Raw genomic sequence first — 54028 nt, 5'->3', positions numbered from 1 at the left:
GGCAGGCTCAGGGAGATGGTTTCCAGGCCGCCGTCGACTTCGCGGGTGACGGTGGCTTTGTCGCCAGCGACTTCGACCTTGGAGGCGAAGGTGGCTTGAGGCAGGTCAGCAAGAGCCGCCAGCATCTGGCCGGTCTGGTTGGCGTCGTCGTCGATGGCTTGCTTGCCGAGGATGATGAGAGACGGCTGTTCCTTGTCCACCAGCGCCTTGAGCAGCTTGGCGACGGCCAGCGGTTGCAGTTCTTCGGTGGTTTCCACGAGGATGCCACGGTCGGCGCCGATGGCCATGGCGGTGCGCAGGGTTTCCTGGCACTTGGCATCACCGCAGGAGACGGCGATGACTTCGGTCACAACGCCCTTTTCCTTCAGGCGCACGGCTTCTTCAACGGCGATCTCGTCGAAGGGGTTCATGCTCATCTTGACGTTGGCGATGTCCACTCCGGTGCCGTCGCTCTTGACGCGCACTTTCACGTTGTAGTCGACGACCCGTTTCACGGGCACAAGAACTTTCATGGCTGTTCCTTTGAATGACGAAGAAATGGATTACTCGAGCTTGGCGCCCGACTGCTTGATGAGCCGCTCCCACACCGGGCGCTCCGCCTTCCAGGTGGTGGCGAAGAGTTCGGGCGAGCTGTCCTTGATCTCGAAGCCCATGGCTGCCACACGTTCGCGCACGTCGGGCTGCTGCGTGGCCTTGCGCACTTCTTCGGCGATGCGGTCCACGATGGGCTTCGGTGTCTTTGCAGGGGCCGCGATGGCGAGCCAGCCCGTCACGCGGTAGGCCTCGTCCTTCAGGCCCTGCTCTGCCAGCGTAGGCACGTTGGGCAGCGTGCTCATGCGGCGCTCGCCGCTCACGCCGATGGCGCGGATCTTCCCGGAATCGATGTGCGGCTTGGCCACCAGCGCGCTGGCATAAGCCATCTGGATCTGGCCGCCGATCAGGTCCTGCATCATCGGCGCCTCGCCCTTGTAGGCGACGTGGTTCATGTCGGACTGCGTCGCCAGGCTCATGTGCGCGCCGGCCAGGTGCGGGTACGCGCCCACGCCGTACGAGCCGTAGGCCACCTTGCCCTTGTTGGCGGTGACGTACTTCAGCAGCTCAGGGCCGGTTTTCACGGGAACGCTCGGGTGCACCACCAGCACCAGCGGCGCCATCGCGATCTGGTAGACCAGCGTGAGGTCGCGCTGCGTGTCGTAGGGCAGCTTCTCGTAGAGGAACTCGTTGGTCATCAGCGAATTGCTCAGCCCCAGCACGATGGTGTAGCCATCGGGCGCAGCCTTGGCGACCGCGTCGGTGCCGATGATGCCGGCCGCGCCGGGCTTGTTGTCGATGATGACGGGCTGGCCCAGGCCGGCCGACATCTTCTGGCCGATCACGCGCGCAAGCACGTCAGTGGCGCCGCCGGCGGCGAAGGGCACGACCAGGCGGATCGGTTTGTTCGGGTAAGCGGTCTGGGCATTTGCTGCGGGCAGCGCGCACAGCGTGGCAACGGAAGCAGCGGCGCACAGCAGGGCGCGGCGGTTCGGAAGGCGGATGGTCATGGCTTGTCTCTGTCTCTCTGTCTTGGTTTCAAAAATCACTGCGCCCCGATGCGCGTCTTGAAGGGCAGCGGCTCCAGCGCCTTCTGCAGCCGCTCCTGAAGCGATGCGGCGAGCGCGCCCGCCGCCGCGCCGTCGATCAGCACACGTACGAGGCTCTCGCCATCGGTCTTGACGACGGGGCGCGCGGCCTCGGGCAGGCCGAGCGAAACGCACACCTCGACGACCGTCGAGCTCACCACCTGCCGTGCGGCCATCGCGCGCAGCTCGGGCTTGTAGATCTTTCCGACGTTGGTCATCGGCATGGTCTCGATCACCGACACCCACTTGGGCTTTGCGGGCGCTTCGTCCACGCGCTCGGCGGTGAAGGCCAGCAGCTCTTCTTCCGTTGCCGAGGCGCCGGGCACCAGCGTCGCGAAGATCACCGGCAGTTCGCCCGCATAGGCATCGGGCGCACCGACCGCGGCGCACAGCTGCACGGCCGGATGCGCGCCCAGCGCGTCCTCGATGGTCTTGGGGTCGATGTTGTGGCCGCTGCGGATGATCAGGTCCTTCGAGCGGCCCGTGAGGTTGAGCCGCTCTTCGCTGTCGATCCAGCCCAGGTCGCCGGTCGCGAGCCAGCCGTCGGCCGTGAAGGCCTTGGCGTTGTCGGCCGGGTCCACGAAACCAGAGAACACATTGGGCGACTTGAACAGCACCATGCCCTGCTCGCCGGGCGGCATCTCGCGGTCGCTGGCGTTGCCGTTCTCGTCGAGCGCCACCACGCGCATCTGCATGTAGGGCAGGCGAAAGCCGACGCAGCCCGCGGGCCCGTCGACGCCCGGCGGCGTGATGGTCGAGATGCCGGCCATCTCCGTCATGCCCAGGCTCTCGTGCACGTGCAGGCCGAACAGGCGCTCGAAGCGCGCGGCTAGTTCGGGCGCGAGCACGGCGGCGCCGGTGCGGCAGTAGGTGATCGATGAAATGTCTGCGCCGTCCAGCGGCACATTGGCCAGCGCCGCGAGCACGGTAGGCACGGCCGACAGCGAGGTCGGGCGGTACTTCGCCACCAGCTTCCAGTAGTTGGCCAGCACCTCCTTGTTGCGCAGCAGCGAGGGCGTGGGAATGATCACTTCCACGCCCGCCGACAGCGACGACAGCGAGGCCGGCAGCACGCCCGCCACATGGAACAGCGGGTAGCCGTTGATGGAGATGCCGTTCTCGTTCATGCCCGCGACCTGCACGCTGGCCCAGGCCGTGAACACCTGCGCGCCGTGGCTGTGGCGCGCGAGCTTCGGCGCACCGGTGGTGCCGCCGGTGTGGAAGTAGGCTGCGATGTCGGTCGGCGCGATGTCTCGGCCACTCACGAGGCGGTCGTCGGGTTGCGCGGCGCGCAGCACGTCGAACTCGGCGACTCCTTCGGGGAGCGTTCTGGCAGTGCCAGGCGCTTCATCGTGCGGCGCAACGCGCAGTACGGTGGTCAGCGTCGGCACCTGGCCGCGCAGGCGCATCGCCTTCGACCACATGCCCGATTCGCTGTCCGAGCCGTAGGCGATCAGCACTTTGGCGCGGCCCGCGGTCATCAGCGCAACCAGCTTCTCGTCGGTGAGCAGCGCGTTCAGCGGCTGCACGATGCCGGCCGCTTCGCCGCCCCACAGCGCGAGGTGGTACTCCAGGCAACCAGGCAGCAGCACCGCCACCGCGTCGTCAGGCCCCACACCCAGCGTGTGCAGCATGTTCGCGGTCTGGTGGATGCGCGCGAGCAACTCGGCGTACGACCAGCGAATGGGTTCGTCGGCCGGGTTGCCTGTGCGCAGGAAGGTCAGCGCCGTCTTGTTGCCGAAGGCATGGCCCGCGTTGCGGAAGATCTCGTAGGTGCTGCGCACCGTGAGCGCCTGCTCCAGCGGTGTCTCTTCGAGCTTGCGGATGTCGGCGAGGCTGCGAACGGGAAGGGCGGGGCGGAACGGCGCGCCGACCGGGGTGCTGTAGTTGTTGTCGTGCCTGGTTGTCATGTCTTGTCTCCTTGGTGTTGTCGCCCTGCCGGCGCGGCCAGTTTTACTGGTTCGTGATGTGGTTGTCGCGAATGACCTTGCCCCAGCGCTCGAAGTCCTCGCGCATGCGCACGCCCGTCTGTTCGGGCGTGCGGTAGGCCGAGAAGGTGCCGACGCTCTGGAGCTTGTCCTGCACTTCCTTGTCGGCCAGCGCGGTCTTGAGTTCGGCGCTCATGCGGTCGATCACCTCCTTGGGCGTGCCGGCCGGCGCCAGCAGGCCACCCCAAGAGGTTGCGTCGAAGCCCGGGAAGCCCTGCTCGGCCACCGTCTTCACGTCGGGCAGCAGGCTCACGCGCTGGCCGGAGCCGACCGCGATGGCGCGCAGCTTGCCGGCCTTGATGTGCGGCAGCACGCCCACGAGGTCGGAGAACATCGCGGGCACCTGGCCGCCGATCAGGTCGGTGACGGCCGGCGCGCTGCCGCGGTAGGGCACGTGCTGCATGTCGAACTTGCCGATGGTCTTCAGCTGCTCGGTCGTCAGGTGGCCGAAGCTGCCGGCGCCCGCGCTCGTGTAGTTGAGCTTGCCGCCTTCGGCCTTGGCCTTGGCGATCAGGCCCTGCACGCCGGTCACGTCGGGCAGCGACTTGGGGTTGACCACCAGCACGATCGGCAGGTCGTACACCGAGCCCACGGGCGTGAAGTTCTTGAAGATGTCGTAGCCGGTGGGGCCGTACAGGTGCGAGGCCAGCAGCGTGGGCGTGGCCAGCATCACGAAGGTGTAGCCATCGGGCGCGGCGCGGGCCGCGGCAGCAGCGCCCACGGTGCCCGATGCGCCGCTGCGGTTGTCGATCACGATGTTCTGCTTGAGCGCGACCGACATCTTCTGCGCCACGATGCGCGAGGCCACGTCGGTCGGGCCGCCGGGCGGGAAGGGCACGATCAGCGTGATCGGCTTGGCGGGCCAGGCCTGCGCGAAGGCGGTGCCGGCCACCAGGGGCAGGGCGAGTGCGAGAAGGGCGCGGCGAACGGGACTGCGAAGGGAACTGCGAAGGGAAGAAAAGGATGCCATTGGGTCTTGTCTACTTTGGAAATGCGGGCGCCTGTCTTCTTCAGACGACGCCACTTGTTTTGAGCGCGGCCAGCTTTTCATCCGACAGGCCGAGCAGGGACTGCAGCACGTCGTGCGTGCCTTCGCCCAATGTGGGCGGCGCGCTGCGCACTGGCAGGCGCTCGCCGTCGAAACGGTAGGGCGGCGCCAGCACGTTGACAGTGCCGGCCACCGGGTGCGGCTGCGTAGTCACGAGGCCGGCATCGGTCGCACGCTTCGATTGCAGCGCTTCGAGCAGGCCCAGCACTTCGCCGCACGGAATGCCCGAGGCGGTGAGCTTCGCGAGCAGGTCGGTGCGCTGGCGCTTGGCCAGCTCGGCGTGCAGCTCGGGCAGCAGTACCGCGCGGTTGGCCGAACGCAGGATGTTGGTCTTGAAGCGCTCGTCGTCAGCGAGGTCGGGACGCTCGATCACGTCGGTGCAGAAGCGCGCGAACTGCGCGTTGTTGCCCACCGTGATGACCAGCGGTCCGTCGGCCGCATCGAACACGCCGTAGGGCACGATCGATGGGTGCGAGTTGCCGTAGCGCGGCGGGTCTTCGCCCATCAGCAGCGCTTCGAGGCCGTAGTAGGCGGTGATCATCAGGCCGCAGTCGAACAGCGCCATCTCGACATGCCGGCCCTTGCCGGTCTTCTCGCGCTGGTACAGCGCCGCCAGGATGGCTTGCGCCGAATACATGCCGGTGAACAGGTCGACGGCAGCCACGCCGAACTTCAGCGGCGGCTGGTTGGCTTCGCCGTTGAGCGCCATCAGGCCGGCCTCGCCTTGAACGACGAGGTCGTAGCCCGGGCGTGCGGCTTCGGGGCCGGTGCGGTCGTAGCCTGAGATCGAGCAGTAGATGAGGCCGGGCTGCTCCTTGCTCAGTTGCTCGTAGCCCAGGCCCAGCTTGTCGATGCCGCCGAACTTGAAGTTCTGGATCACCACGTCGCACTGCTTCGCGAGGTCGCGCGCGAGCTGCTGGCCTTCGGGCGTCTGCAGGTCGAGCGTGACCGAGCGCTTGTTGCGGTTCACGCTGTTGAAGTAGGCGGTCTCGGTCTTGCCGACACGCAGGCCCCAGTCGCGCGTGTCGTCGCCGCGGCCCGGGTGCTCCACCTTGATGACTTCGGCACCCATGTCGGCCAGCACCATGCCGCACCAGGGGCCCGCGAGGATGCGGGACAAGTCGAGGACGCGCACGCCGGCAAGCGGCAGCGAGGAATTCAGCGAAGACATGGCAGCTCCAGAAGGACGAAAAACCTCCGCACCTGCGTGCAAGAGGTTGGAAGGGTGAGCACGGCGCGTGTCAGGACGCGTCCTGCTTCTGTCGGCGCAGCGCGACGAAGTCGGCCTTGCGCTTGCCGAGGAACGCGCCGATGCCTTCGGCCGCTTCGGCGTCCGCCTGCGACTCGACCATGAACACGGCCTCGGCGTCGAGCTGCTCTTCCAGCGTGGCGCGGTGTGCCTGGCGGCACAGCGTCTTGATGCGGGCGCTCGCGCGTTGCGGGCCGCTTGCCACCTTGGCTGCGAGCGCGATGGCTTCGGCCAGCGCCGCGCCCTTGTCGGTCAGGCGGTTGACCGCGCCCAGTGCGTGCAGGCGCTCGGCCGGCATGCGGTCGCCGGTGAGGCACATCTCCGTCAGCACCTGGCGCGAGACGAACTCCGAGAGGAATGCCGTGGCGCCGCCGTCCGGCGTGAGGCCGACCTTGACGTAGGCCACGGTGAAGAAGGCGTCGCGTGCCGACACCAGCATGTCGCAGGCCAGCGCCATCGACAGGCCCGCGCCGGCAGCGCCGCCTTCGACCGCCGCGATCACGGGCTTGCCGCAATCGCGGATCGCGCGGATCAGGTCATGCAGGCCTTCGAGCTTTTCGCGGCGTTCCGACGCGGGCAGCTCGCGGCGCTTGGCCAGCAGGTTGAGGTCGCCGCCGGAGCAGAAGAAATCGCCCGCACCGGTGAAGACGATGGCACCGACTTCGGGGTCGTTCTGTGCGTCGGTGAGCGCAGCCGAGAGCTCGGCGTACAGCGTCGGCGTGATCGCGTTGCGCGCGGCCGGGTTGCTGTTGGTGAGGATGCGTACAGCACCCTCCTGCGAGATCAGCACGGTCTTGTCCGTCATGCCGCCAACTCCTTGCCGGACTCTTTGCCAAGGGCAATGTAGCGCTGCAGATGATGGTCTTCGTCGCCCAGCTGGTGGTCGATCATCACGAGGCGCTTGGCGTAGTGGGGCATCGGCAGCTCCCACGTCATGCCGATGCCGCCGTGCATCTGGATGCTTTCTTCCGCCACCAGCGCGCCAATGCGGCCGATGCTGAACTTGGCGGCCGACAGCGCACGCTCGCGCGTCAGGCGGTCGCCGGTGTCGATGGCTGCCGCTGCGTTGATGACGGCCGAGCGGGCCTGTTCGATCTCGAGCAGCAGGTCGGCCATGCGGTGCTGCAGTGCCTGGAAGCTGCCGATCAGCGTGCCGAACTGCTTGCGCGTGCGCAGGTACTCCAGCGTCGCGGTCTTGGCCGCTTCCATCGCGCCCAGCGCTTCGGCGCACAGCGCGAGCACGCCGCGGCCGATGGCGCGTTCCAGCGTAGCGTGGCCCTGGCCTTCGGTGCCGAGCAGTGCATCGGCGCCCAGCTTTACGCCGTCGAACGCGAGTTCGGCGACACGGCCACCGTCGATGGCGGGGCAGCCGCGCACCGTGAGGCCGGCCGTCTTCGCGGGCACGAGGAACAGCGAGATGCCGGCTTCGTCGTCCACCTTGCCCGAGGTTCGGGCGGAGACGAGGAACAGGTCGGCCTGCTCGCCCTGCGGCACAACGGCCTTGGCGCCGTGGAGCACCCAGCCATCGCCGCTGCGCTCGGCCTTGGTGGCCACGCGCGTGCGTTCGTAGTGCGTGTCGGCCTCGTCGTGCGCAAAGGCCGCGATGGTCACGCCGTTGATGATGTCGCCGAGCTTTTCCTTCTGCGCGTCGCTGCCGGCGGCGCTGATCGCCTCGCCGACCATCACCGCGCCCAGCAGCGGCTCGACCACCAGGCCGCGGCCCAGTGCCTCGAAGACCACGGCGATGTCGAAACCGCCGCCGCCGAAGCCGCCGTCGGCCTCGCTGAACAGCGCGCCGATCACGCCCAGTTCGGCGAACTGCTGGAAGATTTCCTTGCTGAACCCGTGCTCCGATTTCGCGATGCGGTCGCGTGCGTCGAACGCGTACTGCTCGGCGATGAAGCGATTCAGGCTGTCGGCGAGCATGCGCCGGTCTTCGGTGTGTTCGAAGTTCATTGCATGTCTCCTTACAGGCCCAGGATCATCTTGCTGATGATGTTCTTCTGGATTTCGTTCGAGCCGCCGAAGATCGACAGCTTGCGGTTGTTGAAGTAGCGCGAGGCGGCAGCCGATGCATAAGCTGGTCCGAAGGTCTCGCCCGTGAAGTCGTCCTTCAGCGCTTCTGCGATGAAGGGGCGGCCGTACACGCCCATCGCGCGGCGGGCCAGCGAAGAGATTTCCTGGCGGATCTCGGTGCCGCGAATCTTCAGCATCGAGCTTTCCGCGCCCGGCACGCCGCCGCCGGCCACCGCCGCGATCACGCGCAGGTTGGTGGTCTTCATGTTCTCCAGGTCGATCTCGACGCGCGCCATGCGTGCCGCGAAAGCCGGGTCTTCGGCCAGCGGCTTGCCGTTCTTGGTCTGCGTGGCGGCAATGCCCTTGAGCTGTTCGAGCGCTGCCACCGAGAAGCCCACGCCCGCGATGTTGGTGCGCTCGTAAGTCAGCAGGTATTTGGCGCAGGTCCAGCCCTTGTTCTCTTCGCCTACGAGGTTCTCGGCGGGCACGCGCACGTCGGAGAAGAACACCTCGTTGACCTCATGCTCGCCGTCGAGCGTGATGATCGGGCGCACTTCCACGCCGGGCGAGTTCATGTCGATCAGCAGGAAGCTGATGCCCTCCTGCTTCTTCGCCTCGCGGTTCGTGCGCACCAGGCAGAAGATCATGTTGGCGTGCTGGCCCAGCGTGGTCCAGGTCTTCTGGCCGTTCACGATGTAGTGGTCGCCCTGCGCGTCGATGCCGCGCACGGCCGAGGTCTTCACCGCTGCCAGGTCGGAGCCCGCGCCGGGTTCCGAATAGCCCTGGCACCACCAGTCGGCACCGTTCAGGATGCGCGGCAGCCAGTAGCTTTTCTGCGCCTCGTTGCCGTACTTGATGAGCACCGGGCCGAGCATGTTCACGCCGAAGGGCACGATGCGTGGCGCGAAGGCGAGGGCGCATTCATGCTCGAAGATGAACTTCTCGACCGCCGTCCAGCCCGGGCCGCCGTACTGCTCGGGCCAGTGGTTGGCCAGCCAGCCGCGCTCGTTGAGGATGGCGTGCCATTCCTGCATGTCGACCTTCTCGAGGATCTTGCCGCCGCGCACTTTCTCCGACAGCCGCACGGGCAGCTTGTCGGCCAGGAAGGCGCGCACATCGCTGCGGAAGGCTTCTTCTTCGGGGGTGAAGTTCAGGTCCATCGCAGGCTCCTCAATAGATTTCGAACAGGCCGGCCGCGCCCATGCCGCCGGCGATGCACATCGTGACCACGGCGTACTTCGCGCCGCGGCGCTTGCCTTCGATGAGCACGTGGCCCGTGAGGCGCGCGCCGGTCATGCCGAAGGGGTGGCCGATGGAGATCGCTCCGCCGTTCACGTTCAGAAGCTCCGACGGAATGCCCAGCTTGTCCTGGCAGTAGATCGACTGCGAGGCGAAGGCTTCGTTGAGTTCCCACAGGCCGATGTCCTGCACCTTGAGTCCGTGGCGTGCGAGCAGCTTGGGCACTGCGAACACCGGACCGATGCCCATTTCGTCGGGTTCGCAACCGGCAACTGCGAGGCCGCGGAAGGCGCCCAGCGGCTTGATGTTGGCGCGCTCGGCGTCCTTGGCTTCCATCAGCACGCAGGCCGATGCGCCGTCCGACAGCTGCGAGGCGTTGCCTGCGGTGACGAACTTGTCCTCGCCCATCACGGGCTTCAGCTTGGCGAGTGCCTCGTAGGTGGTGCCTCGGCGGTTGCAGTTGTCTTCCGTGGCGGTGACTTCGCGGTAGGTGACTTCCTTCGTCTCCTTGTCGGTCACGGCCATCGTGGTGGTGCAGGCGACGATCTCGTCCTTGTAGCGGCCGGCGATCTGCGCTTCTTCGGTGCGGCGCTGGCTCTCGGCGGAGAAGCGGTCCTGCGCCTCGCGGGTAATGCCGTAGCGCTTTGCCACGATGTCGGCGGTTTCGATCATCGCCATGTACAGCTCGGGCTTGTGCTCGACGATCCACGGGTCCATGCCGCTGTCGCCAGCATCGGTGGCGCTGCGCGAGCGGATCTGCGAGATGCTTTCGACGCCGCCCGCGATCATGGCCGGCGCGCCGTCCACCACGATGCGGCCCGCGGCCATCGCAATCGCCTGCAGGCCCGAGGCGCAGAAGCGGTTCACCGTGGTGCCGGCGATGCTGATAGGCAGGCCCGCGCGGATGATGGCCTGGCGCGCGATGTTGCGGCCGGTGGTGCCTTCGGGGTAGCCGCAGCCGAGGATCGCGTCCTCGATCAGCGCCGCGTCGAGGCCCGAGCGCTCGACCGCTGCCTTCACCGCGAAGGCCGCCAGCGTGGGGCCGGGGGTGATGTTGAATTCGCCGCGGTGCGCCTTGGTGAGCGGGGTGCGGGCGGTGGAAACGATGACGGCTTCACGCATGGGAATGTCTCCTGGACGGCTGACTGGAATGGACTCTGATTACTCGGATTGATTGAGGCTGGCGAAATCGGCGCCTTGCGCGACCAGCTCGACCAGCAGCGGCGAGGGCTTCCAGAAGATCGGGTCTTCCTTCGCAAACTCGCGGATGTCGGCCAGCACCTTGGGCAGGCCCACGGTGTCGGCGTATTTCATCGGGCCGCCGCGGTGGCGCGGAAAGCCGTAGCCGTAGAGGAAGGTCACGTCCACGTCGAGCGGGCGCAGGGCGATGCGCTGGAGCACGACGTTGGCGCCTTCGTTGACCATCGCGGCCATGTAGCGGCGCATGATTTCTTCCTCGGTGAAGGCGCGCGGCTTGATGCCCGCGCGTTCGCGCTCGGCATCGATGATGGCCAGCACCTCGGGGTCGGGCACGCCGGTGCGCGCGCCTTCGGGGTACAGGTAGTAGCCGCGCTGCGTCTTCTGGCCGAACCAGCCGCGCTCGCAGATGCGGTCGGCCACCTGCACGTAGCGCGCTTGCGGGTCGCGCGTGGCGGCCTTGCGCTTGCGCGTGGCCCAGCCGATGTCGCCGCCGGCCAGGTCGGACACCTGGAACGGGCCCATCGGGTAGCCGAAGTTGCGCACCGCTTCGTCGATCTGATAGGGCGAGGCGCCGTCTTCCATCATGTGGTCGGCGGCCTGGCGGTACACCGCGAGGATGCGGTTGCCGATGAAGCCGTCGCACACGCCGGCGCGCACCGGCACCTTCTTGAGCTTCTTCGCAAGCTCGAAGCCGGTGGCGACCACGTCGGCGCTCACCTTGGCGGGCACCACGATCTCCAGCAGCTTCATGATGTTGGCGGGCGAGAAGAAGTGCAGGCCCACCACGTCCTGCGGGCGCGAGATGCTGTCAGCGATCTGGTCGATGTCGAGGTACGAGGTGTTGGTGGCGATCACCGCGCCGCGCTTGCACACGCGGTCGAGTTCGGCGAACACGGCCTTCTTGACGCCCATTTCCTCGAACACGGCCTCGACCACGATGTCGACCTGCGCGAGCGCGTCGTAAGACGTGGAGCCCGAGAAGCGCGCCATGACGGCGGTCTTGGCCTCGGGCGTCATGCGGCCCTTCTTGATGAGGCCGTCGTACACCTTCTCCACGTTGGCGCGGCCGCGCGCGAGCTGGGCGTCGTCGCGCTCGATCATGGTCACTGGCATGCCCGCGTCGAGCATCGCCACCGCGATGCCCGCACCCATGGTGCCGCCGCCGATGATGCCGGCCGACTCCAGCGCACGCGGCTTCGCGCTCTTGGTCTCGGGCGCCTTCAGCACTTCGCGCTCGGCGAAGAAGGCGTGGATCAGTCCGGCGCGCTGCGGGCTGTCGATGCATTGCAGGAACAGCTTGCGTTCGAGCGCCATGCCTTCGTCGAAGGGCAGCGTGAGCGCGCCTTCGACGGCTTCGATGATCTTCATCGGCGAGAACAGGCCGCGGCTCTTCTTGGCGGTGTCGGCGCGCGCGGCTTCGAGGGCTGCGCGGCTGGCTTCCTTGTCGGCCAGCGCGCCGGCTTCGCGCGTGCGGCGCACCGGGGCCTTGGCGGCGACCAGCTCCTGCGCGTAGGCGAGGCCTTCGGCCAGCGCGTCGGCATCGGTGCCGAGGCGGTCGACGAGGCCGAGCGACAGCGCTTCCTTCGCGCCCGCATGGCGGCCGCTGAGCATCAGCTCGAGCGCGGGCTTCACGCCGATGAGGCGCGGCGCACGCTGCGTGCCGCCCGAGCCGGGCAGAAGGCCGAGCGCCACTTCGGGCAGGCCGAGCTTGGCCGTGGGCGATGCGAGGCGGTAGTGCGCCGACAGCGCCACTTCGAGCCCGCCACCCAGTGCGGCGCCGTGGATTGCGGCGACAACCGGCTTCGTGCAGTTCTCGATCTTCAGGCAGACCTCGGGCAGCGACGGCGGTTGCGGCGTCTTGCCGAACTCGCGGATATCCGCACCAGCGATGAAGTTGCGGCCCGCGCCGACGATCAGCACCGCCGCGGCGGCGCTGTCGGCCTCGGCCGCGTCGATGGCGCCCACGAGGCCGCGGCGCACATCCACGCCCAGGGCGTTGACGGGCGGGTTGTCGATGGTCACCACGAACACGTCGCCTCGACGCTGGAAGGTGACGGGTCCGTTGGACGTGGAGGGGCTGGGAGTTGTGGTGGCCATGTGCTTGCTTGTCTCTTTGCGTTGCCGAACCGTGCGGTTCGAGGCTCTGGGGGTGAACCCAGCATTCTTTGCCCGCTGCGCTGCTTTGACAATTGCATAGGCGGTTGACAGACTGTCAAAGAATTTTTGACACAATCGACCCATGGACCTCCAGTCGCTCACTTTGTTGGTGGAAATTCTTGACGCCGGCAACCTGAGCGCGGCGGCCCGCCGGCTCAAGATGAGCCGCGCCAACGTCAGCTACCACCTGAACCAGCTGGAGCGCTCAGTCGGCGCGCAGTTGGTGCGGCGCACCACCCGGCGCGCCGAGCCGACTGAAATTGGCCTCAGGCTTTACCAGCACGGCGTCGCCATCCAGGGCGAACTGCTGGCGGCCCGCGAATCGGTAACGACGCTGGGGCAGGGCCTGCAGGGCCGCGTGCGCCTGAGCGTGCCCAGCGGCTACGGCCAGCTCGTGATGGCCGACTGGCTGATCGACTTCAAGCGCCAGTACCCCGGCATCGTGCTCGACGTGGTGTTCGAGAACCGCATCGAGGACCTGCTGCGCGACGAAGTAGACATCGCGATCCGCGTGATTCCCGAGCCGCCGCAGAACCTGGTGGCGCGGGAGATGGGGCCGGTGCGCTATGTGGCGTGTGCTTCAACCGACTACGCGGCGAAGAACCCGCTGCCGGTGCAGCTGGACGCGCTGCAGGGCGCGCCGGTGGTCACCGCCGCCGTCATCGGGCGACAGCTGCGCGTGTCGGCCTACCAAGGCGAGACGAGGCGCGAAGTGATCCTGGAGCCGACGCTGATCTCGGAAAACTTCCTGTTCCTGCGCCAGGCCATCCTCGCGGGGCTGGGCATCGGGCTCGTGCCCGACTACGTGGTGCAGGAAGACGTGCGCAAAGGCGACGTCGTGACCACGCTCGACGACTGGCGCCTGAGCATCTTCGGCACGCAGATGTTCATGCTCTACATGCCGAACCGCCAGCACACGCGGGCGATCCGGACGTTCATCGATTTCATTCTGGAGCGGGTTCGGGTGCCGGTGCCGGAGTGAACTGGAGGCGCCGGCACTCGCATCGTGCCGGTCACGCGTGCCGCTGGTGTCTCTCCACGGTCTCGTAATGCCGTGACTTGTCGACATACATCGCCCGGTCCGCCCGCTGCAGCGCCACCTCCAGCGACTCGTCTCCGTGGCAGGTCGCGAGCCCGATGGCCAGGCTCAAGGCGTGGCCGCTTTGCCCCGCGTGGAACTGGTTGTTCATTTCGAGCAGCGTGAGGATGCGCTCGCGCATTGCCTCGGCGCCGCGCTCGTCGGTCATCGGCAGCAGCACCGCGAACTCGTCGCCGCCGATGCGCGCGGGCCAGGCCGGCGGGTCGACGGCCTTGTCGAGCACCTCGCCCATGCGGCGCAGCAGCGAGTCGCCGGCCGCGTGGCCTTCATGGTCGTTGATCTGCTTCAGGCCGTTGAGGTCGATGGCCACGATCGACACCGGCCAGGGGCCCTTGCGCGACAGGCGGTTCAGCTCTTCGGTGTAGTAGGTGCGGTTGCACAGCTGCGTGAGCACGTCGTGCTTGCCGAGGTACTCCAGATAGGCCTCGGCCTTCTTGCGCGCGGTGATGTCGACCAGCGACACCAGCACCAGGTCCCAGGTGCCCTGCCGGTCTTCCTGCACCGCGAACTGCATGTGGATGTTCAGCACCTCGCCCGACAGCGAATAGTTGAGCACCTCGCGATGCTGCACGGTCTTGCCGTTCCACAGGTCTTGCAGTTGCTCGGCGAACGATTCGCGCATCTCGTCGCGGAAGATGCGCGAGATGCTGCCCAGCAGCGTGGGCAGGTCGGGCGCGCCGAACATGCGAAGCGTCTCGTGGTTCACGTCGATGACGCGAATCTCCTGCATGCAGCGCGCGACGAAGTCGGGGTGCACCTTGATGAAGGTGGCGAAGTCGGTGATGCCGCGCGCACGGATGCTCTCGAGCAGCGAGCGCACCGCGCTGAAGTCTTCCACCCACAGCGACACGGGCGAGCGGTCGAACAGGCTGCGCGCGTACATGGCGCTCTCGTCGCGCAGGCGCTGCGCGGCCACGCGCTCGGTAACGTCGTCGAGCGACACCAGCACGCGGCTCCAGCTGTCTTCGTAACCCGGCAGCACGCGGGCACGCACGCGCACGTCGAGCCGCCGGCCGTCGAGCGCGTAGTTGACGGTTTCGCTCTCGAAGGTGAGCTGGCCGTGCCACAGTTGGTCGAGTTCGTGCACCACGGTGGCTGACATGTCGCCGCGGAACACGCGGTCCAGCGCGCCCAGCAGGGTCTCCTGGCTGTCGGCGGCAAAGAGTTTCAGCGTGTGCTGGTTGACCCGCAGCACCTTCAGCAGCGCCATGCAGTCGCTCACGCGCTGCGGGTCCGCATGCAGGTGCGCCACCAGGTTGGTCACGCCCTCGGCGCGCCAGCCGTCGAGCTTGCGCTTGAGGTCGCCGTAGTCTTCGATCCAGAGCGAGACGGGCGCCAGGTCGAACATGGCGTCGAGGTCGCCGATGGACGGTGGGGCCGAAGAGGGGGAGGACGCGGCAGCGGGCTGGGCCATCGATGAAGCTTTCGAAGAAGCGGCTGCAGCCATGGCTGACGAATGCCGGCGAACTGAAGCCTTAATTATTACTCGCGCACCCGCTGCATTCAGCGGCTGTAGAGGCCCACCACGCTCTGCCCGCCCAGTGCATGGCCCTTGAGCGCGGCCAGCAGGGCGTCGCGCGCAAGGCCTGCCGGCAGGCTGCCCGGCGCGAAGTCGGTGGCAACCACGGTCATCACGTAGTGGTGCGGCCGGTCGCCCACCGGCGGGCACATGCCGCGATAAGCGGGCGCACCGGCCACGTTCGGGCCCATGGTGAAGTTGAAGTTCGAGCCCGCCTGGCCTTCGCCCGCCTTGAGCTCGCCACGCTCGGCCGCGATGTTGTAGGCCACCCAGTGCGACACACCGAGGCCGGCCGCGCCATCGGGGTCGAACACCAGCACGGCGACCGACTTGGTCTTGGCCGGCAGGTTGCTCCAGGCCACGGGCAGCGACACGTTCTTGCCGCCGCAGTCGCCCGCGCCGGCGTAGTCGGCCGGAATGACGCCGTTGTCGCCGAAGGCGCTCGACGTGACCTTCATGCCCGTGAAGGCCTTGCCGCTGCCGGGCGACATGCCGGTGCAGCCCGCCATGAGGCCGGCGAAGGCGAGGGCCGTGACCGACAGGGTGAGGGGGTGAAGCCTGTTGTTGCTGCGCATATCTTTTTTCTCCTGGAGGGTTGTCTTCGTCTTCATTCGGCCTGGCCGAGCCACACGCTGCCGTCCGCTTTTTCATGCACCGCCAGCGGCGTGAGCCGTGCGCCGCGGCAGGGGCCGCCGACGCACTTGCCAGTGTCGGGCTCGAAGATGGCGCCGTGCCGCGCGCACATCAGGAAGCGGCCTGAACTTTCCAGCACCTGGCCTTCGAAATCAAGCGGGCCGCCTGCATGGGGGCACTGGTTGAGATAGCCGTGCACGCCGCCTTGCCAGCGTACGGCAAAGGCCTGGGCGCCGCCCGGTGCCGCGAACATGGCGGCGAGGCCGCCATCGGCAAGCGCCGGGGCGATCAACTGGGGCTCTGTCGTGCTCATGGCGAACAGTATCCCTCGCGTGGCGGAAGGCATGCTTTCTGCTGCAATTGCGGCATGAACGATTTTTCTCCCGCCAGCGCAGCGTTGCTCGTCGCGCAGCCGCTGACTTCCCATGCCTTTGCCCCGTATGGCACCGTGATCGAGGCACCCACCGGCGAGGGCCGGCCCATCAACGGAGGCAATGCACAGCGCTTCGACCTGCTCGGCGACCTGCAACTCGACGCCGAAGGCGGACGGCCGATGCTCGCGCTGTTCCGCGCACAGGCGCGGCGCTTTCCGCACGAGGTATCGGAGATGGAGCGCCACGCGCTCGGCAGCCAGACCTTCGTGCCGCTGGGCGACAGGCGCTTCGTGATCGTGGTCGCCCGCGCGGGCGAGGCGCCCACCTCGGCACAGCAACTCGCGGCTTTCGTCACCGACGGGCGCCAGGGCGTGGTGCTCGCGCCCGGAACCTGGCATCACGCGCTGCTGGCGGTGGATGCGGGCGACTTCGTGGTGATCGAGCGTGCGGGAGGCGGCGTCGATTGCGACGTCTGCTTTCTTCGGCGGAGCGGCAGCGTGCAGTTCTGAGGCTTGGCCGGCCTCAGCCCGCGAGGCGCTGCGCCAGCGCAACCAGCGATCGGTCCGACCCCGCCGGTCCGAGCAGCGAAATGCCCAGCGGCGCACCGTCGCGCGAAGCCAGCGGCATCGATAGCTGCGGAAAGCCCGCCAGGCCCGCGATGCACAGCATGCGGATCGCGCGGTTGCGGTAGTCCTCCAGCGCGGCTTCGCTGTCGCTGCGCAGCGGTGCGATGTCGGGCATGGTTGGCATCAGCAGCACGCCGTCGGTGCCAAGCAGCGCGGCCAGGTGCTCGCGAAACGCGGTGCGGAAGGTGCGGCCCGCTGCAACCTGCGCATCGGTCACTTCGCGCGACCACGCAAAGCGTTCGGCCACGCCCGGACCGAGCGGCGGCGCGTAGCGTTCGATCAATGGACCATCGGTGAGCCAGGCCTCGCGCGACTGCAGGTAGCGAAAGTTCCAGTACATCGTGTCGAAGGATTCCAGCGCCACCGTGGTGCCCTTGGCGGCACCGAGCAGGCCCTGCACGCGGTCGGCTGCGCCCTTCAGCGCTTCGATTGCGGCGGGCACGGCCAGCGCCCAGACGTCGTCGGGCCGCAGCAGCCGCACGCGTTCGGGCAAGGCCGCCGCATCGGCGCCCAGCAGCACATCGGCCACGCGCGCGAAGGTGCCGATGTCGCGCGCGAACCAGCCGCAGGTGTCGAAGCTGGGTGCGAGGTCGAGCGCGCCTTCAAGGCTCACGCGGCCGTGGGTGGGGCGCAGGCCGTACAGGCCGCAGTGGTTGGCCGGCGCGCGCACCGAACCGCCGGTGTCGGTGCCCAGCGCGAAGTCGCACAGGTTCGACGACACGGCCGAGGCCGAGCCAGAAGACGAGCCGCCGGTAATGCGCGTGGGTGCGCCGCCGTTGATCGGCGCGCCGAAATGCGCGTTGTTGCCGTTCATCGAGAACGCCAGTTCGTCGGTCACGGTCTTGCCGGCAAAGCGGGCGCCGGCATCGAGCAGCTTCTGCACGGTCGGCGCGGTGCGGGTCTTGATGCCCGACATCGCCAGCACGATGGGGTTGCCGCCGCCCGTGGGGTAGCCGGCCACGTCGAACAGGTCTTTGGCGGCAAAGCTCAGGTCGGCCAGTGGGCCGGTCGCAGCGCGCGGCACCGGCGCATCGGGGTACGGAACGAAGGCGTGGGCGGGGTCGTGCAGATGCATGGCGGTGAACGGTTTGTGGAGGTTGTCAGTCAGGCGACGAGCACCGGCGCAATGGCCGCCGCCGCATCGGTGTGGATGCAGCGCACGCGGTGGTTCGGCGCGAGCTCGACCACCGGTGGTTGCGCGGCGCGGCAGGCGTCGCTTGCGAGCGTGCAGCGTTCGGCAAAGGCGCAGCCGGGCGGCAGCGCGGACAGGTCGGGCGGCGCGCCGCCGATGGTTTCGAGCCGCGTGCCGCGCGCCAGCGCACCGTGCGCGCGGCTCTTGAGCAACGCGATCGTGTACGGATGGCGCGGCGAGCGGATCAGCTCGCGCGCAGTGCCTTCCTCGACGATGCGGCCGGCATACATCACGGCGATGCGGTCGGCCACCTCGACGGCGGCGCCGATGTCGTGCGTGACGAAGATCACCGACAGCCCCAGGTCGCGCTGCAGCTCGCGCAGCAGCAGCAAGATCTGAATTTGCACCGTGGCGTCGAGCGCAGTGGTGGGCTCGTCGGCCAGCAGCAGTTGGGGCTTGCAGGCGAGTGCCAGCGCGATCATGGCGCGCTGGCGCATGCCGCCCGACATCTCGTGCGGATAGGCCTGCAGGCGCCGTTCGGGGCTCGGGATGCGCACGCGCTCGAACAGCGCCAGCGCACGTTGTTGCGCCTCGGCCTGCGTGACGGATTCGTGCCGGCGGATCGACTCGACGATCTGCGCACCCACCGAATACACCGGGTCGAGCGCCAGCAGCGGCTCCTGGAAGATCATCGACGCGACCTTGCCGCGGAAGTCGGCCAGCTCGCGCTGCGACATCGCGAGCACGTCGCGGCCGGCCACCTGCACCGTGCCGCCCATGCGGGTGCGGCGCTCGGGGTGCAGGCGCAGCAGGGTGCGCATGGTCACACTCTTGCCCGAGCCCGATTCGCCGATCAGCGCGACGACCTCGCCGCGCTGCACTTCGAGGCTCACGCCGCTGACGGCGTGCACCGGCTTGCGTCCACCGCTGAAGGTAACGCTGAGGTCGCGCAGGCGGACCATCGGTTCGTTGTTGTCGCTCATTGGGGTACCTTCGTGCTTCGCACTGCGGTGCGAGCTTGCTTGGGGCGGCCCGGCGCGGCGCTCATGCTGCCTGCCTCTGCGTTTCGATGGCCATCGGATGCCCGCTGCCGGCTTCGTGGATCAGGCAGCTCACCGCATGCTGCGAACCGGTGACGATGCGTTCGGGCACGACCTTGGCGCACACCGGCGCGGCCAGCGCGCAGCGCGGATGAAAGCGGCAGCCCGAGGGCGGGTTGATGGGGTTCGGCGGATCGCCCGCGAGCGCGGCTTCTTCTGTGCGGTGGTCAGGGTCCATCGACGGCATGGAGGACAGCAGCGCACGCGTGTAGGGGTGCGCGGGCGCGTCGTACAGCGCATCGGCCGGGCCGATCTCTGCCACCTGGCCCAGGTACATCACCATGACGCGGTCGCTCACGTAGCGCACCACGTTGAGGTCGTGGCTGATGAATACGTAGGTCAGCCCGAACTCGGTCTTCAGGTCGAGCAGCAGGTTGATGACCTGTGCTTCCACAGACTTGTCGAGCGCGGAGACGGCTTCGTCGAGGATCACCATGCGCGGCTGCAGTGCCAGTGCCCGCGCGATGTTCACGCGCTGCCGCTGGCCGCCCGAGAGTTCGTGCGGGTAGCGTTCGGCAAAGCGCTGCGGCGAGAGGCCCACGCGAGCCAGCAGGTCGCGCGCCCGTTCCACCGATTCGCGTCGCGATACGCCGTGCACCTGCGGGCCGAAGGCGATCGAGTCTTCGATGGTGAGGCGCGGGTTGAGCGAGGCGTAGCTGTCCTGGAACACCATCTGCACCTGGCGGCGGAATTCTTTCAGCGGCAGGTCGCGGCTGCCGACTTCGCGGCCGTCGAACACGACTTCGCCGCGTGTGGGTTCGATGAGCTGCATCAGCAGGCGGGCGGTGGTCGACTTGCCGCAGCCCGACTCGCCGACCACGCCGAGCGTTTCGCCCTTGAGAACTTCGAAGTCGACGCCATCGACCGCGCGCACAACGCCTCCGCCGCGGCCCAGTGGGTCTTTCTTCAGGGGGAAGTGCTTGACCAGGCCTTTGATTGTCAGGAGCGGTTGGGCTGGGCCGCCGATGTCTTTGGGTGCGTCCATTTTTGTTAGCTCCTGTCCACTGCGTTCGGGGTGCGTGCGAATGACACCGGGTACTCCCCTCCGCGAATGTCCCCCGCCTTCGGCTCCTCCTTTATTTCGCTGCGGGGAGCACCCGGTGCCATTCGCACATGGGCGCGGCTGTGGTGCTGGCCGATCAACCACCGCTGCGAACAACGATCACGCCGATGGGGTGCCTTGCGCAGCGAAATAAAGGAGGAGGCCGAAGGCCGGGGGACATTCGCGGAGCAAGGTACCCCGTCGGCGTGAGCGCGCCCTGAAACGCACTGCATCGAAGAACAGAATTCCATGCTCACCCCTTGTTGTCCATGGCGGACCGAAGCCCGTCGGACAAGATATTGAAAGAGATCGAAGTGATGAAGATCATCGCGCCCGGCAGCGCAGCGACCCATGGCTGCACATAGATGGCGGTGCGCAGCGTGTTGAGCATCAGCCCCCACTCGGGCTCCGGCGGCTTCACGCCGAGACCGAGGAACGACAGGCCCGAAGCCAGGATCATCGACACCGCGATCAGGCTGGTGGCGTACACGAAGATCGGGCCGAGCACATTGCCCAACACGTGCACGCGCACGATGGTGAAGGGGCTGGCGCCTGAAGCGCGCGCCGCTTCCACGTAGTCGCGGGTGCGTACCTGCGTGGTCACGCTCTCGGCCACGCGCGCTATCTGCGGAATGAACACGATGGTCAGCGAGATCAGCGAATTGACCACCCCCGCGCCCAGCGTGCCCGACAGCGCGATGGCCAGCAGCACCGATGGGAAGGCGTAGAACACGTCGATGGTGCGCATGATCAGCGTGTTGGTCAGCCCGCCCGCGTAGCCTGCGACGATGCCGATGATCGTGCCCAGCACGAAGGCGCACAGCACCGGCGTGATGCCGATGAACAGCGACAGCCGCGCGCCGACGATGAGGCGCGAGAGCATGTCGCGGCCCAGCTCGTCGCTGCCGAAGGGCAGGCCCTCGGTGCCGATGGGCTTCAGGCGCTTGAGCATCGACGACTGGTATGGGTCAGACGGCGCGAGCCATGGGCCGAAGACTGCGAGCGCGATCAGCAGCAGCACGACGATGGCCGCGCCCACGGCGACCGGGTCGCGCCGGAAGCGCAGCCACACCGAGGCCCAGTAGCCGCGCGAGCGCTGGGCCGGCAAGGGTTCGACTGCGATTGCGGAAGATGAAGAGGCGGGAAGCACGGTGGACATGGCTTGGCGGCTTTCTTCTTCAGGCGCGCGCGATGCGCGGATCGAGCAAGGTCTGCAGCACGTCGACCAGCAGGTTCAGCAGCACGAAGAACAGTGCCAGCACCAGGATCGTTCCCTGCAGCAGCGGCAGGTCGCGCTGGAAGATGGCCGAGTTCAGCAGGAAGCCGGTGCCCGGCCACGAGAACACGGTCTCGATGAGGATCGAGCCGCCGAGCAGGTAGCCCAGTTGCAGGCCCATCACCGCCAGCGCCGTGGGCGCCGCGTTCTTCACCATGTGGCGGAACACGCCGAGGTGCGTGAGCCCCTTGGCACGCAGCCCGACAATGAACTCCTGGTCGAGGATGTCGGCCACCAGTGCGCGCACGGTGCGCGCGATGATGCCCATGGGAATCACCGACATCGTGAGCGCCGGCAGCAGCAGGAACTGCAGATGCTCCCAGTCCCAGGCCCAGTCGTCGGAGCCGCTGGGGCCTGCGCCGGTGGCCGGCAGCCACATGAGCTGCGACGAGAACACGATCACCATCACCATGCCCAGCCAGTAGTGCGGCACGCTCACACCCAGCACCGAGAACATCGAGGCCAGGCGGTCGACCCACGAGTTGCGGAAGTAGCCCGCCACAAAGCCGAACAGGCAGCCCAGCACGAAGCCGATGAAGGTTGCCACCACCGCGAGCCGCAGCGTGTTGCCCACGGCGGTGAACACCTCGCCGGCCACCGCGCGGTTGCTGGCGATGGACACGCCCAGGTCGCCGTGCATCGCGCGCCACAGCCACATCGCGAACTGCTCGGGCAGCGAACGGTTGAAGCCGTAGAGCTCGCGCAGCTGCGCCTGCAGGTCGGCGGACGCATCGGGCGGCAATATCGACACCAGCGGATCGCCCGGCGCGATGTGCACGAGCAGGAAGCACACGAGGGCCACGCCGATCATGATCGGCACGGCGTAGATCACGCGGCGCAGGAGGTAGGCGAACATTGGCTGGCTCGTGGCTGGCTGGAAGAAACGCTCAGTCCATCGTCATCGTGGCGATGTCGATGAACCAGCTCTTGGGCTGCACCACATTCTTGACCTTGGCCGACATGGCGCGCGGACCGACGTCGTGCGCAATCCACACGAAGGGCGCGTCGTCAACGATGTGCGTGTGCAGCTTGGCGAGCGCGGCGTCGCGTGCCTTGTCGTCGAAGCTGGTGCGCGCATCGGCCACCAGCTTGTCGACCTCGGGGCTGCCGTAGTAGCCCCAGTTGTTCGACACCGGCGGGAAGGCCTTGGTGCTCACGAAGCGCACCATCGCGAAGAACGGGTCCATGGCCGCGAAGCTGATGTTGACCGCATTGGCGCCGTTGGCCGACGGGTCCTTCGCGCCCTTGCGCCAGTTGGTGAACAGCGTGTTCCATTCGATCACGTCGAACTGCACGTCGAAGTAGCACTGCTTGAGCGACTGCTGCGCGAACTCGTTCATCGGCAGCGGCTGCATCTGGCCCGAGCCCGATGCCGAGATCTGCACCTTCACCTTGATCGGCTTGGCGGCCGAGTAGCCGGCCTGCGTCATCAGCGCCTGCGCGGCCTTCACGTCGTACCTGATGTCGAAGGTGGGCTTGCCGAACCACGGGTGGCCCGGCGGCACCGTGCCCTTGGGCTCGGCCATCATGCCGCCCAGCAGCTGCTTCATGCCGCCGCGGTCGATGCACAGGTTGGCGGCCTGGCGCACGCGCTTGTCGAGCCAGGGCGAGCCTTCGGCGAACGAGAGCTGCCAGGGCCACACATGGGGCTGTGCATTCGAATAGATCTTGAAGCCGCGCTGCGTGATCTGCGCCATGGCGTCGGGCGCGGGCGCCTCGATCCAGTCGACCTGGCCGCCCAGCAGCGCGGCGGTGCGCGCGTTGGCCTCGGGCATCGGCAGCATCACGACCTTGTCGATCTTCGGCACGCGCCTGGCGTCCCAGTAGGTCTTGTTGGCGGCCAGCTCCAGCCGCTCGCGCGCCACGAAGCGCGTGACCTTGAACGGGCCCGAGCCAGCGGGGTCGGCGGCGAAGGCGGTCCAGGCGGCCTTGGCCTTGTCGGCGGGCGTGGCGCCGGCGGCGGCATCGAACTTCTTCTGCCAGTGCGCGGGCGATGCCATGAACAGGTTCGTGAGGTTGATCGGCAGGAAGGCGTCGGGCTCGCTGGTGGTGAGTTCGACCGTCGTGTCGTCGATCTTGCGCGCCGACTTGAGCGTGGGCATGCGCGAGGCCGTCACGCCGACCTGGCTGGGGTCGAACTGCGGGGCGTCCTTGTCGAGCACCTTCTGCACGTTCCACACCACGGCGTCGGCGGTGAAGGCCGAGCCGTCGTGGAACTTGACGCCGGGGCGCAGCTTGAAGACCCACTTGGTCTTGTCCTTGGCGTCCACTGCCCACGAGGTGGCGAGGCCGGGAATCAGCACGCTCGGTGCGTCGGCCTTCGACAGGTCCCACTGCGTGAGCGAGTCGTAGATCGGAATGCCGGTGAAGCGATTGCCCTCGAAGCCCTGGTCGGGCTGGCCCAGCGTGCGCGGAATGTCGGCTGCCGTCATGGCGATGCGCAGCGTCTTTTCCTGGGCCATCGCATGGGGCGCGGCCAGGGCCAGGATGGCGAGTGCCGCGCAGGCGGCCAGGGGCTTCAGGAACAGGGCAGGGGCAGCACGCTTCACATGGAACTCCGTTGGGTGGAATGGCGGAAAGGACGAAAGGAAACTCTCAAGCACGACATGTGCCAGCAGGCGGTCAGTCCCTGCCTGGCCTAGGGCCATGACAGCGCGATCTCGCGCCTTGCGCAGCGCAGGTCCATCTCGACTTCCATGTCCACGATCGGCGGGCGCGCGAGGTGCCAGGTCAGGCCGGTGGTGAGCGCGCCGCGCTGCACGATTTCGTCGAACACCAGCGCGCCGATGTCATGCACCGTGTAGGCCTGCACGGCCGCGGCATCGCGCCAGCCGAAGCCCAGCACGGCCAGGCGGCGTTCCATTTCAGTCATCACGTAGCCGAGCTTGGCGCGCAGGCCCTCGGGGCTGGTGTCGCCCAGGCGGACCATCACCTCGCGGTAGCTGGCGTGGCCGTCGGGCGCTTCGCCGCCGCCCGAGACCACGAAGCTCGGCGGCCCGGCATCGTCGTCAGCCGGCACGGTGTACGAGAAGGCCTGGAAGGCCGGCGTGGCCGGTGCGCCGACGCGCGGGCACACGTTGGTGCGCGCCACCGGGTTGTGGTCGCCGCGCAGCAGCTGCCAGCGCTCGAGCGTGCCGGCATAGATGCGGTTGAAGTCGTGAAAGCCGCACTCGGAGAACGGCGCGGGCGAGCGCAGTTCGCAGGCGCACAGCGCGGTGAGCGGCCGGCCGATGGCGCGCAGGTGCGCCGCGATGGCGTCGAAGCCGTCGGCAAGCGGCACGGCCTGCTGGAAGCGCACCCGCTCGATGGCAAAGCCGGGCAGCGCCGCCACGCCGGCGGAATACTGGAACACGCCCTTCGCGTAGCGGTAGCCGCCTTCGGGGAACGCAGTGGTTTCGGTGCTTGTGGTTGTCATGCCGTCTTTCCTCGTCAGCGCCCAATGTAGGGAGCGACGAGGCCGACGGGAAGGCTCATTTCTGCACGCGCGTGTTGCCGGAATCAGAACGCGGCACCGCGTTGGAGCCGTAGCGCCCCATGCTGGTGGCCAGCATTTCGAGCAGTGCGCGCGACGCCGGCGACTGGCGCTGCCCCGGCATCGTGAGCAGGCTGGTCGCGGTGGCGGCAAAGTCGCGCTCCTGCAGCGGCACGGCGCACAGGTCTCCGTTCGACACCTCGTGCAGCGCCGCATAGCGCGGCAGGAAGGTGATGAGATCGCTGTTGCGCACCACGCCCTTGGCCATGTCGAGCGTGCTCGTCTCGATCACCAGGTCGAGCGACACCTGCGTCTTCGATGCGATGCGGTCGACCAGGTGGCGGATCTGGAACGAGCGGTCGGGCAGCGCCACGCGGTGGCCTTCGAGTTCGCGGAACGACACGCTGCGCCGCCGCGCCAGCGCATGCGTGGGCGCGACGATGGCGCACAGCGGCTGCTCCAGCCGCGCATGTTCGCGGAAGGCGTGGCGCTCGGGCAGGTTGAAGGCCAGCGCGATGTCGATGCGGCCTTCCTGCAGCGCTTCGAGCACCGCGCGCGAGCCCACCACCGAGGCCTGCAGCTTCACCTGCGGATGCCGCTTCTGGAAGCGCGCCAGGTTGTTCGCAAGGAAGTGGCTGACCATGCCCTCGATGCTGCCGACGCGCACTGTGCCGACGGGCTGGCCGATCAGCTCCTGCAACGCGCCGCGCAGCGCCTCGCTGTTCTGCAGCACCTGGTCGGCGTGTGCGAGCACCAGCTCGCCGGCCGGCGTGAGGGTGGTGCGGTTGGCGCGGCGGTCGAGCAGGGCGGTCTGCAGTTCGCCTTCGAGCTTGGCGATCTGGCGGCTGATGGCGCTCGGCGCCACGCCCAGTTGCTCCGCGGCGCGGCGCAGTGAGCCGGCCTTGGCGGTCTCGCGAAAGTAAAGCATTGCCGTGGACAGCATGGCGGTTTCCTGTTTTCTTGTTCTCGCAAGGCCTGGGCCGGCCGAACCTTCGGCCGAATGGCGCAGCACGTCAAGCAACGGGCGTGCCCCGGGCCAAGCGGGGTCGCCATCCCGGATATGCCGTCCGACCGATGGACGCGGCGGAGCCCGTTTTTGACAATGCAACCGTTTGCACCGACAGTCTGTGGGGCGAAGGGAACAGAACCGATGACAACACTGACGCAGGGTGCACGTGGCGCCGACGTTCGCAGATTGCAGGAGGCATTGAACCGGAAGCTCCAGCCGAACCCCGGGCTCGTGCTCGACGGCGACTACGGCCCGATCACCCGGATTGCGGTGCGCCGCCTGCAGGCCGCGAACTGGCTCGCCGAAGACGGCGAGGCGGGCCCCTGCACGCAGAACCTGGTGTTCGGCAACGAGTGCCACGCGCCGATCCTGCACCCTGTTGCGCTGATTCCGCAGCCCACGCCCGGCCAGTGCTGGGCCGCCTGCACGGCCATGATCACGCGCTCCAACGTGCAGGCGGTGGTGGCGCGCACGCCCACCGAGCTGATCGCCGACGACGGCGGCCTGCGCACCTTCGCGAATGCCGACGACGCCATGACGGCCGATGCGCTCTTTGCGTCCGCGCACGGCCTGGCGGTGCGCCCGCCGGCGCCCTGGTCGGTCGGCCAGTTGCGTGCCGCGCTGCAGCACGGGCCGCTGATGTTCGATCTGCCGTGGGGTGCGAGGGGGTATGCCGCCGGTGTCGGCCGTCCGGGCCACATGGTGCTTGTCGTGGGCATTCGCGGCGACGACGATCCCGGCGGGCGCGGCACCACGCTGCGAATCTTCGACCCCTGGCCGCCGGGCAAGGGGGCGCGCAGTTCGGTCAACCACGTCAAGTGGAGCCAGCAGGTGCCCCGGAACGCCTGTCGCGTGTTCTCGCATCCGTAGCCCGGTGGGAGGGCGCCAGGGGGGCGATGCGACAATCCCAGCGCCATGACAGACACCCTCACGATCACCCGCCCCGACGACTGGCACTTGCACGTGCGCGATGGCGCCGCCCTCGAAGCCGTCGTTCCCCACAGCGCTCGCCAGTTCGGCCGCGCGCTGATCATGCCCAACCTTCGCCCGCCCGTGACCACTGCCGCACAGGCCGTGGCCTACCGCGACCGCATCCGCGCCGCCGTGCCCGAAGGCACGGCCTTCGAGCCCGTGATGTCGCTCTACCTCACCGACAAGCTGCCGCCCGAGGAGATCGCGCTGGCAGCCGAAGCCGGCGTGCGCGCGCTCAAGCTCTACCCGGCCGGCGCCACCACCAACAGCGATGCCGGCGTGACCGACATCCGCAAGACCTACAAGACGCTCGAAGCCATGCAGAAGCACGGCCTCTTGCTGCTGGTGCATGGCGAGGTGACCGACCCCGCCATCGACCTGTTCGACCGCGAAGCCGTGTTCGTCGACCGCGTGATGATTCCGCTGCGCCGCGACTTTCCCGAGCTGAAGGTGGTGTTCGAGCACCTGACCACGAAGGAAGGCGCCCACTACGTGCGCGACGCCGATCGCTTCACGGCAGCCACCATCACGGCGCACCACCTGCTGTACAACCGCAACGCCATCTTCACCGGCGGCATTCGCCCGCACTACTACTGCCTGCCTGTGCTCAAGCGCGAGACGCATCGCGTGGCGCTGGTCGAGGCAGCCACCAGCGGCAGCGACCGCTTCTTCCTGGGCACCGACAGCGCACCGCACCCGGCGCACCTGAAGGAGCATGCGCTGGGCTGTGCCGGCTGCTACACCGCGCTCACGGCCATCGAGCTGTACGCCGAGGCCTTCGACAGCGTGAATGCGCTCGACAAGCTCGAAGGCTTCGCGAGCTTCCACGGCCCCGACTTCTACGAACTGCCGCGCCACACCGACACCATCACGCTCAAGCGCGAAAGCTGGACCGTGCCGGAGACCGTGCCCTACGGCGACGCCACGCTCAAGCCCTTGCGCGGCGGCGAAACGATCAACTGGAAGCTCTCATGACACCGACGCTGCGCGTGATGTTGCTGATCGACGCCGACAACGTCTCGGCCGATGTGATCGAACAGGCCGTGCAGCGCACGATGGATGAATACGGCGCCATTCACGTGCGCCGCGCGTATTGCAACGCCGAGATGGCGGTGAACCGGCAGGCGATGTTCAAGCGGCTGTCGGTGCGGCCGATGGTGAACCTGTCGGCCGGCAAGAACAGCACCGACATCGCGCTGTCGGTCGACGCCATCGACCTCGCCATCAACGAGCGGCCCGACGTGGTGGTGCTGGTGTCTTCCGACTCCGACTTCGCGCCGCTCGTGATCCGCCTGCGCGAAAAGGGCTGCCGCGTCTGCGGCATCGGCCAGCAGGGCAAGACGGGCGAAGAGACGGTCGGCGTGTACGACGCCTTCATGGACCTCGCGCACCACGCCGGCACGAAGCCCGCGGTGCGCACCGCGCCGGCGAAGAAGGCGGCTGCGGCCAAGTCTGCACCCGCGAAGACCGCGCGGGCCAAGGCGACGCCTGCGGCCAAGAAGGCCGCGGCCAAGACGCCGGCCCGCAAGACGGCGAAGGCCGTTAAGGCCGCGCCGCCACCGCAGCAGCAACAGCAACCGCAAATCTCCGAAGCGGCCGAATTCATCCTGCAGGCTGCACCGGCCTTGCGCAGCGGCAACGACGTGCCGCTCAACGACGTGGCAAAGGCCCTGCGCACGGCCGGCCTGCTCGGCAAGCACGGCAGCTCGCTCAAGCTTTTCGACAAGCTCACGTCGGAGTTCGCCGTGATGCAGCACCCTGACCGCATCCGCTGGACGGGCGCGCCCGCGCCTTGACCCTGCCGGCGGTTGATTGGGCGCAGCCCTGGCTGGCGCCTTATCGTTCGAGCGGCGTCGCGGTAGAGCAGGCCGCACGGCACGCCGGGGTGGCGGCCGCCCTGCAGGCAGTCAAGCCCGCGCAGGCGCCCGATTTCGTACATCAGGACGCGCTGCCCGCAGGCCAGGCCTACGAGGCCCACATCTTCCAGACCCGCACCGTCCCCACGCGCGACAACCTGCACGATTTCTTCAACGGACTCGTGTGGCTCGCCTTTCCGCAGACCAAACGCCGGCTCAACGAACTGCAGGCGGCCGAGATCGCGCGAAGCGGCGTTGCCGCCGTGCGAGGCCCGCTGCGCGATGCGCTCACGCTGCTCGACGAGAACGGCGCAGTGCTCGATGCGCCACCCGCGCTCTGGCAGGCGCTGATCGCGCGCGACTGGCACACGCTGTTCGTCACGCAACGCGGGCTGTGGAGCGAGGCGCGCCTGCTGCTCTTCGGCCATGCGCTGCTCGAAAAACTGGTCACGCCGCGCAAGCCGATCACCGCACACGTACTGCTGACGCACGACCCGAGCGGCCCGGCGGCGTTCGATGACGCGCGCATGGCGCAGGCGCTCGACGCGCGGCAGCTCGAACGCAAGCCCTTCGTGCCGCTGCCGGTGCTCGGCGTGCCCGGCTGGTGGGGCGGCAACGAGGCGGCGGCGTTCTATGCCGATCCGCAGGTTTTCAGGCCCTTGCCGGGCCGGGGAATACCAGGGGCATAGAACTTTTGCTCCTATCATGGCTCTACCGGCTGCCGCCGACCGGAGCGCCCAGAACGCACTACAACACCCAGGGCCTCCATGCCGCGCACGGCTTGAAGAGGGCCCCGGGGTCCTCATCTAGGTGGCAGGTTTCCCCACGGAGAATTCAACTTGAAACGTATCCTTCTGTTCGTTTTGACCAATGTGATGGTCGTCGCGGTGCTCGGCGTGGTCGCCAGCCTGCTCGGCGTCAATCGCTTCCTCACGGCCAACGGGCTCAACCTGGGCGCGCTGCTCGGTTTCGCGCTGGTGATGGGTTTCGGCGGCGCGATCATCTCGCTGCTCATCAGCAAGCCCATGGCCAAGTGGACCACCGGCCTGCACATGATCGACAACCCCCAGTCGCCCGACGAGGCCTGGATCGTCGGCACGGTGCGCAAGTTCGCAGACAAGGCCGGCATCGGCATGCCCGAGGTCGGCATCTTCGAAGGCGAGCCCAATGCCTTTGCGACCGGCGCGTTCAAGAACTCGTCGCTGGTGGCGGTGTCCACCGGCCTGCTGCAGGGCATGACGCGCGAAGAGGTCGAGGCCGTCATCGGCCACGAAGTGGCCCACATCGCCAACGGCGACATGGTCACGATGACGCTGATCCAGGGCGTGATGAACACCTTCGTCGTGTTCCTGTCGCGCGTGATCGGCTATGCGGTCGACAGCTTCCTGCGCCGCGGCGACGACCGTTCGTCGGGCCCCGGCATCGGCTACTACGTGAGCACCATCGTGCTGGACATCGTGCTCGGCTTCGCCGCCGCGATGGTGGTGGCCTGGTTCTCGCGCCATCGCGAGTTCCGCGCCGACGCCGGTGCGGCCGCGCTGATGGGCCAGAAGCAGCCAATGATCAACGCGCTCGCGCGCCTGGGCGGCCTGCCGGCCGGCGAACTGCCGAAGGCCGTGGAGGCCATGGGCATCACCGGCAGCATTGGCAAGCTGTTTGCCACGCACCCGCCGATCGAAGAGCGCATTGCTGCGCTGCAGAACGCGCAGCGCTGATCAGTCGGTCGCGGCAAGTCCGCGGCGCCATGAAAAAAAGCCGCCACATTGCTGTGGCGGCTTTTTTGTTTGTGTGGCGTGTTCAGTCTGCTGCGGGTGCTTCGGGTGCTTCGACGGCCGGCGCCGCAGGTGCCTCGCGATCGGCGCGCGCGCGTTGCAGCGTGCGCGTCACATCGCCGTGCTTCATGCCGTACATGTCGGCGAACTCCTGCTCGCTGCGGCCGCTGGCCTCGAAGGCGCGCAGCAGCGCCTCGCGCTTGGCGGCTTGCTGGGCGAGTTCGGCCAGGGCCTCGTCCACCACGGCGTTGTTGTTCTCGTCACGCGAGCGCACCAGCACGGCATAGGCTTCGCGATCCAGGCCCGAGGCCTCGATGGCCTTGGCGATGCGCGCGACCAGCTGCGGGCGCAGGTCTTCGCCGTTGGCACGCTGCAGGCGGCGGCGGTGCAGCTCGAGGATGGCGTGGTGCACGTGCTCCGGCGCGACCGGGTCGAGCGCGTTGCCGTCGAGGTCGTGGCGCGCCAGGCCGGCGGCCACGGCCTCCAGGTAGCGCGTGGAGCGCGCGTGCTGGCCCATGGCGATCTTCAGGTCTTCGGCCTTGAAGTCTTCGGGGTGGCGCGCGAGCAGTTCCTCGTACACGCCGAGCTTCAGCGGCACGAAGCGCGCGCCGAAGAGTTGCGGGTACAGATCGAACAGGCGCTCGAGCACCGGGTTGACCTTGCGCGGCGCGCGCTGCGGTTGAGCCGCTGCCTGGCCCTGTGCCTGGCCTTGCGCACCCTGCTTGCGCGGCTGCTGTTGCTGCCGCTGCGGGCGCTGGTTGCCTGCGCCCTGGTTGTTCTGGCGGGGTGGGCGGGACTGGCGAGGCTGCTGCGCGGGAGTTTCCGCGCTGGTGCTCGTGCCCGAATCCGCATCGGGGCCGGCCTGCAGCTGCTTCAGCTGATCGGCCATGTCCAGTTGCTGACGCCGGGGCGGGCGCGCGTTCGTCTTCGGGGTGGCGGTGGAAGCGTCGGTCATGCGGGGGGGCGCGGCGAGGGTCGCGGTGGAATGAAAGGGAAAGAAATGAAGTCCGGTTTGGCGCCTTCAGCGCGGCCGGAACATCCTGAAGAGATTGTCGGGGCTGACTTCGAAATAGTCCGCCGGTCCGCCGCCGCGCAGGATGGGCTGCGCCGCGGCGGTGTCGTAGATGCCGTCCTTCAGCAGGTGGCGCGCAATGTGCACACCCACCACTTCGCCGAGGATCAGCCAGGTTTGCACGGGCGTGCCGTCCACGCCTTCTAGCTGCAGGATCTGCGTGAGCCTGCATTCGAAGGACACGGGGCTTTCGGCTACGCGCGGCACCGCGATGGTTTTGGAGGCGGCGGTCGTGAGCCCGGCGAGCTCGAACTCGTTCACCTCGGGCGGCACGGCGGCGCACGAGCGGTTCATCTGCTCGGCCAGCGGCCGGGTCGCCAGGTTCCAGCCGAACTCGCGCGTCTGGCGGATGTTGTGCAGGCTGTCCTTGGCGCCGATGCTGGCGAAGCCGACGATGGGCGGCGTGTAGTTGAAGGCGTTGAAGAAGCTGTAGGGCGCGAGGTTGAGCACGCCGTTCGCGTCCTGCGACGAAATCCAGCCGATGGGGCGCGGCCCGACCATCGCGTTGAACGGGTCGTGCGGCAGGCCGTGGCCCTTGGCGGGCTCGTAGAAGTGGAAGTCGTCGTTCGCCATCGATGTCCTCAGTGGCCCAGGGCCGAAGCCCGCGCCGCCTGCCGGCCGATCAGCAGCCGGAACGGCAGCAGCATCAGCACGCCAACGGCGAGCTTCACGGCGAGGTCGCCCAGCGCCCACGTGAACCAAGGGCCTTCGGTGCCCGCGAAGGCGATGCCCCAGAACACGATGCTGTCGAGCACCGCTGCAATCACCGTGGCCACCAGCGGGGCGCGCCACCAGAGGCCGCGCCGCAGCCGGTCGAACACACCGATGTCGAGTAGCTGCGAAGCGATGAAGGCCAGCCCCGAGGCCGCCGCGATGCGCACCGGCGCGAGCAGCAGCGAGATTCCCACGGCGACGGCAAAGCCGACCCATGCCACGCGCCGCGCCATGCCGGGGCCGAAGCGCCGGTTGACGAGGTCGCTCACGAGGTACGCCACCGGGTACGTGAAGGCGCCCCAGGTCAGCCAGTCGTTGATGGCGAACTGCACGAGGATGTTGGAAGCCAGCACCACGGCTGCCATCGCGAGCGTGGCGGCGGTCAGCTGGCCGAGGGTGGGGCGCTCGAAGTGCATGACTTGCATCAGACGCTCGCGGTGCGTTCGCGTTCGGCCTCGGCCAGCACGCCGTGCGCCACGGCCTCGGCCACCTTGATGCCGTCGACACCAGCTGACAGGATGCCGCCCGCGTAGCTCGCGCCTTCGCCGGCGGGGTACAGACCGCGCACATTGAGGCTCTGGAAGTCGTCGCCGCGCGTGATGCGGATGGGCGACGAGGTGCGCGTCTCGACGCCGGTGAGCACCGCGTCGTGCGTGTCGAAGCCCTTGATCTTGCGGCCGAAGGCGGGGAAGGCCTCGCGCATGGCCTCGATGGCGTAGGCAGGCAGGGCCTTGTGCAGGTCGGTCGGGGTCACGCCCGGCTTGTACGACGGCGTCACGCTGCCGAGCGCCGTAGAGGGCTTGCCGGCGATGAAGTCGCCCACCAGCTGGCCCGGCGCGCGGTAGTCGCCGCCGCCGAGCACGAAGGCGTTGCTTTCGAGTTCGCGCTGCAGTGCGATGCCCGCGAGCGCATCGCCGGAGGAATTGGATTCCCATCCTGGGAAATCGCGCGGGTCGATGCCCACCACGATGCCCGCGTTGGCGTTGCGCTCGTTGCGCGAGTACTGGCTCATGCCGTTGGTGACCACGCGGCCCGGCTCGCTGGTGGCTGCGACCACGGTGCCGCCGGGGCACATGCAGAAGCTGTAGACCGAGCGGCCGTTGCTCGCGTGGTGCACCAGCTTGTAGTCGGCCGCGCCGAGCAGCGGGTGGCCCGCATGGCGGCCCCAGCGCGCGCGGTCGATCAGGCCCTGCGGATGCTCCACGCGGAAGCCGATGGAGAAGGGCTTGGCCTCGATGTGCACGCCGCGCTTGTGCAGCATCTCGAAGGTGTCGCGCGAGCTGTGGCCCAGCGCCATCACCACGTGGTCGGCACGCAGCTCGCTGCTTTGGCCGGTCGTCTGGTCGAGCACGGTGAGGCCGCGCAGGTGGCCGTCTTCGATGTGCACGTCCGTCACGCGCTGCTCGAAGCGGATCTCGCCGCCCAGCGCCACGATCTGCTCGCGGATGTTCTCGACCACCTTCACCAGCTTGAAGGTGCCGATGTGCGGATGCGCGACGTAAAGGATTTCGGGCGGCGCGCCGGCCTTCACGAACTCTTCCATCACCTTGCGGCCGAGGAAGCGCGGGTCCTTGATCTGGCTGTAGAGCTTGCCGTCCGAGAAGGTGCCGGCGCCGCCTTCGCCGAACTGCACGTTCGACTCGGGGTTGAGCACGCTCTTGCGCCACAGGCCCCAGGTGTCGCGGGTGCGCTGGCGCACGGTCTTGCCGCGTTCGAGCACGATGGGCTTGAAGCCCATCTTCGCGAGCATCAGCGCCGCGAAGATGCCGCAGGGGCCGAAGCCGATCACCACCGGCCGGGCAGTGCCTTCTGCCGCATTGGCCGGTGGCGTGTAGCGCATGTCCGGAGCGGCCTGGATGTGCGGATGGCCCGCGTGCTTGGCGAGCAGCGCGGCTTCCAGCTTGGCATCGGCCAGCTGCACGTCGCAGATGTAGACCGTGAGCAGTTCGACCTTGCGCGCGTCGAAGCTGCGCTTGTAGACGGTGTGGGAGGCGATCGCGTCGAGCGGAACGTCGAGCGTCCTGGCGATCAGGGTGACCAGCGCGTCGGGCGCGTGGTCGAGCGGGAGTTTGAGTTCGGAGATTCTCAGCATGGCATGGGGCTTGTGACTATCAAGCAGCCGGCCATTTTAGCTTCGTCGTTCGTGGAACACCGCGGAACCGGCTTTGCCGGGCCGCTGGTGTTGCCCCCGGTAGGGGGTTGGCGAAGCGACACGAAGTGCGCGTAGCCTGGGGGCGAGCCAGATCAAGCGGGCAGGAAGCCCTCTACCGACAGATAGCGCTCGCCGGTGTCGTAGTTGAAGCCCAGCACCACCGCATCGGGTGCCAGCGAGGGCAGCTTCTGCGCGATGGCAGCGAGCGTGGCACCCGACGAAATGCCGACCAGCATGCCTTCCTCGCGCGCGCAGCGGCGGGCCATTTCTCGCGCCGGTTCGGCATCGACCTGCAGCACGCCGTCGAGCAGCGAGGTGTCGAGGTTCTTCGGAATAAAGCCCGCGCCGATGCCCTGGATGGGGTGCGGCGCCGGCGCGCCGCCGGAAATGACCGGCGAAGCCACCGGCTCGACCGCGAACACCTGCAGCTTCGGCCACTTCTTCTTCAGCACCTGCGCCACGCCCGTGATGTGGCCGCCCGTGCCCACGCCGGTGATCAGCACGTCGATGCCATCAGGAAAGTCGGCCGCGATTTCCTCTGCCGTGGTGCGCACGTGCACTTCGACATTCGCGGGGTTGTTGAACTGCTGCGGCATCCACGCACCGGGCGTGCCGGCCACGATTTCCTCAGCGCGGGCGATGGAGCCCTTCATGCCGTTGGCGCGCGGTGTCAGGTCGAACGAGGCGCCGTAGGCCAGCATCAGGCGGCGGCGTTCGATGGACATGCTGTCGGGCATCACCAGGATCAGCTTGTAGCCCTTGACGGCCGCCACCATGGCAAGGCCGATGCCGGTATTGCCCGAGGTGGGCTCGACGATGGTGCCACCGGGCTTGAGCGCGCCGCTTTTCTCGGCGTCTTCCACCATCGACAGCGCGATGCGGTCCTTGATGGAGCCGCCGGGATTGGCGCGCTCCGACTTGATCCACACCTGCTGCTTCGCATTGCCGAACAGGCGGTTGATGCGGATGTGCGGTGTGTTGCCGATGGTCTCGAGGATGTTCTGGGCCTTCATGGACGGAGTCTCCTTGGGTCAATGCGTTTGTCGGACGGACAGCGCGCATTGTGAGACCAGCCCATGACCCCTGCGACTCCTATGCCGCTCCAGGCGTGAAGGTCATCGCCACGCCGTTCATGCAGTAGCGCAGCCCGGTGGGCTTGGGCCCGTCGTCGAACACATGACCCAGATGGCCGCCGCAGCGGCGGCAGTGCACTTCCGTGCGCGCCATGCCGAAAGACCGGTCCTGGTGCTCGCCCACGGCCTTGTCGAGCGGCTGCCAGAAGCTCGGCCAGCCGGTGCGGCTGTCGAACTTGGTCTTCGAGGAGAACAGGTCGAGCGCGCAGCCCGCGCAGCTGAAGCGCCCGGCCCGGTGCTCGTCGTTGAGCGGGCTCGTGTAGGGCCGCTCGGTGCCTTCCTGGCGCAGCACCGAGAACTGGCTCGCGGTGAGCAGCTTGCGCCATTCGGCCTCGGTGTGCGTGACTTCGAATTTCTCGTTCTCCGCCGCTTGCGCAGGGCGTGTGCCCCAGCCGAAGAACTGGGCAATGGCCAGCCCCAGGGTCGAAGTGCCAGCGGCAATGGCGAAGCGGCGTCTGGTGTTTTGCGTCATGCCCTTAGTTCGGGCCGACGAGGCGGCGGGTTACAAATAGCGGCGCAGCATCGCCTGAAAAGGCGCTTTCGCCCGTGAGGCGATAATCCGCCCCGTGAAGCACGCCAGACCGCCGCTGGTGCAAGTCTCGAAAGAGCGCACTGGAGGAACGTCCGGACTGCATAGGACAGCGCAGGAGTTAACGACTCTCCACCGTGAGGTGAGGATCAGAGCAACAGAGACGAGCCGATTAAGTTCGGGTGAAACGGGCAATCTCTGCGCGCAGCAACACCAAGTAGGCCAGTATTGAGGTGGTTCCGCTGAGCTGGCGGGTAGGTGGCATCGAGCCGTCTGGTGACAGACGGCCCAGAGTAATGGCGGTCACGTCGAGGGCTTCGCAAGAGGCCCTCGATGCACAGAATCCGGCTTATCGGCGGGCTTCACACTTTTCTTCTTCCCGTTTTTCTTTTTTCGCGCCTTCGGCCTGAAGGCGGGCGACAGCCTTGCCGCCAGCAGGGATTGGTAGTTACCCGTACAATAGATAGCATGCTAATTAATAGACGGCTACCGTGACCGACTCCGACAACTCCCAACCGACACGCGAAAACGCGCTGATGCGGCTCGGCATGTCGCTTTCGGTGCTGCAGCGCGGCTACCGCGCCCATGCAGACAAGGCGGTGGCGCACGTCGGGGTGTCGCAATCGCTGGCTTGGCCGATCGTGATGCTCGGCCGCATGAACGGCGAAGTGCGCCAGGGCGTGCTGGCCGAGGCGCTGGGCATCGAAGGCCCTTCGCTGGTGCGCTCGCTCGATCAGCTGGTCGAGGCCGGTTTCGTCGAGCGGCACGAAGATCCGTCCGACCGCCGCGCCAAGACCCTGCATCTCACCGAAGCCGGCAAGGCCGCCTGCGCGCCCATCGAGGCAGCGCTGAGCCTGATGCGCACCGCAATGTTCGAAGGCGTGCCGGACGAAGACATCGCCGCCTGCCTGCGCGTGTTCGCCGTGCTCGAAGAGCGCCTGGGCCGCGCCGCGCAGCCGCCGCAAGAAGGGCGCAAGTAAATGGCCGCGCTCAGCCTGCCGCGCTTCAGCCGCGCGGAGCTTCTCTTTTCCGGCAAGAGCTTCGCCGCGGCCATGCTGGCGATGTACCTTGCCAGCCGCGCCGGCCTGCCGCGTCCGTTCTGGGCGCTCATGACCACCTACATCGTTGCCCATCCGCTGGCCGGCGCCGTGCGTTCCAAGGCGGCGTACCGCTTCTTCGGCACGCTCATCGGCAGCACCGCCACCGTGCTGCTGGTGCCCGCGCTGTCCAACGCGCCCGAGCTGCTGACGCTGGTGCTCGCGCTGTGGGTCGGGCTGTGCCTGTGCATCTCGCTGCTCGACCGCACGCCGCGCTCGTATGTGTTCATGCTCGCGGGCTACACGGCGGCACTGATCGGCTTTCCGTCGGTGCAGACGCCGCTCGCGCTGTTCGACACCGCCGTGGCGCGCGTGGAAGAAATCGGCCTCGGCATCTTCTGCGCCACGCTGGTCCACAGCCTCGTGCTGCCCGCGGGGCTTGCTCCGACCGTGCTGGGCCTGCTCGACCGCACGCTGCAAGACGCGCGCAAGTGGCTCGGCGACCTGCTGCAGCCTGCCGGCCGCAGCAGCAACGCCGATCCGAAACGCCTCGACGACGACCGCCGCCGCCTCGCCGGCGACATCACGCAGCTGCGCCTGCTCTCCACCCATGTGCCCTTCGACACCACGCACCTGCGCTGGACCGCCGGCGCCATCCGCGCCATGCAGGACCGCGTTGCCGCGCTCACTCCGGCCCTGTCGGCCGTCGAAGACCGCCTGCAGGCGCTGGAGCAGGCCGAAGGCCGGCTCGCACCCGATGTGGCTGCCGTGCTCTCACAGGCCGCACAGTGGCTGCGTGAAGAAGCAGAACCCACCGGCGATGCAGCAACCCGCGCCGAACGCCTGCAAGCCCTGCGCCGCGCCATCGACGTGCTGGGCGCCACACCCGCGAGCGCGGAGCAACAGACTCCATGGGGCCGCGCCCTGCGCATCGGCCTCGCAGGCCGTCTCGCAGAACTCGTCGACGGCTGGACCGCCTGCGCCCAGCTGCGCCTGGACATCGACGAAGGCCTCAAGGGCGCCGCTCCGCTGCGCCGCACGGCAGCGCTCGGCAGTCGAGTGCTGCACCGCGACTACGGCATGGCGCTGCTGTCCGCGCTTGCGGCCGTCATCGCCATCTGCCTGTGCGGCGCGTTCTGGATCGTCACCGGCTGGCCCATGGGCTCGGCCGCGACCATGATGGCTGCCGTCTTCTGCTGCTTCTTCGCCACCATGGACGACCCCGTGCCGGCGATCCACGGCTTCCTGAAGTGGACGCTGTTGTCCATTCCGATCTCGGCGCTCTATGTGCTGGTGCTGATGCCCACGGTGCAGGACTTCGGCATGCTCGTGGTCATCTGCGCGCCGCTCTTCCTGCTGCTGGGCCTCTACCTGCCGCGCCCGACGCATTTCATGCCCGCGATGGCGCTGATCTTCGGCGTGGCCGGCACGCTCGCGCTGCACGACACGGCCAGCTCCGATCTCGTGAGCTTCCTTAACAGCATGATCGGCCAGATCGTCGGCGTGGTCGTTGCTGCGCGAGTCACCCGCCTGGTGCGTTCGGTGGGCGCCGACTGGAGCGCGCGCCGCATCCAGCGCGCCACATGGCGCGAACTCGGCGACATGGCCGCGTCTTCTCAACCGCAGTACGCGCAGAGCGATGCTTATGCCGTGCGCATGCTCGACCGCATCGGCCTGCTCGCGCCGCGCATCGCGCAGGCCGGCGGCACCGTCGAAGGCGTGGCGGCCAACGATGCGCTGCGCGACCTGCGCATGGGCGCCGACATCGCCGTGCTGCAGCGCGTGCGCGCCCAGCTGCCGCTGGCTACATCGGCCGCGCTGCTGGGCGGCATCTCGCGCTTCTTCCGCCAGCGTTCGGAAGGCCGCATGAACCCGCGTCCGCCGGGCCTGCTGCCGCAGATCGACGAGGCGCTGAACGCAATGCTCGAAGCGCGCGACACCGCTGCTTCATCGACGTCGCGCGCCGCCGTTACCGCACTGGTCGGCCTGCGCCGCAATCTTTTTCCCGACGCACCGCCGATGCTGGGCGCGTCCAGGCAAGGAGCTTCCGCATGATCGGCGAAGCCAGTTTCTACGGCCTCTACCTGCCCTGGATCATGGTGCTGGCCCTCGGCGCGCTGCTCGCGCTGTGGGGCGTGCGCCGCCTGCTCGCGGCCACCGGCGTGTACCGCTGGGTGTGGCATCCGGCGCTGTTCGACATGGCGCTCTACCTGCTGCTGCTCTACGCGCTGAGCCGCGTCACCTCCTACCTCCAATAAACAAACAGACAACGAGATCTCCATGAAAGCCACCACCAGTCCTTCCGCAGAAAATCCGTGGGCCCAGCGCCTCGGGCGCGTTCTTTTCACCGTGGTCGTGGTGGCCGCCGCCGTGTGGGCCGGCCTGCGACTGTGGGACCACTACGAACTCGCACCGTGGACGCGCGACGGCCGCGTACGCGCCAACGTCGTGCAGATCGCGCCCGACGTGTCGGGCCTCGTCACCGCCGTGCCGATCCGCGACAACCAGCCGGTCGCCGCCGGCACGCTGCTGTTCGAGGTGGACCGCGCGCGCTACGACCTTGCCGTGCGCCAGGCCCAGGCCGTGCTCGCCGCGCAGCGCGCCCAGAGCGCCCAGGCGCAGCGCGAGAACACGCGCAACACGGGGCTCGACGACCTGATCTCGAAGGAGTCGCGCGAACAGACCCGCTCGCGCGTCGAGCAGATGCAGGCCGCGGTTGCGCAGGCCGAAGTGGCGCTCGATTCGGCCCGCCTCAACCTGCAGCGCGCCCAGGTGCGCGCGCCCACCGACGGCCTCGTCACCAACCTCGACCTGCGCCAGGGCAGCTACGCCGCTGCGGGCCGCCCGGTGCTCGCGCTGGTCGATGCGCAGTCGTTCTACGTCGAAGGCTATTTCGAAGAAACCAAGCTGCCCCGCATCCACCTCGGCGACCGCGTGCGCGTCACGCCCATGGGCGGCGGCGCGGTGTTCGAAGGCGCGGTCGACAGCGTGGCCGCCGGCATCGCCGACCACGACCGCTCCACCAGCGCCAACCTGCTGCCCAGCGTGAACCCCACCTTCAACTGGGTGCGGCTCGCGCAGCGCATTCCGGTGCGCATCAAGCTCGATCCGCTGCCGCAGGGCGCGCGCCTTGTTGCGGGCCAGACGGTGACGGTGCAGGTGCTGGAGAACAAGGCGGCGCAGAAGACGGTGGCAACGACCCCGGCGCCGCAGAAGGGATGAACAGCATGACCCGCTTCGCATTTCGCCTTGCATCGCTGGCCGTCGCCGCCGGGCTCGCGGCCTGCGCGGCGGTCGGCCCCGACTACAAGCAGCCGCCCGAGGCGCTCGCCAGCCAGAGCGCTGCCGGCAAGCCCTTCGCCGAGGCGCCCGCCAACGCCGCGCCGCTGCCTGCGCACTGGTGGCGCCTGTACCACGACCCGCTGCTCGACAGGCTCGTCGAGCAGGCTCTCGCGCACAACACCGACCTGCGCCAGGCCGTGGCTAACCTCGAGCGCGAGCGCGCCATCGACGACGAAGTGGCCGGCGGCAAGTACCCCACCATCGGCGTGAACGGCGGCCCGTCGTTCGGCCACCAGTCGGGCATCCAGTTGCTGCAGCGCGGCTACGAGCCGCCGAGCACCTTCAACTACAGCCTGGGCGCCTCGCTGTCGTACCAGGTCGACCTGTTCGGCCAGCTGCGCCGCGCCATCGAGGCGTCCGCCGCCAACACCGAAGCGGCCGAAGCCGCGCTCGACCTGGTGCGCGTCAACGTCGCAGCGGGCACCGCGCGCGCCTACGCCGAAGCCTGTTCCACCGGCTTGCGCCTGGAGATCGCGCAGAAGTCCGTCGACCTGCAGAAAGACGCGGTGAACGTCACCGAGCGCCTGCAGAAGGCCGGGCGCGCCGGCGCCATCGATGCGGGCCGCGCGCGTGCGCAGCTGCAATCGCTCAACGCCGCGTTGCCGCCGCTGCAGGCCAGCCGCCAGGCCGCGCTGTACCGCCTGGCCACGCTCACCGGCGCGCTGCCGCAAGACTTTCCGCGCGAGGTGGCCGGCTGCACCACGCCGCCGCGCGTGGCCGGTGTGCTGCCCGTGGGCGACGGCGCGCAGCTGCTGCGCCGCCGGCCCGACATCCGCCAGGCCGAGCGCACGCTGGCCGCGTCCACCGCGCGCATCGGCGTCGCCACGGCCGACCTGTACCCGCACGTGTCGATCGGCCTGTCGGCAATGTCGGCCAGCACCGCCGCCGATTTCGGGCGCAAGGACAGCATGAGCTACAGCCTCGGCCCGCTGATCTCGTGGACGATCCCGAACACCGGCGTGGTCCAGGCGCGCATCGCACAAGCCGAGGCCGGCACGCGCGGCGCGCTCGCCAAGTTCGACGGCACCGTGCTCACCGCGCTGCGCGAGACAGAGACCGCGCTCGGCAACTACGCCCGCGAACTCGACCGCCGCGCTGCGCTGGAAGCCTCGCGCGACCAGAGCGCCATCGTCGCGCGGCAGGCGCGCCAGCTCTACCAGAACGGCCGCACCGGCTACCTCGATTCGCTCGACGCCGAGCGCGCGCTGGCCGCCAGCGAGTCCGCGCTGGCCGCCAGCGAAGCGCAGCTGTCCGACGACCAGGTCATGCTTTTCATGGCGCTGGGCGGCGGCTGGGAGCCTGAAGATACGAGCCTTGCGCAAGGCAACCTGACCGGCGGCGCAACCATCACCAAGCAATGACCGCCGCCATCACCTCCGAGCCACAGCGCCGCCCCCACGCGCCGCTGTGGCTGCTGGCGCTGGTCACCTTCAGCGGCACGCTGGCCATGCACATCTTCGTGCCCGCGCTGCCCATTGCCGCGAAGAGCCTCGGCGCAGGCATCGGCGCCATGCAGATGACGGTGAGCCTCTACATCTTCGGCCTGGCAGTGGGCCAGCTGGTGTACGGCCCGCTGGCCGATCGCTACGGGCGACGGCCGGTGTTGCTGTTCGGGCTGGGGCTGTATTGCGTGGCGGGTCTTGCGGCTGCGGTCGCGCCCGAAGTGCATTCGCTCATCGCGGCGCGCCTGTTCCAGGCGGTCGGTGGCTGCGCCGGCCTCGTGCTCGGCCGCAGCATCGTGCGCGACACGGCCGAGCCGCAAGAGGCCACGCGTCGCCTTGCGCTGATGAACCTGATGGTCACCATCGGCCCGAGCCTCGCGCCGCTGCTCGGCGGTGCGCTCGCCACCGCATTGGGCTGGCGCTCGATCTTCTACGCGCTCTTTGCCCTCGGCGTCATCGGCTTCCTGTTCACCTGGCGCCTGCTGCCCGAAACCGGCGCGCCCGGCGCGGCTGTCAATGCGCGTGAGCTCGCCCGCAACTACAGGAAGCTGCTGGCCTCGCCGGCCTTTCTCGGCTTCTCGGTCGGCGGCGGCTGCGCCACCACGTCGATGTATGCCTTCATCGCTTCGGCGCCCTTCATCTTCGTGGACCAGCTGCACCGGCCGGCGCACGAGGCGGGCATCTACCTCGCCATCCTGGTGTCGGGCGTGTGGCTCGGCAGCTTCCTCACCAGCCATCTGATCTCGCGTGTGCGGGTCGACCGTCTCATGGTTCGCTCGAATGCGCTGAGCGTGGCCGCGGCCTTCGTGCTGCTGGGCGCGGCGCTGACCGATCATCTTTCGGTGCCGCTCATCGTCGCCTGCATGTTCCTGTTCACGGTCGGCGCCGGCATGGCCTCGCCGGCCGCGCTCACGCAGGCAATCAGCGTGAACCCGCAGGTCATCGGCTCGGCCTCGGGCCTTTACGGCTTCACGCAGATGGCCGTGGGCGCGCTGTGCACGGCGCTCGCGGGCATGGGCCACCGCAACCCCGCGCTGGCATCGGCCATCGTGCTGGCGGGGGCGGGCATCGTGGCGCAGCTGTCGTTTGCGGTGGCGCTGCGCGCGCAGAAGGCCCGCACGCTCACGGCGTGAGTCAGCCCTTGCAGCGCTTCTTCAGGTCCGTGCCGATCTGCGCGGTGAGGCTGTCCAGTGCCGTGTTGAAGGCTTCCTGGATTTCGCTCTCGGACGTGGACCAGTTCATCGAGTCGTCGAAGCCGCGATAGGTTTTCGTCGTCGTTGTCGCGCCCGAACCCTCCGGCGGAAACTGCACGCGCACGACGAGGTTGGCCGACTTCAGCGTGACGAGGCCGTGCACATAGGCCTTCAGCACCGTGACCCGGATCGCCGGTGCGCCAGCATCGCGCGTGTAGCCGGGAATCGATGCGATGCCGCTCCTGAACCATCCGTCGAAGCCCGCGCCGTCGATGTGCGTGCGGCCCATCTGGCCCAGGCTCTGCGCGTCGCGCTGGTCGTCGATGCCGCCGAGGGAGAACGCGCAGGCCGGCGCTGTGGGGGGCAGCTGTGCAGCTGCAGTCCGGCGATGCAGGCCTGCAACCTTGTCCGACGCGCAGCCCGCCAGGAGCAGCGGCGCCGCCAGTGCGCAGCAGGCTGCGCGGCGCCAACCCATGCGGGTCACTTCGCAGCCGTGTCCGCGACAGCCTGCACGGCGGACACTGCCGCCGCCGGGGCGGCTGCATCGGCCGAAGGAGTAGCTGGGGACGTAGCCACAACCGCCGGCGCTGCGGCTGCCACGTTGGCCAGTGCCGCATCGAAGTACAGCGAACCGTCGGGGTAGCGAAGCAGCTTGCCGGTATTGCGTTGCGACACCAGGTTGGCCTTCAGGCCGAGCGGGGTGTCGACATTGGCCGTCGCGGCTGCATAGATGGGGTGCTTGCTCTGCAGATCGGAGGCCAGCAGCGCCGTCGACTGCGCGATGCCGTCCAGCAGCGCCACCTTCAGCAGGCGAGCGTTGTCGGCCTTCCAGGCCGCGATGTTCTTCGTGGCGTCGTCACCCGACGCCGGGTGCTTCGCGCGGTAGATGATGTTGCTGCGGTAGGTCGCGTTCTGCAGCGCAAGTGCCGGCTCCGAAGGCGTTGCCGACAGCGCGGTCGGCAGCTTGGCCGCCTTGCGCGCCGTGGCCCCGCGCGGATAGATCAGGCCTCGCGCCGAGACTTCCAGCGTGGAGAAGTCGGGCGACAGGTGGTAGTCGAGGTTGATGAACATCACCGCGTTCGACGTCGAGCCCTTGAACGTCTTCTCGTACGCCTCCGTGGTGACGGTCTTGGTAACGGCCACGTCCGCGAGTTGCATGTTGGGCACCGACTGCAGCGACTGCGTGAGCGACTCGCGCATGAGCTGGTCAAAGTTCACGTCGACCAGTTCGTCCTTAAGCGGGCGAACGCTCTCTTCGGCCGCCTTGGCCCGCGTGGCGTTGACGCTTGCATCCACCGCGCCCATCGCACCGCCACAGGCCGCGGCCAGCAGAATGCCCAACCCCGGAACGGCCCCGCATGCCGCGGCACCGGTGGCAGCCGCATTCGAACGGACAAAGGCCGCATACAGCTCGGCCTGCTTGATGCCGACCTTCACCTCGACGGGCTGGAGGGCGCCGAGCACTTCAGGCTTGACCGGCTGCGTGGCCGGCAGGTGCGTGCAACCGGCGAAGACGAACGATGCCAACACCGGAATAACGGCGCTGCGGATAGCGAACATGAGTTTCTCCCTCGGACATGTGATTCGAATGCATCGCTGCGCCCCCTGTTTATGTCGGGTGTCTGCAGCGATGAAGCCTCGGCCAAGGTCTGCCACCTTTCGGCCGGCAGGGATCGTACATGCCGTTACGCTTTGTGCAACATTTGTTGCGCGCCCGGGTGCCCGGACTGTGCGGAAAAGCACTGTCCCTCGGGTTTGTCCCAGTCTGCGCGAGGGGGCGGAATCAGCGCGTGAAGAGCCAGCCCCCCTTGGGCTGGCGCATCAGCTCATGGCGCTTCACGGCGCGCTCCTCGCCGTCGTCGCCCACGTAGACCACCTCGAAGCGCAGCAGCTTCGGCGTGACCATCTTCCAGTTCTGGATGCGCTTCACCGTCACGCAGGCGGTCTTGTCGTGGTACTGCATTTCCGTCATCGGGCCGCCCTGGAAGCCCGTGCCGTCGAACAGGCGGCCGGGCGCGGCAAAGGGGTTGAGCACCGCACCGTTGCGCGCGGTGATGCAGCCCTCGGTCCGCACGAAGGACTCGATGGTCGGCGAGGCGCTGCGCACCACCTTGCCGACGGCCGGGCTGGGCGGCTTGCCGCCGATGGCTTCGCGGATGCGCTCGACCTGTTCTTCTGTGATGGGCGCCAGGCCGTCCTTCGAGACCACGGCAGGCGGTGGTGCCGGTGGCGCGGGCGGCGGTGGTGGCGCGAAAAGCGTGCAGCCCGCCACCAGTGCCAAAGGCACGGTGCAGGCCAGGGCGGTGCTCGGTGGTCCGAACTTCATGGCTCAGTCTCCCTGACGGCGGCCCATCGGGGCCGCTGGCTGAAAATTGCAGGCCGCGAACATGCGGTGCATCGTCGTTGTCGTCCTCTTTCTCTTCTCTTCTTTATTTCTTCGTTGTTGTTTTTCAGAAGCGTTCGTGGGGTGCAAGGTAGCGCCACTGCCCGGGCTGAAGCCCCGCCAGCGGCACGCGGCCGATGCGGATGCGCCGCATCGCCAGAATGCGCAGGTCTACGCCGTCGCAGATGTTGGCGATCTGCCCAGGCCGCGCGCCCTTGAGCGCGAAGCGCAGGCCCGTCTGCTCGTCGCTCTGGCGGCTGATGCTCACGCGCGCGGGCGAGCGTTCCAGCCGCGCCAGCACCTCGGCGCTCACCGGGCCGGCCACGTCCACCATCACCTCGTGTTCGAGGATGCCGGCGTCTTCCTGCAGCTTGCGTTCGATGCGGAATTCCTGCGTGTACGCGACCAGCCCGCTGGCGCCGGTTTCGAGCGGCGTCATGCAGCGTTGCGCCTTTGCATGCGCCGGCAGAAAGCGCTGTCCGGCGCGCTCGGGCTCGTGATGATTCGCAGCCACCAGCAGGCGGTGCGCGGTGTCGGTTGCCATGCCGGCAGGCTTGTACAGAAGCAATGTGACAGGCACTACCGGCTCGGGCTTGGCACCCGCCTCGATATCGACCTGCTGGTGCGGCAGCACGCGCGACTGCGGCAGCATCTGCGGCACGCCATCGACGCGCACTGCGCCGTTCTCTATCAGCAGCTCGGCTTCGCGCCGCGACACGCCGGCCATTGCGGCCACGCGCTTGGCGAGGCGGATGCCTTCGTCTTCGACGGGAGCAGTTTTCATGTTCATCGGGGCGCCGCCAGTTGGCGGATGCGCGCCACGTGCGCGGCCAGCGAGCGGGCTGCCACTGGCCACATGCGTTCGGGCACATCGTCGTAGGCCAGCGGCAGCCATTCTTCGGGTGTGCCTTCGGGCAGCTTCTGCATCGCGGCGGCGATCTTGGCTTCGCGCTTCAGGCGGTGCGCCTTCAGCATGCCGATGGCGGTGCGGGCAACGCCGATCACGTAGCCGTGCGCCGGCAGGATGAAGTCGATGCCACCGGCCTCGCAGGCTGCATCGAGCGTGTCGAGCGAATCGAGGTACGCCGTCATGTCGCCATCGGGCGGATCGACCACCGTGGTGCTGCCGTTGAGGATGTGGTCGCCGGAGAACAGCAGGCCGTCTTCTTCCAGCACCAGGCACAGGTGGTTGGCCGCATGGCCGGGTGTGTGTATCACGTGCAGCGTGTGGGTGACGGTTTCGTTGGCAGCGTTGGCGCCCGACAGCACGAGGCGTTCGCCATCGGCCAGTTCGCGCTCGGGCGTGAAGCGCGCGGTGGCGCGCGCGGTCGGCTTCGAGGCCAGGCCCAGGATCGGCGGCTTGCCGTTCTTGCACAGCGCCTGCAGCGGCGCCGCACCCGGCGAGTGGTCGGCATGCGAATGCGTGCAGACGATCATGCGGATGTCGCCCTTCGCGGCGCGCCACAGCCGGCCGATGTGGTCGAAGTCGTTCGGGCCCGGGTCGATCACGATGTAGCCCGTCGCCGCGTCGCCCACGATGTAGCTGTTGGTGCCCGGGCCAGTCATCGCGCTCGGGTTGGGCGCGGTGAGGCGCATCACGTTCTTCAGCAGCGGCACCGGGTGCTCGCTCTGCCAGTCGAGCGCGTGCAGGAGCTGGCCGTCGGGGCACACCAGAGCGAGTTCGCCATAGGGCGACTCGTGTTCCATGTAGCGCGCGTCCTCGCCCTTGAGCAGGCCGGCGCGCGGGCAACTGGTCCACAGCGGGGCCTCGCTGGCACAGGCCGCGAGCAGGGCATCGACGGTGGGGTACGCGGCCATGCGCTGCAGCGTGCGCACGGTCGGGAAGATCATGAAGAAGGTGCCGGCCTCATGGCGCGCGAGCGCATCGGCCGGATGCACCCAGCTGGGCTCGAACTGCTCGCTCTCGTCGGCGGTGGGCGTCTGGCCTTCGGGCATGCGCGCCACCAGAAAGGGTACGTCGAAGCGCTTGGGCAGGTCGCGATCGGTCATCCAGTGCGCGAAGGTGAACACGCGGTCTGAGTCGAGCACCAGTCCGCGTGCCGCGCACTGGTCGGCAAAGGCGGTGCCGGCGGTGTCGCCGCGGTCCATTGCGGCGACTTCTTCGGCTCTGACAGGGCTTCCGTCGGCATGGTGCGCCAGCAGGATGCCCAGCTCTTCGAAAGCCTCGCGAATGGCCGCGATGGCCTGCGTGCGCTGCACGCGGCTTTGTGTGGGGCGGCGCGTGGCGATGCGCTTGGCCGCTTCGTCGGCGTCGTCGATATGGCCGCCGGGAAATACGTAGGCGCCGGGCGCGAAACTGGCGGTGGCCGAGCGGCGGGTCATCAGCACTTCGATGCCGGCGGCGCTGTCGCGCAGCAGCAGCACCGTGGCGGCCGCGCGCAGGGGCGCGGGCTCGCGTGGGGTGTGTAGTTGTTGGGAGGAACGGACCATGGGGCAATTATGGGGAGCAGGCGCGATACATGCATGTCGACGCGCATAAGCTCATATGGAATCGGGCATCAGCGGCGCGCCACAATTCGCGCCTGCACCGTCTGCATTGAAGACAAAAGACTGAACGACCGAAAGACTGTCATGGCCCATTCTCCACTCACTCGTCTTGCCCGCCGTGTATTGCTGCTGGCAGCGGCCTCGCTCGCCGTGCCCGCCGCCCTCGCTCAACAGGACTGGCCGCAACAACCCGTCACGCTGATCATGGGCTTTCCGGCCGGCTCGGGCGTCGACGTGGTGGCCCGCGTCATCCAGGAGCCGCTGGCAAAGCAGCTCGGGCGGCCCGTCGTCATCGACTACAAGTCTGGCGCCGCAGGCAACATCGCCAGCGACTACGTGGCCCACTCGAAACCCGACGGCTACACGCTTGCCTTCGGCACAGCCGCCACGCACGGCAGCAACGCCGCGCTCTACAAGAAGCTGCCCTTCGACGTGGAAGCCGACTTCATTCCGGTGGCGCCGGTGCTCGACGTGTCGAACGTGCTCACGATCAATCCCGACGTGATCAACGTCAAGACCTTGAAGGAATTCGTCGAGCTGGTCAAGGCCAACCCCGGCAAGTACAACTATGCGTCTACAGGCAACGGCGCAGGCACGCACATGGCCTTTGCCGAATTCAATTCGCGCCTGGGCCTGAACATGGTGCACGTGCCCTACAAGGGCGGCCCCGAGGCCATTACCTCGGTGGTGCGCGGCGAGACCTGCTGCATCATGAACCAGGTGCAGACCATCCTTCCGCACTACAAGGCCGGCAAGGTGCGCCTGCTGGGCGTGACCACCGCGGCGGCCGTGCCGGCAGTGAAAGAAGTGCCCACCATCGCATCGAGTGGCCTGCCGGGCACCAAGGGCTTCGACAGCTCGATCTGGTTCGGCATCTTCGCGCCCAAGGGCACCGACCCGCAGATCGTCGACAAGCTCAATGCCGCCGTGAAGGCGGTGCTGGAGCAGCCCGAGATCCGCGAGCGCTTCGAGAGCCAGGGCAACACCGTGCGCATCGAGTCGCCGGCACAGTTCAAGAAGACCGTGCACGACAACCGCGTGAAGTGGGCCGAGGTCGCGAAGGCCGCGAACATCAGCATCGACTGAGTTGCCAGCTACGGGCCGTGGTTCAGTTCACGCCCGGCGCGCCGGCATCGTCATCGCGATCACGCCGGCCATGATGCATGCAAGGCCGGCCCACGCCGTGGGCGCCGGTGCTTCGCCAAGAAACACCACGCCGATCATCACGCCGATAGGCACGCGCAGATAAGCCTGCGCAGCCGTCGACATCGGCCCCAGCGTCTTGATGAGCCGGAAGTAGATCGTGAAGGCCAGCGCGGTGGAAAGCACTGCGAGTGCCAGCACCGCCATCATCGAAGCGGCAGACGGCGCGAGCGTCCACGGCCGGTCGATGACAAGGCTCGCGGGCAGCAGCATCGCCGTGCCGCTCAGCAGCGAGCCGGCGGCCGGCACCATCGGGTCCAGCCCCTTGAACACGCGGCCGAACATCGCGGCGCAGCCGTAGCAGACGGCGGCGGCCACCAGCCCGAGTTGCGCGAGCAGCGAATGCCCGAGCCCGTTCAGCGCCTCGAAGCCGACGATCAGGCAGATGCCCGCCAGCCCCGCGCCCACGCCGAACAGGCGCCGCAGCGTGGGCCTCTCGGAGCCGCCAAGGCCCAGCCCCAGCAGGAAGATGAAGATCGGCGAGGTCGAGTTGAGGATGGTTGCCAGGCCCGCATCCACGCTGCGTTCGGCCCACGCGATGAGCGTGAAGGGCAGCACGCTGTTCAGGCATGCCTGCAGCGCGAAGCGCCACCAAATCGCCGGCTCCTTCGGCAGCTTCACGCCGCGCATGCGCAGCACCGCAAGCAGCAGCAGGCCGGCAATCAGCGTGCGTGCCGCGATCAGCGTGACTGGCGGGATCGTCGCCACGCCGATCTTGATGAAGGTGTACGAAGCGCCCCAGCAGGTGGCCAGCAGCGCGAGCAGTGCCCATTCGAAGGCGACGTTGGTGTGGGGCTTGCTGGCGGAGGAGAGTGTGTGCATGGCGCCGATCATCGCGAGCCCTGCCAACCGACACTTCGCCCGCGAGCGAAGCGTGGATGCCTCAGTGGCTGTGCCCGTGCGCGGTGGTGCCGCCGCCGTTCAGCAGCGTCGCCAGGTCCACCTCCTGCTCGGCCGCCGCGCCTGCGATGACGCGCTGCTCCAGCTCGTCGAGGTGCTCCAGCGCCACGGCCAGCGCCTTGTCGAGCGACTTGCCCGTCGTCAGCGCCTCGATGATCTGCTCATGCTCGCGCGGCGCGCAGCTTGCGGCCTCGGCGGAGTCGTACAGCGCCTTGTAGAGCTCGGTGTTCGAAATCAGCCGGCGGATGTACGACAGCAGCTCGTCGCTGCCCGCCATCTCCGCCAGCAGCAGGTGAAAGTCGCCCGCCAGCCGGATCGAGTCTTCACGCCTGCCTTCCTTGAACGCCTTCTGCTCCGCCTGCACGTGCTTGCGCAGCGCGGCCACCTGCTCGCGTTCGAGGTTGCCGAACAGCGTGGTCACCAGCCCGGCTTCGACGATGCGGCGCGCGCGGTAGATGCCGCGCATGTCGTCGATCGACGGGTTGGGCACGAAGGCGCCGCGGTTGTGCTCCAGCACCAGCCGTTTTTCCGACCCCAGCCGCGCCAGCACCTTGCGCACCGCGCCGCGCGTGCAGCCCAGCGCCTCTGCCAGTGCGCGTTCGCGCAGGGGAGTGCCGGGGCGCAGCTTGCCGCTGAGCAGTGCCTTCGACACGGCGGCGTAGACGCGTTCGTCCACGTTGGCTTCGTCGGCGTCGGTGGGCTCTGCAGGGGCGGCGGAAGTGGGGGATTTGCGTGCGGTGGAAGGCATAGGCGTGGGGATTATTGCCCGTGCCGTGTCGCCTCCGGGAAATCCCCCGGATTGACTCGGCCCCTCTCGCTCCGTACCATTCGTCTCGTTTGGTTAACCAAAATAATTGTATATGGTCAACCAAAAATGAATTCGAATCTCAACCAGAACAGGAATCGAGGCAACCCATGAAATCCGCCAAATGGCTGGCCGCGCTGCCGGTAGCCGCTTTCTTCAGCGGGGGATGGCTGTCCTCCGTCGCGCCCACCTTTGTGTTCGGCATGCCCTTCCTGATGGTGTGGAACGTCAGCTGGCTGGTGCTGACCTCGCTGATCATGGTGGTCATCGACCGCGCCGAAGGCGACCTCGATGCGCCCACAGCGGCCAACGGAGAAGCCCGATGAACGCCGCACTCGGCGTGATTGCCCTGTTCGTCGTCGGCGCGCTGGGCCTCGCGGTGCTCGCGCGGCGCGGCCGCACCATGAGCCTGGAGCAATGGGCGCTCGGCGGGCGCGGGCTGGGCGCGATCATGGTGTTCCTGCTGATGGCGGGCGAATCGTTTTCCACCTTCACCTTTTTGGGCGCCAGCGGCTGGTCTTACAGCAAGGGCTCGCCGGCCTTCTACATCCTGGCCTACGGCGGGCTGGCCTACCTCATGGCCTTCTGGATGCTGCCGGCCATCTGGCGCTACGCCACCGCGCACAAGCTGGTGTCGTTCTCCGACTTTTTCGCGCACAAGTACGACAGCCGCCCGCTCGGCGTGCTGGTGTCCATCGTCGCGCTCATGGGCATGGTCGCGCTGCTGACCATCCAGCTGCGCGGGCTCGGCATCATCGTGTCGGAAGCTTCATACGGCTCCATCGCGCCGCAGGTGGCCATCTGGATCGGCACCGTGGTCATGGTGAGCTACATCCTGTTCTCGGGCATCCATGGCTCGGCCAGCATCGCCATCGTGAAAGACGTGCTCATCCTCGCGCTCGCCGTGTTCCTCGGCATCTACCTGCCGTGGCACTACTACGGCGGCGTCACGCCCATGTTCACCGCCATCCACGCGGCCAACCCCAGCTTCTTCGAGTTCCCGAAAGAAGGCCTGAACCTCACCTGGTACAACTCGACCATCCTGCTGACGGCGCTGGGCTACTACCTGTACCCGTTCAACCTCACCTCGGTGTATGCCGCCAGGAGCGCGAGCGCGGTGCGCCGCAACACCATCCTGATGCCGCTGTACCAGGTGGTCATCGCCTTCCTGTTCCTCGTCGGCTTCGCGGCCATCCTGCAGGTGCCTGGGCTCAAGGGCTCGGAGGTCGACCTTGCGCTGTTCGGGCTGGCAAAGCACACCTTCGACCCATGGTTCGTCGGCGTGATCGGCGGCACGGGCGTGCTCACGGCGCTGGTGCCGGGCTCGATGATTCTGCTCACGGCCTCCACCGTGATCGGCAAGAACGTCTACAAGGAAGGCTTCGCCCACAACGCCACCGACAAGCAGGTGTCGCGCGTGGCGCGCGGCGTGCTGCCGGTGTTTGCCTTGGTTGCGGTGTACTTCGTGCTGCGCGGCGGCACCACCATCGTGTCGGTGGCCATCTTCGCGTCGAGCCTGCTCACGCAGCTGTTGCCCTCGCTGCTGTTCAGCCTCATGAAGAAGCCCTTCGGCAACAAGCACGCAGCCTTCGCGGGCATCCTGGCGGGCGGCGCGGTGCTGGCCTTCATGATGACCGCCAGCTCTAACCTGGGTACGCTGTTCCCGGCTGCACCGGTCGTCTTCAAGTCGCTCAACATCGGGCTCGTGGCGCTGGCGACCAATGCGCTGGTGTTCGTGATCGTGGCGCTCTTCACGGCGCGCATCGTGCCGCGTACCGTTGCAGCGCAACCTGCCTGATGCTTTCAACGAACGGACTCTCAACATGCCATCGCTCCTGATCCGCAACGTGCGCCCCATGGGCGCCTCCCCGGTCGACGTGCGGGTGCAGGACGGGCGCATTGCCGAGATCGGCACCGCGCTTGCCGCACCGGCCGGCGCCACCATCGAAGACGGCCAGGGCGCCTTGCTGCTGCCCGGCCTCGTCGAAGGCCACACCCACCTCGACAAGACGATGTGGGGCATGGACTGGTACCGCAACGAAGTCGGCACCAACCTCACCGACAAGATCGAGAACGAGCGCGCCTTTCGCCACTCCAGCGGGCACGACGCGGCCACGCAGTCGCTGGTGCTCGCCAAGGCCTTTCTCGCGCGCGGCACCACGCGGCTGCGCACGCACGTCGACGTCGACACGCAGGCCGGCCTGCGCCATCTCGAAGGCACCCTGCGCACGCGCGAGGTGCTGCGCGACGTGCAGCAGATCCAGATCGTCGCCTTCCCGCAGTCGGGCCTGTTGGGCCGCCCCGGCACGGCCGAGCTGCTCGACCAGTCGCTTGCGCAGGGCGCCGACGTGCTCGGTGGCCTCGACCCCTGCGCCATCGACGGCGACCCGGTGAAGTCGCTCGACGTGCTGTTCGGCATTGCCGACAAGCACCAGCGCCCCATCGACATCCACCTGCACGAGCCCGGCGCCATGGGCGCGTTTTCGCTCGACCTGATCCTGCAGCGCACAGAGGCGCTGGGCATGCAGGGCAGGGTGGCCATCAGCCACGGCTTCTGTCTGGGCGACGTGAGCGAACGCGAGCGCGAAGCGCTGCTCGCGCGCATGGCCAGGCTCGGCGTGGTGCTCGTCACCAGCGCGCCGCCCTCGCGCACCGTGCCGCCGCTCATGGCCTGCCGGCAGGCCGGTGTGACCGTGCTCGGCGGCAACGACGGCATCCGCGACACCTGGTCGCCCTACGGCAACCCCGACATGCTCGAGCGCGCCATGATCATCGGCCTGCGCTACAACCTGCGCCGCGACGACGAGATCGAAGTCGCACTCGACACCGTCACGCACTCCGGCGCGCGCGGCTGCGGCTTCGAGGCCTACGGCCTCGTGCCCGGCAACCGCGCCGACCTCGTGCTGGTCGATGCACAGACCGTCGCGCAGGCCGTGGTGTCGCGGCCCGTGCGCAAGCTGGTGGTGGCGGGCGGCCGCATCGTGGCGCGCAACGGCGTGCTGCAGGCCGACGTGGCGTCTTTGTGAGGGCAGGGCGCAGTCGTGACGGAGGCGTCGCCTTCGCGGTAGTGATCGTGCTGGTGGCGCTCAACCTGCGTGCCTTTCTCACGTCGAGCAGCCCGCTGCTCGAACCCATACGCCTTGCGACCGGCATCGGCTTTCATGCGGTGGCGCTGCTCACAGTGCTGCCGATGTTCGCGATGGGGGCCACGTCGCTG

General features: G+C 68.1%; 52 protein-coding genes and 1 other RNA gene (1 of these 53 cut by a window edge). 19 read left to right on the top strand and 34 right to left on the bottom strand.

The window, feature by feature from the left end:
• The 10 genes from BLW48_RS05500 to BLW48_RS05455 all read right to left on the bottom strand — a co-directional run.
• On the bottom strand, nucleotides 1-512 hold a 512-nt coding region (locus tag BLW48_RS05500), incomplete at its 3' end, for an electron transfer flavoprotein subunit beta/FixA family protein (protein ID WP_093173192.1).
• Nucleotides 513-542: 30 nt separating this feature from the next.
• On the bottom strand, nucleotides 543-1541 hold the full coding sequence (locus BLW48_RS05495; RefSeq protein ID WP_093173190.1) for a Bug family tripartite tricarboxylate transporter substrate binding protein: 999 nt from the start codon (nucleotides 1539-1541) through the stop codon (nucleotides 543-545).
• A 35-nt stretch (nucleotides 1542-1576) separates the two neighbouring features.
• The gene (locus BLW48_RS05490) at nucleotides 1577-3529 is read right to left on the bottom strand and encodes an acyl-CoA synthetase (protein ID WP_093173188.1); all 1953 of its coding nucleotides are present in this window, start codon (nucleotides 3527-3529) and stop codon (nucleotides 1577-1579) included.
• A gap of 43 nt (nucleotides 3530-3572) precedes the next feature.
• Nucleotides 3573-4577: a Bug family tripartite tricarboxylate transporter substrate binding protein gene (locus BLW48_RS05485; RefSeq protein ID WP_093173186.1), complete on the bottom strand. Its 1005-nt coding sequence runs from the start codon at nucleotides 4575-4577 to the stop codon at nucleotides 3573-3575.
• A 40-nt stretch (nucleotides 4578-4617) separates the two neighbouring features.
• Nucleotides 4618-5826, bottom strand: coding sequence for a CaiB/BaiF CoA transferase family protein (locus tag BLW48_RS05480; protein WP_093173184.1), 1209 nt, complete (start codon nucleotides 5824-5826; stop codon nucleotides 4618-4620).
• A gap of 70 nt (nucleotides 5827-5896) precedes the next feature.
• Nucleotides 5897-6709: an oxepin-CoA hydrolase, alternative type gene (locus tag BLW48_RS05475; RefSeq protein ID WP_093173182.1), complete on the bottom strand. Its 813-nt coding sequence runs from the start codon at nucleotides 6707-6709 to the stop codon at nucleotides 5897-5899.
• Nucleotides 6706-7860 carry an acyl-CoA dehydrogenase family protein gene (locus BLW48_RS05470; RefSeq protein ID WP_093173180.1) on the bottom strand — a complete coding sequence of 385 codons (1155 nt, stop codon included), beginning with the start codon at nucleotides 7858-7860 and terminating at the stop codon, nucleotides 6706-6708. The genes BLW48_RS05475 and BLW48_RS05470 overlap by 4 nt, the downstream gene beginning before the upstream one ends.
• A gap of 11 nt (nucleotides 7861-7871) precedes the next feature.
• Nucleotides 7872-9080 carry an acyl-CoA dehydrogenase family protein gene (locus BLW48_RS05465; protein WP_093173178.1) on the bottom strand — a complete coding sequence of 403 codons (1209 nt, stop codon included), beginning with the start codon at nucleotides 9078-9080 and terminating at the stop codon, nucleotides 7872-7874.
• A gap of 10 nt (nucleotides 9081-9090) precedes the next feature.
• The gene (locus BLW48_RS05460) at nucleotides 9091-10281 is read right to left on the bottom strand and encodes an acetyl-CoA C-acyltransferase (protein ID WP_093173176.1); all 1191 of its coding nucleotides are present in this window, start codon (nucleotides 10279-10281) and stop codon (nucleotides 9091-9093) included.
• A 39-nt stretch (nucleotides 10282-10320) separates the two neighbouring features.
• On the bottom strand, nucleotides 10321-12456 hold the full coding sequence (locus BLW48_RS05455) for a 3-hydroxyacyl-CoA dehydrogenase NAD-binding domain-containing protein (RefSeq protein ID WP_093173174.1): 2136 nt from the start codon (nucleotides 12454-12456) through the stop codon (nucleotides 10321-10323).
• A gap of 142 nt (nucleotides 12457-12598) precedes the next feature.
• On the opposite strand from BLW48_RS05455, the gene BLW48_RS05450 reads away from it, so the two are divergent.
• A complete protein-coding gene (locus BLW48_RS05450) occupies nucleotides 12599-13498 on the top strand; it encodes a LysR family transcriptional regulator (RefSeq protein WP_093173172.1) in 900 nt (299 codons plus the stop codon).
• Nucleotides 13499-13529: 31 nt separating this feature from the next.
• Here the strand turns inward: BLW48_RS05450 and BLW48_RS05445 are convergent, their stop codons facing one another.
• The 3 genes from BLW48_RS05445 to BLW48_RS05435 all read right to left on the bottom strand — a co-directional run bounded on the left by BLW48_RS05445 (nucleotide 13530) and on the right by BLW48_RS05435 (nucleotide 16080).
• Nucleotides 13530-15029 (bottom strand): sensor domain-containing diguanylate cyclase, encoded by a 1500-nt coding sequence (locus BLW48_RS05445; RefSeq protein WP_177142273.1) that lies wholly within the window; start codon nucleotides 15027-15029, stop codon nucleotides 13530-13532.
• Nucleotides 15030-15118: 89 nt separating this feature from the next.
• Nucleotides 15119-15709, bottom strand: a complete 591-nt coding sequence (locus tag BLW48_RS05440; protein ID WP_093056363.1) for a YbhB/YbcL family Raf kinase inhibitor-like protein — start codon at nucleotides 15707-15709, stop codon at nucleotides 15119-15121.
• A 32-nt stretch (nucleotides 15710-15741) separates the two neighbouring features.
• Complete coding sequence (locus BLW48_RS05435; protein WP_093173168.1) at nucleotides 15742-16080, bottom strand: Rieske (2Fe-2S) protein; 339 nt, start codon at nucleotides 16078-16080, stop codon at nucleotides 15742-15744.
• Between the two features lie 54 nt (nucleotides 16081-16134).
• Here BLW48_RS05435 and BLW48_RS05430 point away from each other — a divergent pair, with 54 nt between their 5' ends.
• Complete coding sequence (locus BLW48_RS05430) at nucleotides 16135-16650, top strand: ureidoglycolate lyase (RefSeq protein WP_093173166.1); 516 nt, start codon at nucleotides 16135-16137, stop codon at nucleotides 16648-16650.
• A gap of 13 nt (nucleotides 16651-16663) precedes the next feature.
• On the opposite strand, the gene BLW48_RS05425 is transcribed toward BLW48_RS05430, so the two are convergent.
• From BLW48_RS05425 to BLW48_RS05390, 8 genes are all read right to left on the bottom strand, one after another.
• Nucleotides 16664-17842: an amidase gene (locus tag BLW48_RS05425; RefSeq protein ID WP_093173164.1), complete on the bottom strand. Its 1179-nt coding sequence runs from the start codon at nucleotides 17840-17842 to the stop codon at nucleotides 16664-16666.
• 29 nt (nucleotides 17843-17871) lie between these two features.
• Nucleotides 17872-18882 carry an ABC transporter ATP-binding protein gene (locus BLW48_RS05420; protein WP_256330700.1) on the bottom strand — a complete coding sequence of 337 codons (1011 nt, stop codon included), beginning with the start codon at nucleotides 18880-18882 and terminating at the stop codon, nucleotides 17872-17874.
• 61 nt (nucleotides 18883-18943) lie between these two features.
• Nucleotides 18944-19984 (bottom strand): ABC transporter ATP-binding protein, encoded by a 1041-nt coding sequence (locus BLW48_RS05415; RefSeq protein ID WP_093056359.1) that lies wholly within the window; start codon nucleotides 19982-19984, stop codon nucleotides 18944-18946.
• Nucleotides 19985-20294: 310 nt separating this feature from the next.
• Nucleotides 20295-21200, bottom strand: a complete 906-nt coding sequence (locus tag BLW48_RS05410) for an ABC transporter permease (RefSeq protein WP_093056358.1) — start codon at nucleotides 21198-21200, stop codon at nucleotides 20295-20297.
• A 19-nt stretch (nucleotides 21201-21219) separates the two neighbouring features.
• Nucleotides 21220-22173: an ABC transporter permease gene (locus BLW48_RS05405; protein WP_093078530.1), complete on the bottom strand. Its 954-nt coding sequence runs from the start codon at nucleotides 22171-22173 to the stop codon at nucleotides 21220-21222.
• 31 nt (nucleotides 22174-22204) lie between these two features.
• The gene (locus BLW48_RS05400; protein ID WP_093173162.1) at nucleotides 22205-23866 is read right to left on the bottom strand and encodes an ABC transporter substrate-binding protein; all 1662 of its coding nucleotides are present in this window, start codon (nucleotides 23864-23866) and stop codon (nucleotides 22205-22207) included.
• Nucleotides 23867-23955: 89 nt separating this feature from the next.
• Nucleotides 23956-24732: a 2-amino-5-chloromuconate deaminase CnbZ gene (locus BLW48_RS05395; protein WP_093173160.1), complete on the bottom strand. Its 777-nt coding sequence runs from the start codon at nucleotides 24730-24732 to the stop codon at nucleotides 23956-23958.
• A gap of 55 nt (nucleotides 24733-24787) precedes the next feature.
• A complete protein-coding gene (locus BLW48_RS05390) occupies nucleotides 24788-25732 on the bottom strand; it encodes a LysR family transcriptional regulator (protein ID WP_093056354.1) in 945 nt (314 codons plus the stop codon).
• 207 nt (nucleotides 25733-25939) lie between these two features.
• Here BLW48_RS05390 and BLW48_RS05385 point away from each other — a divergent pair, with 207 nt between their 5' ends.
• From BLW48_RS05385 to htpX, 5 genes are all read left to right on the top strand, one after another.
• Nucleotides 25940-26668 (top strand): peptidoglycan-binding protein, encoded by a 729-nt coding sequence (locus tag BLW48_RS05385; RefSeq protein ID WP_177142272.1) that lies wholly within the window; start codon nucleotides 25940-25942, stop codon nucleotides 26666-26668.
• Between the two features lie 45 nt (nucleotides 26669-26713).
• Nucleotides 26714-27745, top strand: a complete 1032-nt coding sequence (pyrC, locus tag BLW48_RS05380) for a dihydroorotase (protein ID WP_093078536.1) — start codon at nucleotides 26714-26716, stop codon at nucleotides 27743-27745.
• Nucleotides 27742-28566 (top strand): NYN domain-containing protein, encoded by an 825-nt coding sequence (locus tag BLW48_RS05375; RefSeq protein ID WP_093173156.1) that lies wholly within the window; start codon nucleotides 27742-27744, stop codon nucleotides 28564-28566. Before pyrC ends, BLW48_RS05375 begins: the two co-directional genes overlap by 4 nt.
• Nucleotides 28563-29315, top strand: a complete 753-nt coding sequence (locus BLW48_RS05370; protein ID WP_093173154.1) for a DUF3025 domain-containing protein — start codon at nucleotides 28563-28565, stop codon at nucleotides 29313-29315. Before BLW48_RS05375 ends, BLW48_RS05370 begins: the two co-directional genes overlap by 4 nt.
• Before the next feature lie 150 nt (nucleotides 29316-29465).
• Nucleotides 29466-30341 carry a protease HtpX gene (htpX, locus tag BLW48_RS05365; protein ID WP_093056349.1) on the top strand — a complete coding sequence of 292 codons (876 nt, stop codon included), beginning with the start codon at nucleotides 29466-29468 and terminating at the stop codon, nucleotides 30339-30341.
• An 82-nt stretch (nucleotides 30342-30423) separates the two neighbouring features.
• Here htpX and BLW48_RS05360 read toward each other — a convergent pair whose 3' ends face one another.
• The 6 genes from BLW48_RS05360 to msrB form a co-directional block, all read right to left on the bottom strand.
• A complete protein-coding gene (locus BLW48_RS05360; RefSeq protein WP_093173152.1) occupies nucleotides 30424-31353 on the bottom strand; it encodes a ProQ/FinO family protein in 930 nt (309 codons plus the stop codon).
• A 66-nt stretch (nucleotides 31354-31419) separates the two neighbouring features.
• Nucleotides 31420-32043: a flavin reductase family protein gene (locus BLW48_RS05355; RefSeq protein WP_093173150.1), complete on the bottom strand. Its 624-nt coding sequence runs from the start codon at nucleotides 32041-32043 to the stop codon at nucleotides 31420-31422.
• Between the two features lie 8 nt (nucleotides 32044-32051).
• Nucleotides 32052-32609 carry a VUT family protein gene (locus tag BLW48_RS05350; protein ID WP_093173148.1) on the bottom strand — a complete coding sequence of 186 codons (558 nt, stop codon included), beginning with the start codon at nucleotides 32607-32609 and terminating at the stop codon, nucleotides 32052-32054.
• Nucleotides 32609-34276 (bottom strand): NAD(P)/FAD-dependent oxidoreductase, encoded by a 1668-nt coding sequence (locus tag BLW48_RS05345; protein ID WP_093173146.1) that lies wholly within the window; start codon nucleotides 34274-34276, stop codon nucleotides 32609-32611. Before BLW48_RS05345 ends, BLW48_RS05350 begins: the two co-directional genes overlap by 1 nt.
• 152 nt (nucleotides 34277-34428) lie before the next feature.
• Complete coding sequence (gene cysK / locus BLW48_RS05340) at nucleotides 34429-35349, bottom strand: cysteine synthase A (protein WP_093056344.1); 921 nt, start codon at nucleotides 35347-35349, stop codon at nucleotides 34429-34431.
• A 79-nt stretch (nucleotides 35350-35428) separates the two neighbouring features.
• Complete coding sequence (gene msrB, locus BLW48_RS05335; protein ID WP_093173144.1) at nucleotides 35429-35941, bottom strand: peptide-methionine (R)-S-oxide reductase MsrB; 513 nt, start codon at nucleotides 35939-35941, stop codon at nucleotides 35429-35431.
• A gap of 96 nt (nucleotides 35942-36037) precedes the next feature.
• Here msrB and rnpB point away from each other — a divergent pair.
• The 7 genes from rnpB to BLW48_RS05300 all read left to right on the top strand — a co-directional run bounded on the left by rnpB (nucleotide 36038) and on the right by BLW48_RS05300 (nucleotide 42952).
• An RNA gene (gene rnpB / locus BLW48_RS05330) (RNase P RNA component class A) lies at nucleotides 36038-36366 on the top strand.
• A gap of 168 nt (nucleotides 36367-36534) precedes the next feature.
• On the top strand, nucleotides 36535-36978 hold the full coding sequence (locus BLW48_RS05325; RefSeq protein WP_093056399.1) for a MarR family winged helix-turn-helix transcriptional regulator: 444 nt from the start codon (nucleotides 36535-36537) through the stop codon (nucleotides 36976-36978).
• Nucleotides 36979-39090: an FUSC family protein gene (locus BLW48_RS05320; protein WP_093173142.1), complete on the top strand. Its 2112-nt coding sequence runs from the start codon at nucleotides 36979-36981 to the stop codon at nucleotides 39088-39090.
• Entirely contained in the window at nucleotides 39087-39293 is a 207-nt protein-coding gene (locus tag BLW48_RS05315) for a DUF1656 domain-containing protein (protein ID WP_093056341.1), read from the top strand. The genes BLW48_RS05320 and BLW48_RS05315 overlap by 4 nt, the downstream gene beginning before the upstream one ends.
• 22 nt (nucleotides 39294-39315) lie before the next feature.
• A complete protein-coding gene (locus tag BLW48_RS05310) occupies nucleotides 39316-40257 on the top strand; it encodes an efflux RND transporter periplasmic adaptor subunit (RefSeq protein WP_093173140.1) in 942 nt (313 codons plus the stop codon).
• Nucleotides 40254-41738 carry an efflux transporter outer membrane subunit gene (locus BLW48_RS05305; protein ID WP_093173138.1) on the top strand — a complete coding sequence of 495 codons (1485 nt, stop codon included), beginning with the start codon at nucleotides 40254-40256 and terminating at the stop codon, nucleotides 41736-41738. The genes BLW48_RS05310 and BLW48_RS05305 overlap by 4 nt, the downstream gene beginning before the upstream one ends.
• Complete coding sequence (locus tag BLW48_RS05300; RefSeq protein ID WP_093056338.1) at nucleotides 41735-42952, top strand: multidrug effflux MFS transporter; 1218 nt, start codon at nucleotides 41735-41737, stop codon at nucleotides 42950-42952. Before BLW48_RS05305 ends, BLW48_RS05300 begins: the two co-directional genes overlap by 4 nt.
• A gap of 1 nt (nucleotide 42953) precedes the next feature.
• Here the strand turns inward: BLW48_RS05300 and BLW48_RS05295 are convergent, their stop codons facing one another.
• From BLW48_RS05295 to BLW48_RS05275, 5 genes are all read right to left on the bottom strand, one after another.
• Nucleotides 42954-43487 (bottom strand): hypothetical protein, encoded by a 534-nt coding sequence (locus BLW48_RS05295; protein WP_093173136.1) that lies wholly within the window; start codon nucleotides 43485-43487, stop codon nucleotides 42954-42956.
• A gap of 5 nt (nucleotides 43488-43492) precedes the next feature.
• Nucleotides 43493-44572, bottom strand: a complete 1080-nt coding sequence (locus tag BLW48_RS05290; RefSeq protein WP_093173134.1) for a hypothetical protein — start codon at nucleotides 44570-44572, stop codon at nucleotides 43493-43495.
• 223 nt (nucleotides 44573-44795) lie between these two features.
• Nucleotides 44796-45338 (bottom strand): hypothetical protein, encoded by a 543-nt coding sequence (locus BLW48_RS05285; protein ID WP_093173132.1) that lies wholly within the window; start codon nucleotides 45336-45338, stop codon nucleotides 44796-44798.
• A gap of 124 nt (nucleotides 45339-45462) precedes the next feature.
• Complete coding sequence (locus tag BLW48_RS05280) at nucleotides 45463-46179, bottom strand: RNA pseudouridine synthase (RefSeq protein ID WP_093173282.1); 717 nt, start codon at nucleotides 46177-46179, stop codon at nucleotides 45463-45465.
• 2 nt (nucleotides 46180-46181) lie between these two features.
• Nucleotides 46182-47846 (bottom strand): MBL fold metallo-hydrolase, encoded by a 1665-nt coding sequence (locus BLW48_RS05275; RefSeq protein WP_093173130.1) that lies wholly within the window; start codon nucleotides 47844-47846, stop codon nucleotides 46182-46184.
• 141 nt (nucleotides 47847-47987) lie between these two features.
• Between BLW48_RS05275 and BLW48_RS05270 the strand changes: the two genes are divergently transcribed.
• Nucleotides 47988-48989, top strand: a complete 1002-nt coding sequence (locus BLW48_RS05270; protein ID WP_177142271.1) for a Bug family tripartite tricarboxylate transporter substrate binding protein — start codon at nucleotides 47988-47990, stop codon at nucleotides 48987-48989.
• 27 nt (nucleotides 48990-49016) lie between these two features.
• Here the strand turns inward: BLW48_RS05270 and BLW48_RS05265 are convergent, their stop codons facing one another.
• Nucleotides 49017-49928 carry a DMT family transporter gene (locus tag BLW48_RS05265; protein ID WP_093173280.1) on the bottom strand — a complete coding sequence of 304 codons (912 nt, stop codon included), beginning with the start codon at nucleotides 49926-49928 and terminating at the stop codon, nucleotides 49017-49019.
• A gap of 61 nt (nucleotides 49929-49989) precedes the next feature.
• Nucleotides 49990-50754 (bottom strand): GntR family transcriptional regulator, encoded by a 765-nt coding sequence (locus tag BLW48_RS05260; RefSeq protein WP_093056332.1) that lies wholly within the window; start codon nucleotides 50752-50754, stop codon nucleotides 49990-49992.
• 167 nt (nucleotides 50755-50921) lie between these two features.
• Here BLW48_RS05260 and BLW48_RS05255 point away from each other — a divergent pair, with 167 nt between their 5' ends.
• The 4 genes in view from BLW48_RS05255 to BLW48_RS05240 are tightly spaced (at most 25 nt apart) and all read left to right on the top strand, a layout consistent with a single transcriptional unit that may run on beyond the window.
• Nucleotides 50922-51137, top strand: a complete 216-nt coding sequence (locus BLW48_RS05255) for a DUF3311 domain-containing protein (RefSeq protein ID WP_093173126.1) — start codon at nucleotides 50922-50924, stop codon at nucleotides 51135-51137.
• Entirely contained in the window at nucleotides 51134-52609 is a 1476-nt protein-coding gene (locus BLW48_RS05250) for a sodium:solute symporter family protein (protein ID WP_093173124.1), read from the top strand. Before BLW48_RS05255 ends, BLW48_RS05250 begins: the two co-directional genes overlap by 4 nt.
• Before the next feature lie 25 nt (nucleotides 52610-52634).
• A complete protein-coding gene (locus BLW48_RS05245; RefSeq protein WP_093173122.1) occupies nucleotides 52635-53837 on the top strand; it encodes an amidohydrolase family protein in 1203 nt (400 codons plus the stop codon).
• Nucleotides 53834-54028, top strand: partial view of a cyanate transporter gene (locus BLW48_RS05240; protein WP_093173120.1) — the 5' portion only. 1083 nt of this gene lie beyond the right edge of the window; only the first 195 of its 1278 coding nucleotides appear in the window; the start codon lies at nucleotides 53834-53836; the stop codon falls past the right edge of the window. Before BLW48_RS05245 ends, BLW48_RS05240 begins: the two co-directional genes overlap by 4 nt.

Source organism: Variovorax sp. YR266, from assembly GCF_900107295.1.
GTDB lineage: Bacteria > Pseudomonadota > Gammaproteobacteria > Burkholderiales > Burkholderiaceae_C > Variovorax.
This window is presented reverse-complemented; position numbering and strand designations above follow the sequence as displayed.

Coding starts and splice junctions, on each gene's coding strand:
- BLW48_RS05495 (WP_093173190.1), bottom strand. CDS start 1,541: ATGACCATCCGCCTTCCGAACCGCCGCGCCCTGCTGTGCGCCGCTGCT.
- BLW48_RS05490 (WP_093173188.1), bottom strand. CDS start 3,529: ATGACAACCAGGCACGACAACAACTACAGCACCCCGGTCGGCGCGCCG.
- BLW48_RS05485 (WP_093173186.1), bottom strand. CDS start 4,577: ATGGCATCCTTTTCTTCCCTTCGCAGTTCCCTTCGCAGTCCCGTTCGC.
- BLW48_RS05480 (WP_093173184.1), bottom strand. CDS start 5,826: ATGTCTTCGCTGAATTCCTCGCTGCCGCTTGCCGGCGTGCGCGTCCTC.
- BLW48_RS05475 (WP_093173182.1), bottom strand. CDS start 6,709: ATGACGGACAAGACCGTGCTGATCTCGCAGGAGGGTGCTGTACGCATC.
- BLW48_RS05470 (WP_093173180.1), bottom strand. CDS start 7,860: ATGAACTTCGAACACACCGAAGACCGGCGCATGCTCGCCGACAGCCTG.
- BLW48_RS05465 (WP_093173178.1), bottom strand. CDS start 9,080: ATGGACCTGAACTTCACCCCCGAAGAAGAAGCCTTCCGCAGCGATGTG.
- BLW48_RS05460 (WP_093173176.1), bottom strand. CDS start 10,281: ATGCGTGAAGCCGTCATCGTTTCCACCGCCCGCACCCCGCTCACCAAG.
- BLW48_RS05455 (WP_093173174.1), bottom strand. CDS start 12,456: ATGGCCACCACAACTCCCAGCCCCTCCACGTCCAACGGACCCGTCACC.
- BLW48_RS05450 (WP_093173172.1), top strand. CDS start 12,599: ATGGACCTCCAGTCGCTCACTTTGTTGGTGGAAATTCTTGACGCCGGC.
- BLW48_RS05445 (WP_177142273.1), bottom strand. CDS start 15,029: ATGGCCCAGCCCGCTGCCGCGTCCTCCCCCTCTTCGGCCCCACCGTCC.
- BLW48_RS05440 (WP_093056363.1), bottom strand. CDS start 15,709: ATGCGCAGCAACAACAGGCTTCACCCCCTCACCCTGTCGGTCACGGCC.
- BLW48_RS05435 (WP_093173168.1), bottom strand. CDS start 16,080: ATGAGCACGACAGAGCCCCAGTTGATCGCCCCGGCGCTTGCCGATGGC.
- BLW48_RS05430 (WP_093173166.1), top strand. CDS start 16,135: ATGAACGATTTTTCTCCCGCCAGCGCAGCGTTGCTCGTCGCGCAGCCG.
- BLW48_RS05425 (WP_093173164.1), bottom strand. CDS start 17,842: ATGCATCTGCACGACCCCGCCCACGCCTTCGTTCCGTACCCCGATGCG.
- BLW48_RS05420 (WP_256330700.1), bottom strand. CDS start 18,882: ATGAGCGACAACAACGAACCGATGGTCCGCCTGCGCGACCTCAGCGTT.
- BLW48_RS05415 (WP_093056359.1), bottom strand. CDS start 19,984: ATGGACGCACCCAAAGACATCGGCGGCCCAGCCCAACCGCTCCTGACA.
- BLW48_RS05410 (WP_093056358.1), bottom strand. CDS start 21,200: ATGTCCACCGTGCTTCCCGCCTCTTCATCTTCCGCAATCGCAGTCGAA.
- BLW48_RS05405 (WP_093078530.1), bottom strand. CDS start 22,173: ATGTTCGCCTACCTCCTGCGCCGCGTGATCTACGCCGTGCCGATCATG.
- BLW48_RS05395 (WP_093173160.1), bottom strand. CDS start 24,732: ATGACAACCACAAGCACCGAAACCACTGCGTTCCCCGAAGGCGGCTAC.
- BLW48_RS05390 (WP_093056354.1), bottom strand. CDS start 25,732: ATGCTGTCCACGGCAATGCTTTACTTTCGCGAGACCGCCAAGGCCGGC.
- BLW48_RS05385 (WP_177142272.1), top strand. CDS start 25,940: ATGACAACACTGACGCAGGGTGCACGTGGCGCCGACGTTCGCAGATTG.
- pyrC (WP_093078536.1), top strand. CDS start 26,714: ATGACAGACACCCTCACGATCACCCGCCCCGACGACTGGCACTTGCAC.
- BLW48_RS05375 (WP_093173156.1), top strand. CDS start 27,742: ATGACACCGACGCTGCGCGTGATGTTGCTGATCGACGCCGACAACGTC.
- BLW48_RS05360 (WP_093173152.1), bottom strand. CDS start 31,353: ATGACCGACGCTTCCACCGCCACCCCGAAGACGAACGCGCGCCCGCCC.
- BLW48_RS05355 (WP_093173150.1), bottom strand. CDS start 32,043: ATGGCGAACGACGACTTCCACTTCTACGAGCCCGCCAAGGGCCACGGC.
- BLW48_RS05350 (WP_093173148.1), bottom strand. CDS start 32,609: ATGCAAGTCATGCACTTCGAGCGCCCCACCCTCGGCCAGCTGACCGCC.
- BLW48_RS05345 (WP_093173146.1), bottom strand. CDS start 34,276: ATGCTGAGAATCTCCGAACTCAAACTCCCGCTCGACCACGCGCCCGAC.
- cysK (WP_093056344.1), bottom strand. CDS start 35,349: ATGAAGGCCCAGAACATCCTCGAGACCATCGGCAACACACCGCACATC.
- msrB (WP_093173144.1), bottom strand. CDS start 35,941: ATGACGCAAAACACCAGACGCCGCTTCGCCATTGCCGCTGGCACTTCG.
- BLW48_RS05325 (WP_093056399.1), top strand. CDS start 36,535: ATGCGGCTCGGCATGTCGCTTTCGGTGCTGCAGCGCGGCTACCGCGCC.
- BLW48_RS05320 (WP_093173142.1), top strand. CDS start 36,979: ATGGCCGCGCTCAGCCTGCCGCGCTTCAGCCGCGCGGAGCTTCTCTTT.
- BLW48_RS05315 (WP_093056341.1), top strand. CDS start 39,087: ATGATCGGCGAAGCCAGTTTCTACGGCCTCTACCTGCCCTGGATCATG.
- BLW48_RS05310 (WP_093173140.1), top strand. CDS start 39,316: ATGAAAGCCACCACCAGTCCTTCCGCAGAAAATCCGTGGGCCCAGCGC.
- BLW48_RS05305 (WP_093173138.1), top strand. CDS start 40,254: ATGAACAGCATGACCCGCTTCGCATTTCGCCTTGCATCGCTGGCCGTC.
- BLW48_RS05300 (WP_093056338.1), top strand. CDS start 41,735: ATGACCGCCGCCATCACCTCCGAGCCACAGCGCCGCCCCCACGCGCCG.
- BLW48_RS05295 (WP_093173136.1), bottom strand. CDS start 43,487: ATGGGTTGGCGCCGCGCAGCCTGCTGCGCACTGGCGGCGCCGCTGCTC.
- BLW48_RS05290 (WP_093173134.1), bottom strand. CDS start 44,572: ATGTTCGCTATCCGCAGCGCCGTTATTCCGGTGTTGGCATCGTTCGTC.
- BLW48_RS05285 (WP_093173132.1), bottom strand. CDS start 45,338: ATGAAGTTCGGACCACCGAGCACCGCCCTGGCCTGCACCGTGCCTTTG.
- BLW48_RS05280 (WP_093173282.1), bottom strand. CDS start 46,179: ATGAAAACTGCTCCCGTCGAAGACGAAGGCATCCGCCTCGCCAAGCGC.
- BLW48_RS05275 (WP_093173130.1), bottom strand. CDS start 47,846: ATGGTCCGTTCCTCCCAACAACTACACACCCCACGCGAGCCCGCGCCC.
- BLW48_RS05270 (WP_177142271.1), top strand. CDS start 47,988: ATGGCCCATTCTCCACTCACTCGTCTTGCCCGCCGTGTATTGCTGCTG.
- BLW48_RS05265 (WP_093173280.1), bottom strand. CDS start 49,928: ATGCACACACTCTCCTCCGCCAGCAAGCCCCACACCAACGTCGCCTTC.
- BLW48_RS05260 (WP_093056332.1), bottom strand. CDS start 50,754: ATGCCTTCCACCGCACGCAAATCCCCCACTTCCGCCGCCCCTGCAGAG.
- BLW48_RS05255 (WP_093173126.1), top strand. CDS start 50,922: ATGAAATCCGCCAAATGGCTGGCCGCGCTGCCGGTAGCCGCTTTCTTC.
- BLW48_RS05250 (WP_093173124.1), top strand. CDS start 51,134: ATGAACGCCGCACTCGGCGTGATTGCCCTGTTCGTCGTCGGCGCGCTG.
- BLW48_RS05245 (WP_093173122.1), top strand. CDS start 52,635: ATGCCATCGCTCCTGATCCGCAACGTGCGCCCCATGGGCGCCTCCCCG.